This is a genomic window from Streptomyces sp. NPDC025638 (genome assembly GCF_055558775.1).
In genome coordinates, this window is record NZ_JBVHLX010000012.1 from 297829 (window position 1) to 355089 (window position 57261).

Genomic DNA, 57261 nt, shown 5'->3' on the forward strand with positions numbered 1-57261 from the left:
GAGCGGCCGGTGGGTGGGGCGCCGCGGCTGGGTGGTGGCACGCCGGGTCGGCATAGCGGCCTGCGGCCGGTGGGCGGTGGGCGGTGGGGCGCGGGGCTGGGTGGCGGGACGCCGGGCGGGCTTGGCGGCGAGCGGCCGGTGGGCGGTGGGGCGCGGGGCTGGGTGGCGGGACGCCGGGTGGGCTTGGCGGCGAGCGGCCGGTGGGTGGGGCGCCGCATAGCGACCTGCGGCCGGTGGGCGGTGGGGCGCGGGGAGGCAGATGGCGGCACGCCGGGTCAGCTCAGCGGCAAGTCGCCGGTGGGCGGTGGGGCGCGGGGAGGTGGGTGGCGGGACGCCGGGTCGGCACAGCGGCTTGCGGCCGGTGGGGGCGGGGTGCGCCTGGGCCGGGTGGTGGCAGGCCCGCCGGGTTCGGCGGCTTGGGGTCGGTCGCGGGGGGGCGGAGCCTTGAGGCGAAGGCGCGGAGGGGGCTCGGGGCGGTGGTTGGTCGTTTTGGGTCAGTGACTGGGTGAGGACGGGCTGGTGGTGAGGGTCTGGAGTGGCGCAGATCTTCCAATCACCCGCTGGATGACGGGAGGCAGTGCCTCGCTGGTCACATTGGCCCCACCAGTCACGCAGGGTGGGTGATTGGAAAGGATGGGCCAGCGGGAGCCCCGGCATGGGCCACAGGCGTGCCCCACCCTGCGTCGCACGTCTCCCCGCCCCCGACCGCAGTCCGCCAGCCCGCCGGGCCCCATCCGCATCCCGCCCCGGCCCCGCTGCCAACCCACCACCCGCAGACCGCAGGCCGCTGTGCCGACCCGGCGTCCCGCCACCCACCTCTCCGCGCTCCACCGCCCACAGCCCGCAGGCCGCTTTGCCGACCCGGCGTCCCGCCACTCGCCTTCCGCGCCTCGTCACCCACCGGCGGTAGGCCGCTAAGCCCACCCGGCGTGCCGCCACCCAGCCGATGCGCGCCCCACTGCCCATCGGCGGCGGGCCGCCAAGCCTGCCCCGGCGTCCCGCCACCCAGCCCCCGCGCCCCACCCCCCACCACCCGCAAGTCGCTAAGCCCGCCCGGCGTGCTGGCGAGGCGCGACCGCGCCCCCCGTCACCCCGGACGCAAACGCAGCCCACCCAAGGGCCCGACGCACCCAAGCCGGCCACTTCCCCCCCCGGCCGCCCGCTCGCTTCCAACCCGTGCTGGAACGCCCCTAGTCAAGGGTGCCCCGCAGGGGCATCGCCGAAGGCGACGCGACCGAAGGGAGCGCCCTTTACTCGGGGCGTGGAAGCACGACACTGACAAAGAAGCGGGCGGCCCCACGGCAACCTTCGAAGTCGCGTGCACTCCAGCGCCGCCCCGCCCGCCGCAGCCACCCGCACAACGCAAAGAGGCCCGTACGACCGGAGTCGTACGGGCCTCTTCGACAGCTACCAGGCCAGAGACCTGGCCGGGTCAGTTCAAGATCACTTGTTGATCTTGGTGACCTGGCCGGCGCCCACCGTGCGGCCACCCTCACGGATGGCGAACTTCAGGCCCTCTTCCATGGCGACGGGCTGGATGAGCTCCACCGTCATCTCGGTGTTGTCACCCGGCATGACCATCTCGGTGCCCTCGGGGAGGGTCACGACGCCGGTCACGTCCGTCGTACGGAAGTAGAACTGCGGACGGTAGTTGTTGAAGAACGGCGTGTGGCGGCCACCCTCGTCCTTGGAGAGGATGTAGGCCTGCGCCTCGAACTCGGTGTGCGGGGTGACCGAGCCCGGCTTGATGATGACCTGGCCGCGCTCGACGTCCTCGCGCTTGATGCCGCGGAGGAGGAGGCCGACGTTCTCGCCCGCCTGGCCCTCGTCGAGCAGCTTGCGGAACATCTCGATGCCGGTGACCGTGGTGGTGGTCTTCTCGGTCTTGATGCCGATGATGTCGACGGTCTCGTTGACCTTGAGGACACCACGCTCGATACGGCCGGTGACGACCGTACCGCGACCGGTGATCGTGAAGACGTCCTCGATGGGCATCAGGAACGGCTTGTCGACGTCACGCTCGGGCTCCGGGATGGAGGTGTCGACGGCGTTCATGAGGTCGAGGACCGACTGGGTCCACTGCGCGTCGCCCTCAAGGGCCTTCAGCGCGGAGACACGCACGACCGGCAGGTCGTCGCCCGGGAACTCGTACTCGGAGAGGAGCTCACGGACCTCGAGCTCGACGAGCTCCATGATCTCCTCGTCGTCCACCATGTCGGCCTTGTTCAGGGCGACGACGATGTACGGAACGCCGACCTGGCGGGCCAGGAGCACGTGCTCCTTGGTCTGCGGCATCGGGCCGTCGGTGGCGGCGACCACGAGGATCGCGCCGTCCATCTGCGCGGCACCGGTGATCATGTTCTTGATGTAGTCCGCGTGACCCGGGCAGTCGACGTGGGCGTAGTGACGCGCCTCGGTCTGGTACTCGACGTGCGCGATGGAGATGGTGATACCGCGCTGACGCTCTTCGGGCGCCTTGTCGATGTTGTCGAACGGGGTGGCCTCGTTCAGGTCCGGGTACGCGTCGTGCAGCACCTTGGTAATGGCGGCCGTGAGGGTCGTCTTACCGTGGTCGATGTGACCGATGGTGCCGATGTTGACGTGCGGCTTAGTCCGCTCGAACTTCGCCTTCGCCACTGGGGTCCTCCTGTGGAGTGGTTCTGTACGCCTTACTTCATCGGCGCCAGGTGATCTTTGCTGGAAAGCCCGGAACCCGGGGCATTCGTCCAGGAATGTGGCCGAATGCCCCTTGAGGCTCCGGAGTCAAGCCTAAAGCGTGTGAACGCGGTGCGTTACTCGCCCTTGGCCTTCGCGATGATCTCCTCGGCGACGTTCCGCGGAACCTCGGCGTAGGAGTCGAACTGCATCGAGTAGCTTGCGCGACCCGACGTCTTGCTGCGGAGGTCGCCGACGTAGCCGAACATCTCCGACAGGGGCACGAGGCCCTTCACGACGCGGGCACCGGCCCGCTCCTCCATGGCCTGGATCTGACCACGGCGGGAGTTGATGTCGCCGATGACCTCACCCATGTAGTCCTCGGGCGTGGTGACCTCGACGGCCATCATCGGCTCGAGCAGCACGGGGCTGGCCTTGCGCGCGGCCTCCTTGAAGGCCTGCGAACCGGCGATCTTGAAGGCGAGCTCGGAGGAGTCGACCTCGTGGTAGCCACCGTCGATCAGGATGACGCGCACGCCGGTCATCTCGTAGCCCGCGAGGATGCCGAACTGCATGGCCTCCTGAGCACCGGCGTCCACCGAAGGGATGTACTCCTTCGGGATACGGCCACCGGTCACCTTGTTCACGAACTCGTACGAGGCGTCGCCGCCCTCGATGGGCTCGATCGCGATCTGCACCTTGGCGAACTGACCGGTACCACCGGTCTGCTTCTTGTGGGTGTAGTCCACGCGCTCGACGGCCTTGCGGATCGTCTCGCGGTACGCGACCTGCGGCTTGCCGACGTTGGCCTCGACCTTGAACTCACGGCGCATACGGTCGACCAGCACCTCGAGGTGCAGCTCGCCCATACCACCGATGATGGTCTGGCCGGTCTCCTCGTCCGAGTGGACCTGGAAGGACGGGTCCTCCTCGGCCAGGCGCTGGATCGCGACGCCCAGCTTCTCCTGGTCGCCCTTCGACTTGGGCTCGATGGCGACCTGGATGACCGGCGCCGGGAAGTCCATGGACTCCAGGATGACCGGGGCCTTGTCGTCGCACAGCGTCTCACCGGTCGTGGTCTGCTTCAGACCCATGACGGCGATGATGTCGCCGGCGCCCACCGAGTCGATCTCCTCACGCTTGTTCGCGTGCATGCGGTAGATCTTGCCGATGCGCTCCTTCTTGCCCTTGACGGAGTTCAGCACCGAGGTGCCGGACTCCAGGCGGCCCGAGTAGACCCGGACGAAGGTGAGCTTGCCGAGGTGCGGGTCGCTCATGATCTTGAACGCCAGCGCCGACAGCGGCTCGTCCTCGGACGGCTTGCGCTTGACGACCGTCTCCGGGTCCTTGACGTCGTGGCCCTCGATGGCCTCGACGTCCAGGGGGGAGGGGAGGTAGCGCACGACCGCGTCGAGCAGGGGCTGGACGCCCTTGTTCTTGAACGCCGTGCCGCAGAACACCGGGGTGACCGTGGTGTCCTTGGACTTGCCGGACGCGATGGTGATGCGACGGATCGCGGCGTACAGCTGCTCCACGGAGGGCTCGGTGCCCTCCAGGTACAGCTCCATGATCTCTTCGTCGTTCTCGGCCACGGCCTCGAGCAGCTTGCCGCGGTACTCCTCGGCAGCCTCGGTGTGCGTGTCCGGGATGTCGACGACGTCGTACATCTCGCCCTTGGTGGCCTCGGCGGACCAGACCAGGGCCTTCATCGTCACGAGGTCGACGACACCCTTGAAGTCGGCCTCGGCACCGATCGGGAGCTGCATGACGATCGGCTGGGCACCCAGGCGGTCGCTGATCATGTCGACGCAGCGGTGGAACTCGGCACCGGTCCGGTCGAGCTTGTTGACGAAGCAGATGCGCGGAACGCCGTAACGGTCCGCCTGACGCCACACCGTCTCGGACTGGGGCTCAACACCGGCGACGCCGTCGAACACCGTCACGGCACCGTCGAGCACGCGCAGGGAACGCTCCACCTCGACGGTGAAGTCGACGTGGCCCGGCGTGTCGATGATGTTGATGGTGTGGTCGACGTCTTCCAGCGGCCAGTGGCAGGTGGTGGCAGCAGAGGTGATCGTGATACCACGCTCCTGCTCCTGCTCCATCCAGTCCATGGTGGCAGCGCCGTCGTGGACCTCACCGATCTTGTACGAAACGCCGGTGTAGAACAGGATCCGCTCGGTGGTGGTCGTCTTGCCCGCGTCGATGTGGGCCATGATCCCAATGTTGCGGACCTTGGCCAGGTCAAGTGAAGTGGTAGCCATAAGGCTTCAGTCTTCTCTCGGTCTCGATGTGGGTAGCGACTACCAGCGGTAGTGCGCGAAGGCCTTGTTGGACTCGGCCATCTTGTGCGTGTCCTCGCGCTTCTTGACGGCCGCACCGAGGCCGTTCGAAGCGTCGAGAAGCTCGTTGAGCAGACGCTCGGTCATGGTCTTCTCGCGACGGGCGCGGGAGTAGCCGACGAGCCAGCGCAGCGCAAGGGTGTTGGCGCGACCGGGCTTGACCTCGATCGGAACCTGGTACGTCGCACCACCGACGCGGCGGGACTTGACCTCAAGGGTCGGCTTGATGTTCTCCAGCGCGCGCTTCAGCGTGATGATCGGGTCGTTGCCCGTCTTCTCACGCAGACCCTCCATGGCGCCGTAGACGATGCGCTCGGCGGTGGAGCGCTTGCCGTTCAGCAGCACCTTGTTGATCAGGGAGGTCACCAGAGGAGAACCGTAGACCGGGTCGATGATGACCGGGCGCTTCGGGGCGGGGCCCTTACGAGGCATTCTTACTTCTCCTTCTTGGCGCCGTAGCGGCTGCGGGCCTGCTTGCGGTTCTTGACACCCTGGGTGTCGAGCGAACCGCGGATGATCTTGTAGCGAACACCCGGCAGGTCCTTCACACGGCCGCCGCGCACGAGCACGATGGAGTGCTCCTGCAGGTTGTGTCCCTCACCCGGAATGTAAGCGGTGACCTCGATCCCGCTGGTCAGACGCACACGCGCGACCTTACGCAGGGCCGAGTTCGGCTTCTTCGGGGTGGTCGTGAACACACGCGTGCAGACGCCACGACGCTGAGGGGAACCCTCAAGTGCGGGCGTCTTGTTCTTCTCGACCTTGTCCTGCCGGCCCTTGCGGACCAGCTGCTGGATCGTAGGCACTACTTCTCCGGTTTCTGTGTGCCGATAGGTACAGCTAACCTGGAACGTCGCCGACCCACGCGGTCGGGTGTGTCGAATCCCGCGGACCTTTGCCGCCAGGCGAAAAAGGGCGCAGATTACGGTGGCCGGTGTCGGCTCGCCACGCGGTTGAAGGCACGCACGAGAGCCAGGGCACACCCCAGGCACAAGGTCTGAGCGTACCTACCTCACGGACTTCGGTCAAAACAAATGGAGTGCGCCCCGACACGCCGGGTTTGTCACCCTTGCAATCGTGGGCCCGGAGTGAATGTCGCGGGGTTGTCGCCGGTTCCGTGCCCATGCCAACGGCTTGTTCAGTACGTTGAACGGCTGCTGTACCGATCGTGGGGGACGGGGGAACACATGACGGCGGCCGACTTACCCGACGGGACCGGTCTCGACGACCGGGTGCCCTTCCTCGCGCGCCTGGAGAAGGGCGACCGCGAGGCGCTGCTCGACCTGGGCCGCGAGCTCGGCTTCCGCCCCCGGGACGTGCTGCTCCACCAGCACGAGCCCTCCTCGTACGTCCTCTTCGTCATCCACGGCTGGACCAAGGTCACCGCGGCCGCCGTCAACGGCTACGAGGCGCTGCTCGCCCTGCGCGGCCCCGGCGACATCGTCGGCGAGTCGGCCGCGCTCACCGGACGCCCGCGCTCGGCCACCGTGACCGCCCTGGAGCCGGTCCGCGCGGTCGCCGTCGAACGGGACCGCTTCACCGACTTCCTCGGGCACTCCCCCGACGTCTCCTACGCCCTCCTCGGCCTCACCTCCGACCGGATGCGCGCGGCCGACCAGCGCCGCCTGGAGTTCGCGTCCATGAACGTACGGGAACGCCTGGCCGCCCTCCTGCTGGAACTGGCCCGTACGAACGCCCGCTACACCGAGGCCGGCGTCGAACTCCTCGTCCCGCTCAGCAAGCAGGAGCTGGCCGGGTCGGTCGGGGCGTCGCGGGAGATGGTCCAGCGCCTGCTGAAGGAACTGCGGGACCGCGGGGTGGTGGTCACCGGCCGGCGGACGCTGCGGATCGTACGGATGGACGTGCTGCGGCGGATCGCGCGGGACGGGTGACGCGGGGGCCGGGACGGCCGACGCGGAAGCCCAGGGCGGCCGACGCGAAGGCCGGAACGGCTGACGCGAAGGCCCGGGACGGCCGACGCGGAGGCCCAGGGCGGCTGCCCCGGAGGCCCGGGACGGCCGACGCGAAGGCCCAGGGCGGCCGACGCGAAGGCACCGTGAGCGGACTACGGGGCAGCAAGCGCGTTCTGTGCACACGGTCACAGTTCGAGTGCGTCATCCGCCCTCTCCCCGGGGCCGCCCCACGCGCCACTCTTCTCGTCTCGCCGGGCGACAGCGCCAGCCCTCTTCCCGAAAGGCGATCATGACCGATCCCGTGAGCCGGACCATCCTGCTGCTCGACATCGAGCGCTACAGCGACCGGGACGACGTCGAGCAGGCCTACTTACGGCGGATGCTGTACGACGTCACCGACCGCGCCCTGGAGAGCGCCGGGATCGACGAGACGCTGCGCCTGCGGGCCGACCGCGGGGACTCCGTGATGGAGCTGATCGACGCCAACTCCTCCGTGCCGGCCCTGCTGCGGGCCCTGCTCACCTCGGTCCCGGCCCAGCTGCGGGCGGTCAACCGCATGGCGTCCAGCTCGGCGCAGATCCGGCTGCGCGGGGTCGTCGCCTCGGGGTACGTCGCCATCGACGAGCACGGCTGGGTCGGCTCCGATCTCAACCACGCCTGTCGCCTGCTGGACGCCGGTCTGCTGCGTGCCGCGCTGCGCGAGCGACGGGACGACTTCGCGCTGTGCGTGTCGGACGGGGTCTACACCGGCATCGTGCGGCACGACCACACGGGGGTCCCGGCGGCGGACTTCCACGAGGTGACCGTGGACAGCAAGAACGGCCCGCTGAAGGCGTGGCTGCACGGCCCGGTGCCCGAGGGGGCGGCCGGGCCACGGAACCACAGTGAAACGGGGGCGGGGGGAGCCCCGGTGCCGGGTACTTCGGGGGACGGCCCGGCACCGGGGCGGACATCGCCCTCCACTCCCCCCACGGGGGGCGTCGTCTTCAACTTCAACGGAGGCGCGCCCAGCTTCGGCGGCAGCCTGGTCGGCGGTGACCAGCACGGAGTCTCCGGCGGGCAGGTCACCGGAGATGTGCACCTCGGCGGGACCGGGGGTGACGCGGCGTGACGGTTCCGCCCGAGCAGCGGCCGCCGGAGACGGAGGCCGTGCGGGAGCCCGACGGCGACAGACCCGGGGAAGAGGCCGAGAGCGCCCAGGAGGCCCGCGCCGCCCAGCGTGAGCTGTTCGCCCACACCCCGGGCTTCATCCTCGGCTCGGCAGCCTCCTTCGGGGGCAGCCTGGTCGGCGGGGCCCAGCACGGGGTGTCCGGCGGGCAGGTCACCGGGGACGTCTTCATGGGCGGCAAGACCGAGATCCACCACCATGGTCCGACGGCCGCCTCGTACGCCTCCGGAGAGGTCCCGCGGGCCGAGCTCGACGCCCTGGACGCGGTCTTCGCCGAGGGCCCCGCCTTCGAGGCCGCCCTGCGCCGGCTGCAACAGGAGCGGATCGTCGTCCTGTCCGGCCCGCACGCCGCCGGCCGCTATGCCGCCGCTCTGATGCTGCTGCACCGCCTCGGCGTGCCCGCCGTCCACGCCCTGCCCGCCGAGACGACCCCCGCGACCCTGCCCGCGCAGCTCACCCGGCCGGGCGGCCATGTACTGCGCGACCTGCCGCTGACCCGCAACCGGCCGCTGCGCGACACCCATCTCTACGCGGCCGTGGACCAGCTCAAGAAGACCGACGGCCACCTGGTGATCACGGTCGAGAACTCACCGTTCCTCCAGGGCGTCACCCCGACGCCCTGGCAGCCGCCGGCAGCCGAGGACGTCGTACGGGCACATCTGGCCGTACGCCGGCGGGGCGAGACGGCGCGGCTGTTGGCGCTCGCGCCGGTTCGGGAGTTCCTCGCGCGCGGGCGGCGCCCCGCCGAGGCCGCCGAGTTCGCGCGGGAGCTGGCCGCGTACGACGGCAGTGACGAGGCGGGCGCCCGGCTCGCGGACTTCGGGCAGACCGCGGTGGAGAAGCAGTGCCGCGGCTGGCTCGGCGCGCCGGAGACGGAGCTGCGCGAGAAGGCCTTCCTGATCTCGCTCGCGGTCTTCGACCAGGCCCCGTACGTGCTCGCCGCCGAGCTCGCGGACCGCCTCTTCGTGCACTTCCAGAAGCTCCAGCATCCCGAACTGCCGCCCGAGATCCCGGTGTTCGGCCCCTCGGCCGCGGACCGGCTGGAGCGGGCGCACGCCGAAGGGGAGCTGCGGGACGAGCAGACCGACTGGGGTGCCGTACCGCAGTTCATGGCGGGGTTCCGGGAGGAGCGCACCGCGCGTGTGCTGCTCACCGAGGTCTGGACGGGGCACCCCTCCGCCCGGCCCGCGCTGGTGGCGTGGCTGCGTGAACTGGCCCGGGACGGGCGGCCGGTGGTGCGCACCCGGACCGCCGCGGCCGCCGCGCTGCTGGCCGCCGCCGATCTGCCCTCGGCGATCGCGCTGCTCATCGACGGCTGGGCCGACTCGAAGGCCTTCGGCCCGCGGGTGACGGCCGCCAACGCGCTCACCCTGGCCCAGCTCCTCGACGCGCCCGCCGTACCGCGGCTGCTCACCCAGTGGTGCACGGACCCGCACTGGGCCCGCCGCTGGACGGCGATCCGGGCCTTCGGCCTGCTCGCGCCGCTCCGCCCCGAGCTGGCGGGCCCGGCCCTGGCCGCGCTGGCGGGCCGGGCGCGGGCGGACGTCAGCAGCGACGCGGAGGCGGAGAGCCTGATCGAGTCGGCGGCCCTCCTGCTGTCCTCGGGGCGGCGCCCCGGCGAGGTGCTCTCCGAGTTCGTACGGCTGCTGTACCACGACACCCCGGCGGTCCGCGGCCTCGCTCTGAACGCCTTCGTACGCGCCTGCGACAACGCCGAGGAGGGCGCGCTCGTCGAGTGGTACGCCGACACCGGCATGTACGAGCCCGACTCGGCCCGCGACCTGGCGACCCTGTGGCGCACCGCCCTGGGCGACCGGGCCCACACCCGGCAGGCGCTGGGCGCGCTGCGCACCTGGGTGCATGTCGCCCAGCGCCGGGCGGACGCGGCCCAGGCCCTGGAGCTGCTGCTGCCCGCGCTGGTCGTCGAGGCCGCCGACCGTGACCGGCTCGACCACGAACTGCGCACCATGCGCGCGGAGGACGGGGGACCGCGGCCGCCCGTCGCCGACCGGCTGCTGGACGTGCTCCGGCCCGCCGCTTCGACTCTTTCCTGACCGACCCCGCAACACCCGAGGAGTTGTCCCATGGCGGACTTCCGCCGTCAGCCGGAGTGGCAGCAACAGGCCGACCGGCACAGCACGTTGATCGACCCGGTACTCACGGTGCGGCCGATCTCGCGGTTCGACTACACCGCGCGCCGGGTGGTCGGCGCGATCGACCACGCGCTGGTCTTCGCCACGGCGGGCGGCGCGTACGACGTGTACGTCCCGCCGCTCCGGCCCAGCCGTACGGACGCGGCGACGCGTCGCTACACCTCGGTGTACGAGGTGGACATGGGCAGCCACTCGGTCCGGCTGGAGCTGGAGTTGCCGAGTGACGACGACGCGTTCGCCTTCGGCGCGACGGCGGACCTGACCTGGCGGGTGCGGGATCCGGAGGCGTATGTACGCAGCGGTGAGCGCGATGTGCCGACCCGGCTGACCCGCGAACTGCAGCAGCTGGCCCGCCCGGTCAGCCGGCGCTTCCCGATCGAGGAGAGCCCGTCGGCGGAGGTCGAGGTCCAACAGGCCGTCGAGAGCGGAGCCTTCGCGGCGGGCATCGGGCTGGAGGTCACCTGCATGGTGCGGCTGCGGCTCGACGACGAGGCGATCGCCCATCGGCAGCGGAAGCGGACGCTGCGCTACGAGTCCGAGATGCTCGACCCGGAGCACGAGTTCCGGCTGCGGCAGGCGCGGCAGCAGTACGAGCTGGAGGCGCTGCAGCAGCGGCAGCATCAGCAGCTGGTCGCCGAGAAGATCAACTTCTATCAGTACCACCTCCAGTACGGCGGGGTCGGCGCGTGGGCCGTCCACCTGGCCGCCCACCCCGAGGACACACGGCTGGTCATCGACAACATCCACCAGGACCAACTGACCCTCATCAAGGCCCAGTTGGAGCAGCTCGGCAGCGACGACCTGGAGGACTACCAGAAGGCGGAGTCCCTCAAGCAGGTCCGCCAGGAGATAGACGCGATCATCCGTATGCGCGGGGCGGGTACGGGGGCGGCGGGGGCCCTGCCCGCGGCTCCGCAGGCGCCGGCATATCCGGGGCAGATGGGGCAGATGCCGCAGGGGCAGGCTCCGGCACCGGCGGCCTACCCGCCCCAGCACGGCGACCCGGCCGCGCCGTACGCGCCCGCCGACGGTCCCTCCCCCGGGTACGCGGTCCAGGAGGGGCCCGCGCCCGTCACCCCGCCGATGCCCGCGCCGTACACCCCGCCCCGGCCCGGTCCGGAACCGGAGGCGTCGTGACGACGCCCGGGACCACACCCCGCCCGGCGCCCGTCGGCTCCCCCGGTCCCGGCACCGCCGAGCGGCTCCTCGTCGAGATGCGCGGGGAGATCGCGCGGGCCGACAGCAAGGCGGCCGTGCTGGTCGCGGCGTTGGGGCTGACGGCCGGGGCGTTCAGCGGGCTGATGGCCGGGCGGAAGTGGGCGCCGGGGGTGCTGTCGGCCGCGGGGACCCTGCTGTGGTGGGCCGGCGCTCTCGCCCTCGCCCTGTCGCTGCTGGCGTTGCTGCTCGCCGTACTGCCCCGGTACCGCACCGGTGTGTGGACCCCGGGCCAGCCCCTCTGCTACTTCGGCGACGTCCAACAGGCCGTACGCGCGGGCCGGCTGGCCGATGCGCTCGCCGACACCGAACGCGACCCCGTCGCCGGGCTCACCGCGGCCCTCACCGAGACCAGCCGCATCGCCGCCCGCAAGCACCAGTGGATCCGTGCCGGCCTGATCGCCTTCTGCGCCGGCACGGTCCTGCTCCCCACCGCCCTGCTGGTCGGCTGACGCCCGCTCACACGAAACACGGCACCCGAAGGAAACGTCCCCATGTCCGAAACACCCGACCACGGTCCTTACCCGCCTCCGGAACCCCAGTACCCGACCACTCCGCCCGCCCCTACGTACCCGACGGCACCGCCCACGTATCCGGGCGCCGCCCCGCAGTACCCGACGGGCTCCGGCGCTCCGCAGTACCCACCGCAGTACCCGACCGCTCCGGCACCGCAGTACCCGACAGGCCCCGCCCAGCAGTACCCGATGACGCCCCCGCCGTCGCAGTTCCAGCCCACCGCTCCGCCCCACCCGGCCCCCTCTCAGGCGTCGCAGGCCGCCGCCCCGGACGATCTCGACTACCGTCACCTCGGCTCCCGCGTCCATGTCGCCGCCCATCAGCGCGGTGCCGACGCCACCGCCGTGGGGCGGCTCGTCGTGCATCTGCCGGGGGCGCTGGTGAGCGGTGCCGTGGTCGCCGCCGTCGGGACGGCGTTCGGCGGGACGGTGGGCGGGTGGCTCGCGGTTCTCGTCTGGCTGGCCAGCGGCGGGCTCGTGTTCCACCGGCCCGCCGAACTCCTCTTCGCCCGCAGGGTGTTGAAGCTCCGCGCGCCGACGGCCCTGGAGCGGTCCCGGCTGGAGCCCGTGTGGCGCGAGGTCATCGCCCGCGCGGGCATAGAGGCGCACACGTACGCGCTGATGGTCGAGAACAGCGACGAGCTGAACGCGTCCGCGGTCGCCGGGCATGTCGTGAGCGTCACGACGTACGCGCTGAACGAGATCCCGAGCGGCAACCTCGCCGCCGTACTCGCCCATGAGCTGGGCCATCACACCGGCGGTCACTCCTGGGCGGGGCTGCTCGGCTACTGGTACTCGCTGCCCGGCCGGATCGCCTGGGCCGTCACCAAGTTCCTGGCCAGTGTCACCGTGCTGGTGGCCAGCCGGTTCTCCGTGGTGGCGACCGGGCTGCTGGTGCTGTTCATGGGGATGTTCGTCGTCTTCGCGGTGATCAGCGCGTGGTTCGTGACCATTCCGCTGGTCCTCGCGCCGTATCTGCTCGCCTTCGCGGGGCGCCAGGGCGAGCTACGGGCCGACCAGCAGGCGGCCGCCCTCGGCTTCGCCCGGCAGATGACCGAGGTGCTGCACCGTCTGGAGGCCGAGGAGCAGGCGGAGGCCATCCGCGCCGCGGCCGCCGGGCAGCGTCTGGAGCGGCCGGGCCCGCTGGCCCGTCTGCTGTCCACCCACCCCGACCACGCCACCCGGCTGGCCCGTCTGGAGCCGTATCTGCGCACCGGACTGTGAGCGCGGTCCGCTCGGAAACGCCGGAGGGCGGCCACCCCGTGGGGTGACCGCCCTCCTTCGAGCGGACGCTCGCGCCTTACTGGTTGTACGGACCGTAGTCGTAGTCCTCCAGCGGAACGGCCTGGCCGGAGCCGGTGCCGAACGGCGAGTAGTCGATGTCGTCGTAGCCGACGGCCGAGTACATCGCGGCCTTGGCCTCCTCGGTCGGCTCGACCCGGATGTTGCGGTAGCGGGACAGACCCGTACCGGCCGGGATGAGCTTACCGATGATGACGTTCTCCTTGAGGCCGATCAGGGAGTCGGACTTGGCGTTGATCGCCGCGTCCGTGAGGACCCTGGTCGTCTCCTGGAAGGACGCCGCCGACAGCCAGGACTCGGTCGCCAGCGAGGCCTTGGTGATACCCATGAGCTGCGGACGACCGGAGGCCGGGTGACCGCCCTCCTGGACCACACGACGGTTCTCGGTCTCGAACTTCGAGCGCTCGACCAGCTCGCCGGGCAGCAGCTCGGCGTCGCCCGACTCGATGATCGTCACGCGGCGCAGCATCTGCCGGATGATGATCTCGATGTGCTTGTCGTGGATCGACACACCCTGCGAGTTGTACACCTTCTGGACCTCGCCGACCAGGTGGACCTGGACGGCACGCTGGCCCAGAATGCGCAGCACGTCGTGCGGGTTGGTGGCACCCACGGTGAGCTTCTGGCCCACCTCGACGTGCTCGCCCTCGCTGACCAGGAGTCGGGCGCGCTTCGAGATCGGGTAGGCCGTCTCGTCGCTGCCGTCGTCCGGCGTGATGACGATCTTCTTGGTCTTCTCGGTCTCCTCGATCCGCACGCGGCCGGAGGCCTCGGAGATCGGGGCGACACCCTTCGGGGTACGGGCCTCGAAGAGCTCGACGACACGCGGCAGACCCTGGGTGATGTCGTCACCGGCCACACCACCGGTGTGGAAGGTACGCATCGTCAGCTGGGTACCGGGCTCACCGATGGACTGGGCGGCGATGATGCCGACCGCCTCACCGATGTCGACCAGCTTGCCGGTGGCCAGCGAGCGGCCGTAGCACATGGCGCAGGTGCCGACGGCGGACTCACAGGTCAGGACCGAGCGGGTCTTGACCTCGGAGACGCCACGGGCCACCAGTTCCTCGATGAGGACGTCACCGAGGTCGGTGCCGGCCGGGGCCAGGACCTGACCGTCGACCACGATGTCCTCGGCGAGGCAGCGCGCGTACACGGACGTCTCGACGTTCTCCGCCTTGCGCAGCACGCCGGCCGCGTCGACCTCCGCGATGTGGAGCTTGAGGCCACGGTCGGTGCCGCAGTCCTCCTCGCGGATGATGACGTCCTGGGAGACGTCGACCAGACGACGGGTGAGGTAACCCGAGTCGGCGGTACGCAGAGCGGTGTCCGCGAGACCCTTACGGGCACCGTGCGTGGAGATGAAGTACTCCAGCACGGACAGGCCCTCACGGAAGGACGCCTTGATCGGACGCGGGATCGTCTCGTTCTTGGCGTTCGACACCAGACCACGCATACCGGCAATCTGACGCATCTGCATCATGTTGCCTCGGGCACCCGAGTTCACCATCATGAAGATCGGGTTGGTCTTCGGGAAGTTGTCGTTCATCGCCTCGGCGACCTCGTTGGTCGCCTTGGTCCAGATCGCGATGAGCTCCTGCGTGCGCTCGTCCTTGGTGATCAGACCGCGCTCGTACTGCTTCTGGACCTTCTCGTCCTGCGCCTCGTAGCCCTTGACGATCTCCTTCTTCGCCTCGGGAACGACGACGTCGGAGATGGCGACGGTGACGCCGGAACGGGTGGCCCAGAAGAAGCCGGCCGCCTTCAGGTTGTCGAGCGTCGCCGCCACGATGACCTTCGGGTAGCGCTCGGCGAGGTCGTTGACGATCTCGGAGAGCTGCTTCTTGCCGACCTCGTAGTCGACGAACGGGTAGTCCTCGGGCAGCAGCTCGTTGAAGAGCGCACGGCCGAGCGTGGTCTTCAGACGGAAGCTGTCACCCTGCTGCCACTCGGGCTCGCCCTCCTCCTGGGCCGGCGGGGTCCAGCCGCGCGGCGGGATGGTGCCCACCGGGAAGCGGATGTCCACGCGCGACTGCAGCGAGAGCTCGCCGGCGTCGAACGCCATGATCGCCTCGGCCACGGAGGAGAAGGAGCGGTCCTCGCCCTTCACGTTCCGCATCTCGCCGTCGGTGGTGAGGAAGAACAGACCGAGGACCATGTCCTGGGTCGGCATCGTCACCGGACGGCCGTCGGCCGGCTTGAGGATGTTGTTCGAGGACAGCATCAGGATGCGGGCCTCGGCCTGCGCCTCCGCGGACAGCGGCAGGTGCACGGCCATCTGGTCACCGTCGAAGTCCGCGTTGAACGCGGTGCAGACGAGCGGGTGGATCTGGATGGCCTTGCCCTCGACCAGCTGCGGCTCGAAGGCCTGGATGCCGAGGCGGTGCAGGGTGGGCGCACGGTTCAGCAGCACCGGGTGCTCGGCGATGACCTCTTCGAGGACGTCGTACACGACGGTGCGGCCGCGCTCCACCATGCGCTTGGCGCTCTTGATGTTCTGCGCGTGGTTCAGGTCGACCAGGCGCTTCATCACGAACGGCTTGAAGAGCTCCAGCGCCATGGCCTTGGGCAGACCGCACTGGTGCAGCTTCAGCTGCGGGCCGACGACGATGACGGAACGCGCCGAGTAGTCGACTCGCTTACCGAGCAGGTTCTGACGGAAGCGGCCCTGCTTGCCCTTCAGCATGTCGCTGAGGGACTTCAGCGGGCGGTTGCCGGGGCCCGTCACCGGGCGGCCGCGACGACCGTTGTCGAAGAGGGCGTCAACAGCCTCCTGAAGCATGCGCTTCTCGTTGTTGACGATGATCTCCGGGGCACCGAGGTCCAGGAGCCTCTTCAGACGGTTGTTGCGGTTGATCACACGGCGGTACAGGTCGTTCAGGTCGGAGGTCGCGAAGCGGCCACCGTCCAGCTGCACCATCGGACGCAGGTCCGGCGGGATGACCGGCACGCAGTCGAGGACCATGCCCTTGGGGCTGTTGGACGTCTGCAGGAACGCGGAGACGACCTTCAGCCGCTTGAGGGCACGGGTCTTCTTCTGGCCCTTGCCGGTACGGATGATCTCGCGGAGCTTCTCGGCCTCCTCCTCCAGGTCGAAGGACTCCAGGCGCTTCTGCAGGGCCTGGGCGCCCATCGAGCCGTCGAAGTACGTGCCGAAGCGGTCACGCAGCTCGCGGTAGAGCAGCTCGTCGCCCTCGAGGTCCTGGACCTTGAGGTTCTTGAACCGGGTCCACACCTCGTCGAGCCGGTCGATCTCGCGCTGCGCACGGTCGCGCAGCTGCTTCATCTCGCGCTCGGCACCCTCGCGCACCTTGCGGCGCACATCGGCCTTGGCACCCTCGGCCTCCAGCTCGGCCAGGTCGGCCTCGAGCTTCTTGGCGCGGGCCTCCAGGTCGGCGTCGCGGCGGTTCTCGACCTGCTGGCGTTCCACGGAGACATGCGCCTCCAGGGAGGGCAGGTCGCGGGTGCGGCGCTCCTCGTCGACGTACGTGATCATGTACGCCGCGAAGTAGATGACCTTCTCGAGGTCCTTGGGAGCCAGGTCGAGCAGGTAGCCCAGCCGGCTCGGGACGCCCTTGAAGTACCAGATGTGCGTGACGGGCGCGGCCAGCTCGATGTGGCCCATCCGCTCACGGCGCACCTTCGCACGCGTGACCTCGACGCCACAGCGCTCGCAGATGATGCCCTTGAAGCGGACGCGCTTGTACTTGCCGCAGTAGCACTCCCAGTCCCGGGTCGGACCGAAGATCTTCTCGCAGAAGAGTCCGTCCTTTTCGGGCTTGAGGGTGCGGTAGTTGATGGTCTCGGGCTTCTTGACCTCGCCGTGGCTCCACTGACGGATGTCGTCCGCGGTGGCCAGGCCGATCCGGAGCTCGTCGAAGAAGTTGACGTCGAGCACTATGCGTCAATCCCTCTCAGGGTCGTAAGTCTGTGGTCTGAAACGGGGGCCTGGGGGTCGGCGGAGCCCTGTGGGTGAGGGCCCCGCCGGACTCCCGTCAGACCTCTTCGACGCTGCTCGGCTCGCGCCGGGACAGGTCGATGCCGAGCTCCTCCGCAGCGCGGAAGACGTCCTCGTCGGTGTCACGCATCTCGATGGACATACCGTCGCTGGACAGCACCTCCACGTTCAGGCAGAGCGACTGCATCTCCTTGATGAGCACCTTGAAGGACTCGGGGATGCCGGGCTCGGGGATGTTCTCGCCCTTGACGATGGCCTCGTAGACCTTCACGCGGCCGGTGACGTCGTCGGACTTGATGGTCAGCAGCTCCTGGAGCGCGTACGCGGCGCCGTAGGCCTCAAGGGCCCACACCTCCATCTCACCGAAGCGCTGGCCACCGAACTGCGCCTTACCACCCAGCGGCTGCTGGGTGATCATCGAGTACGGACCGGTCGAGCGGGCGTGCAGCTTGTCGTCGACCAGGTGGTGCAGCTTCAGGATGTACATGTAGCCGACCGAGATCGGGTCCGGGAACGGCTCACCCGAACGACCGTCGAACAGCTGCGCCTTGCCGGACGGGAGCACCATGCGCTCGCCGTCGCGGTTCGGGATGGTGTGCTGGAGCAGACCCGCGAGCTCGTCCTCACGCGCACCGTCGAAGACCGGGGTGGCAACGTTGGTGCCGGGAGCGACGGCGTCGGCGCCGATCGCCTGGAGGCGCTGCGCCCACTCCTCCGCGAGGCCGGAGACGTCCCAGCCGCGGCTGGCGAGCCAGCCGAGGTGGATCTCCAGGACCTGTCCCGGGTTCATTCGGGACGGGACACCCAGCGGGTTGAGGATGATGTCGACCGGGGTGCCGTCCTCCAGGAACGGCATGTCCTCGATCGGCAGGATCTTCGAGATGACACCCTTGTTGCCGTGTCGGCCGGCGAGCTTGTCACCATCGGTGATCTTGCGCTTCTGCGCGACGTAGACGCGCACCAGCTGGTTCACACCAGGGGGAAGCTCGTCGCCCTCCTCGCGGTCGAAGACGCGCACGCCGATGATCTTGCCGGTCTCGCCGTGCGGCACCTTCAGCGAGGTGTCACGGACTTCACGGGCCTTCTCACCGAAGATCGCGCGCAGCAGGCGCTCCTCGGGGGTCAGCTCGGTCTCACCCTTCGGGGTCACCTTGCCGACGAGGATGTCGCCGGCGATGACCTCGGCACCGATGCGGATGATGCCGCGCTCGTCGAGGTCGGCGAGGACCTCCTCGGAGACGTTCGGGATGTCCCGGGTGATCTCCTCGGGGCCGAGCTTGGTGTCACGGGCGTCGACCTCGTGCTCCTCGATGTGGATCGAGGAGAGGACGTCGTCCTGCACGAGGCGCTGCGACAGGATGATCGCGTCCTCGTAGTTGTGACCCTCCCACGGCATGAACGCCACGAGCAGGTTCTTGCCGAGGGCCATCTCACCGTTCTCGGTGGCCGGGCCGTCGGCGAGGACCTGGCCCTCGATGATCCGGTCGCCCTCGTTGACGACGACCTTCTGGTTCACCGAGGTGCCCTGGTTGGACCGGGCGAACTTGTGCAGGCGGTACGTGATGTACGTGCCGTCGTCGTTGGCGGTGGTGATGTAGTCCGCGGAGACCTCCTGGACCACACCCGCCTTCTCGGCCTTGACCACGTCACCGGCGTCGACGGCAGAGCGGTACTCCATGCCGGTACCGACGAGCGGGGCCTCCGACTTGATCAGCGGCACGGCCTGGCGCATCATGTTCGCGCCCATGAGGGCACGGTTGGCGTCGTCGTGCTCGAGGAAGGGGATCATGGCGGTCGCGACCGACACCATCTGGCGCGGCGAGACGTCCATGTAGTCCACGTCGTCACCGGCGACGTAGTCGACCTCGCCGCCACGGCGGCGGACCAGGACGCGGTTCTCGGCGAACCGCATGTCGTCCGTGAGCGTGGCGTTGGCCTGCGCGATGACGAAGCGGTCCTCCTCGTCGGCGGTCAGGTAGTCCACCTCGTCGGTGACCTGGCCGTCGACGACCTTGCGGTACGGGGTCTCGACGAAACCGAACGCGTTGACCCGGCCGTAGGAGGCGAGCGAACCGATCAGACCGATGTTCGGGCCTTCAGGGGTCTCGATCGGGCACATGCGTCCGTAGTGGGACGGGTGCACGTCACGGACCTCGAAGCCGGCCCGCTCACGGGAGAGACCACCCGGGCCGAGCGCGGACAGACGACGCTTGTGCGTCAGCCCGGACAGCGGGTTGTTCTGGTCCATGAACTGGGACAGCTGGCTGGTGCCGAAGAACTCCTTGATGGAGGCGACGACCGGCCGGATGTTGATCAGGGTCTGCGGCGTGATCGCCTCGACGTCCTGCGTGGTCATGCGCTCGCGCACGACGCGCTCCATACGAGCCAGACCGGTGCGGACCTGGTTCTGGATGAGCTCGCCGACGCTGCGCAGACGACGGTTGCCGAAGTGGTCGATGTCGTCCGTCTCGACGACGATCGTCTGGCCGTTGTCGGCGGCCGTCTCGGTCTCGCCCGCGTGCAGCTTCACCAGGTACTTGATCGTCGAGATGACGTCCTCGACGGTCAGGACGCCCGCGTCCAGCGGAGCGTCCGCACCCAGCTTCTTGTTGACCTTGTAGCGGCCGACCTTGGCGAGGTCGTAGCGCTTCGGGTTGAAGTACAGGTTCTCCAGCAGCGTCTGCGCGGCCTCACGCGTGGGGGGCTCGCCCGGACGCAGCTTGCGGTAGATGTCGAGCAGCGCGTCGTCCTGGCCCTGGGTGTGGTCCTTCTCCAGGGTGGCGCGCATGGACTCGTACTCGCCGAACTCCTCGAGGATCTGCTCGGTCGTCCAGCCGAGCGCCTTCAGGAGGACGGTCACGGACTGCTTGCGCTTGCGGTCGATACGGACACCGACCATGTCGCGCTTGTCGATCTCCATCTCCAGCCAGGCACCCCGGGACGGGATGATCTTGGCGGAGAAGATGTCCTTGTCGGAGGTCTTGTCGATGGAGGAGTCGAAGTAGACACCGGGCGAACGGACCAGCTGCGACACCACGACACGCTCGGTGCCGTTGATCACGAACGTGCCCTTGTTCGTCATGAGCGGGAAGTCGCCCATGAAGACCGTCTGGGACTTGATCTCACCGGTCTCGTTGTTGGTGAACTCGGCCGTGACGAAGAGCGGGGCGGCGTACGTGAAGTCGCGCTCCTTGCACTCGTCGATCGAGTTCTTCGGCGGCTCGAAGCGGTGGTCCCGGAACGTCAGGGACATCGACCCGGAGAAGTCCTCGATCGGGGAGATCTCCTCGAAGATCTCTTCCAGACCGGACTTGGTGGGGACGTCCTGACCGTTCTCCAGAGCCTCCTCGACCCGACTCTGCCAGGCGGTGTTGCCGAGCAGCCAGTCAAAGCTCTCGGTCTGCAGCGCGAGCAGGTTCGGAACCTCGAGAGGCTCCTTGATCTTTGCAAAGGAAATGCGCAGCGGGGCGGTGCTGGCGCCGTTGTTCATATTCGCGGTCGAGGCATTGCGCGAGGCGGCCAAGAGGGGGTCCTTCCGAGGGCTCGGACTCACTGCGCGCGTACCGGCCCCTCTCCCGCGCACGGAGACAGAAATCCCAGGTCAGGGAAGGTTCAGTCGTCTGTGCTCAAGAGAGGGCATGCCCCTGGTGACGGGCAGGGGACAGCTAACAGGCAGCGCAAAGGGTCAGTGTAGCCACTTGGCACACTGATGTCCAGTGCGGGTTTTTCGAGACCCTCGTTGTTGTCAACGCCCTCGGCATCCTGCCCTCAACGCACGTTGATACTGCCCTCTTCGTCGTCGATCCATGCCTCGGATTCGGATCCTTGTGACGACGCGTCCTGAGAATTGCGCGCTGCGTGCGGTTCGTCAAGGCCCTCCCCGCCCAAACCGGATGCTGCGCTCGTCACTTGCAGCCGGACACCAGGGGCGCTTGAGGGCACGACGAAGATCACCATACTCCCCGCACCATCCGGTGCAAGGCAGCCGCCGCCCGACCCTCGGAACGCCGAAGAGCGACCACCCGGATGGATGATCGCTCTTCGGTGCGTTCGCGTTACAGCCCTACGGGGCTGTCGTCAGCGCGCAAAGGAGTCCACGCGGACCCGTGGGGTCACTTGACCTCGACGGAGGCGCCGGCGCCCTTGAGGGACTCGGCAGCCTTCTCGGCGGCCTCCTTGGCGACCTTCTCGAGGACCGGCTTCGGAGCGCCGTCCACGAGGTCCTTGGCCTCCTTCAGGCCCAGGGAGGTCAGCTCACGCACGACCTTGATGACCTGGATCTTCTTCTCGCCGGCGCCGGTGAGGATGACGTCGAACTCGTCCTTCTCCTCGACGGCCTCGACCGGGGCACCCGGGGCGCCCGGAGCGGCAACGGCGACCGCGGCGGCGGCGGTGACGTCGAACTTCTCCTCGAAGGCCTTCACGAACTCGGAGAGCTCGATGAGGGTCATCTCCTCGAACTGCGCGAGCAGGTCTTCCTGGCTGAGCTTCGCCATGGTGGGCGATCCTTCCACTAATTCGGCTGGTGCCGGATGTACATGTATGGCGGGCGTACGTTCGGCCCGCTACGACCTCCGCCTCGGACGGCGGCGGTCATTTCGCGAGCCGAGTTACTCGGCACCGCCCTGCTCGGCCTGCTTGGCACGAAGAGCGTCCACGGTGCGGACGAGCTTCGACGGGAGCGCCTGGAAGACCTGAGCAGCCTGAGTCTGCTTGCCCTTGAAGGCGCCCGCCAGCTTGGCGAGCAGAACCTCGCGGGACTCGAGGTCCGCAAGCTTCTTGATCTCGTCGGCGGACAGCGCCTTGCCGTCAAGGACACCGCCCTTGATGACGAGGTTCGGGTTGTCCTTGGCGAAGTCACGAAGACCCTTCGCCGACTCCACCGGGTCACCGGTGACGAAGGCAACCGCCGTCGGACCGTTGAACAGGTCGTCGAGCGTCGTGATCCCGGCCTCATTGGCCGCAATCTTGGTCAGCGTGTTCTTCACCACGGCGTACTGGGCGTTCTCACCGAGCGAACGACGCAGGTTCTTGAGCTGCGCCACGGTGAGACCCCGGTACTCGGTCAGCACGGCGGCGTTCGAGCTGCGGAACTGCTCCGCGAGCTCGGCTACCGCGGCAGCCTTGTCGGGCCTTGCCATAGAGCGTCGGCCTCCTTCCGGGTGATGGACCGCTCGGAAGGGGCTGAGATAAACGAAACGCCCCGGCGCAGGCGCTCGGGGCGGACTCGACCGGCCGCACGCGCAGAACGCGTATGCTCCGGGAGTTCTTCCACACTCACCTGCGCGGGTCGCCCACTTTTCAGCGGATCCTTCGGCCACCGCACCTTCTCGCGAACGTACGGCAACGACCAGCGGTCTTTGGCTTCTGTAGGAGAGTACGGGACCTGGTCGCACTCAAGCAAATCGGGCCGTACGGGGCTCAGCGACGCCCGTTCTTCACCGGCTCCACCGGCTTGCTCAGGTCGACGCCCATGTCCTGGTAGGTGGTGGCGGCCCCAGCGACCTTCTCGCCGCTGACCCATCGGACGTCGGCAGCGGCAGCCAGGAAGGCGGCCTCCCGGGCCGGGTTGCGCCCGGCCTGGTCGCGTAGGGCGCTGGTGTCCGTCTTCAGTCCGGAGCCGGAGCGGAAGTTGGCGGTCGGGCCGAAGCCGCCGGCGGCTTGGCGCGGACCACCCCGTCGGCCCGGGCCCGCCTGCCCTCCTCCCGGTCATCCGGTGGCGCAGGGACGACACGGTCTGGGTCTTCTCCACGGCCCGCAGGACTGCCCGCGCCCGAGACGACTCCGAGCAGCACTCCTCGCCTCCCGTCCCGCAGCCGACCGTCCAGGGTTCCGTGCGGCGCGGGAGTTCAGGAGCTGGTGCCGGAGCCGCCCGCTGCCGTGCCCGAGCTCTTTACCAGGTCGGTGAAGTCCTTGGTGTCGTTCGCCGGGGGCTTCTCGGCCGAGACCTTCACGCCGTAGTCGCTGTAGTACGCGGTCTGGGTCATCCGGCCGGCCGTCATGTCGGCCTTCTCGACCTTCTTGACCAGCAGGTTCTGGTCGTTGATCCAGATGTCCACGGTCTCCGTGCTGACCCCGGCCTGGGTGAGCTGCTTCTTCAGGTCCGCCAGCTGGCTCGCGCTGAGGTTGCTGCTCTTGCCGGCCAGGTCGGCAACGTTCACGGTGCCCGAGTAGTGCGTGGCGTTCACACCAGAGACCTTCTCCTCACCGACCTTCTTGACGTCCCCGGAGGCCAGCAGCAGCTTCACGGACTGGTTCGGCGTGGTGTTCTGCATCTGGTCCTTCAAATACGCGCCGGAGCCGCCGCCGAGCTGGGCGAGGTCGTCGTACGCGTACCGGATCCAGTGCTTGCCGCCCGCCTGCTGGGCGAACTTGTCGCTCATGTGGGCGTAGTAGGCGTCGGGCAGATAGCGGGCCTCCATCGATGTCGAGCCGAGCTGGCGCATCGTCTGGGCCGTGGAGCCGCCGGTGTAGTCGATGGTGAGGGTGCCCTGCAGGCCGTCGGCCCAGCTGAGGGCGCCGTCCGCGGTCATGGACATCACGGAGCCGACGGTCGTCGACGAGCGGACCTTGGCCGACTCGGCCTTGTCCGTGGACTTCTCGGCGGAGCGCAGGGCCGCGACGGGGCTGACATGCGTCGTGCTCTTGCCGCCCGCCTTGTCGTCCTTGCCGGAGCCGCTGGAGGAGTCCGAGGAACCGCAGGCGGCCACCCCCGTCAGCGCGGTCACGACCGCGATCGAAAGGGCCACGCGGCGCACGGTCGTGCTCTTCATGTCGTCCCACCCCTATGCAAGTCCTGTGCCAGCGGGCCGGCCCGGCGCACTGGCGGTCGTACGAAAAGTCGCACAAAGAAAGGACGGGCCCGGAACCTCATAGGTTCCAGGCCCGCCCTTCAATGACGCGTACCTGCCGCGGCTACCGGGGTGAGCTCAGGCTCAGACGGCGGCCGGGTCCTCCTCGACGAGGAGGTTGCGGGTGCGGTTCGAGTCGACCGGAATGCCGGGGCCCATCGTGGTGCTGATGGCGGCCTTCTTGATGTAGCGACCCTTGGCGGCGGACGGCTTCAGACGGAGGATCTCCTCCAGGGCCGCGCCGTAGTTCTCCACCAGCTGGGCGTCCTCGAACGACGTCTTGCCGATGATGAAGTGCAGGTTCGAGTGCTTGTCGACGCGGAACTCGATCTTGCCGCCCTTGATCTCGGTGACGGCCTTGGCGGTGTCGGGGGTGACGGTGCCGGTCTTCGGGTTCGGCATCAGACCACGCGGGCCGAGGACGCGGCCGAGGCGGCCGACCTTGCCCATGAGGTCCGGGGTGGCGACGACGGCGTCGAAGTCCAGACGGCCCTTCGCCACCTCGTCGATCAGCTCGTCGGCGCCGATGATGTCGGCGCCCGCGGCACGCGCGGCCTCGGCACGGTCACCGGTCGCGAAGACCAGGACCCGGGCGGTCTTACCGGTGCCGTGCGGAAGGTTCACGGTGCCACGAACCATCTGGTCGGCCTTGCGCGGGTCGACACCCAGACGGAAGGCGACCTCGACGGTGCCGTCGAACTTGGTCGTGGAGGTCTCCTTGGCGAGACGGACGGCCTCGAGCGGGGCGTACAGCTTCTCCCGGTCGACCTTGGCGTCCGCAGCGCGGAGAGCCTTGCTGCGCTTGCTCACAACTGCTCCTGTGTGTTCTGAAAGGAGTCGTGGTGTACGGGCCGAGCAGGCCCTACCACGTGCGGCTGCGTATTCGGCAGCTGCATGGTTCTACGAAGGTGGGGTTCAGCCCTCGACCGTGACGCCCATGGAACGCGCGGTACCGGCGATGATCTTCGCGGCGGCGTCCAGGTCGTTGGCGTTGAGGTCGGGCATCTTCGTCGTGGCGATCTCGCGGACCTGCGCCTCGGTGATCTTGGCGACCTTGGTCTTGTGCGGCTCGCCGGAGCCCTTCTCAATGCCCGCGGCCTTGAGGATCATCTTCGCGGCCGGCGGCGTCTTGGTCACGAAGGTGAAGGAACGGTCCTCGTAGACCGTGATCTCCACCGGGATGACCCAACCGCGCTGCGACTCGGTCGCGGCGTTGTAGGCCTTGCAGAACTCCATGATGTTGACGCCGTGCTGGCCCAGCGCCGGGCCGACCGGCGGAGCCGGGTTGGCGGCGCCGGCCTGGATCTGGAGCTTGATGAGCCCCGTGACCTTCTTCTTCTTGGGAGGCATGCTCTCTCCGGGTCCTTACTGAGAGGTTGATTACCAGCTGCGTCACTCGGCTGCACCGGGAAGTGCATGATCCCGCAGATGGCATACCGCACAACGATAGCCGCTGTGCCCCCGGGACAAGAAATCGTCCAGGTCAGGCGGCCTGCGCGAGGTCCTCGGCCCATCACTCGGAAGTGGTCCGGCGGCCGGCTCGCACGGATCGGCCCGCCCCCAGGGACGCCACGGCGGACATGCGGCATCCACAGTTCCCCGTCGGGCACGGATCGGCTCCGGATGTCACCCGTTCAGCCCGCCCCTGCCCCGCTAATGGCCCTCGGCCGCGCGCGCCTGACCGCTCGCCGGGCTCTGATGGCGTCAGAGGCATGAACGGCGTGTCTCACCACTCGAAGGAGTCGACCCCCATGCGCCGCACCGCCCATACCGTTTCCGCTGCCGCCCTGGTCGGCCTCATAGCCGGCACCACCGCCCCGGTCGCCTTCGCGGCACCGGCCGAGCAGGTGGATGCACTCAGGGCGGCGCCCCAGAGCCGGTCCTACGAACCCCAGCAGGACGCCGCCCAGGACAACGCCCTGGTCCCGTCCGAGCAGTCCCAGCAGGACGTCGGGCAGGGCACCGCCCAGGAGGCCGTGCCCGGCGACATCGCCCAGGACGCCGGGCCGGTCGACATCCCGCAGGACCCGTCCCTTCAGCAGCCCGCCCTGGACCCGGCCTACGAGACGGCGTCCCAGGCCGAACCGGCCGGAGTGCTGCCCCAGGCAGACCCGGCCTCGGTGGTGCCCCGGGGCGGTACCACCGAAGGGACACCCACGGGCGTCTCCCCCACCGGGGGAGGCACCATCTCCAGCAACGGGACCTCCAGTCCCGTGCAGCAGGTGGTCATCCAGAACCCCGTGAACAACGCCAATGAGCAGGGTTCGCACAACGTCTCCCACGACAACGAGAACAACAACCACCGCGACGAGGGACGGGGACATGGCGGGTTCTTCCCCGGGCCCTTCCTGGGCGGCTTCGGCAACCTCGGGACCAACATCGTCGCGATCCCGCGCGGCACCGCCGGCGTGAGCAATTTCGCGGCCGCTCCCGCCGTGATCCCGGGTCCCGTGGCCGCGGGCGAGGGTGGTTCCATCAAGTCGCCGGTGCCCACGATCGTCGCGGGCGGTGCGCTCGTGGCACTGGGCTGCGCCGCGGCTGCCCACCGCCTGTGGCTCCGGAGGCGGCGAATGAACTGACCCGGGTCCGCGGACAGTCCGCGCCCACGTCAGCACGACGAAGCCCGATACACACGACGCCCCTACCGCGGGAACCCGCTCGTAGGGGCGTCTTCGACTGCTGAGCCGGGTTCGACTGCCGAGTCCGGCCGGAGCCTGTCGCGCCCGGCCCGTATCGGGCTCAGCAACTCAACCCGGAGTCGCCGCCCGGAACAGGCAACGGCCCAGGACGGCCCACACAACACAAGGAACACCCCTACCGGCGGCGGAACCGCTGGTAGGGGTGTTCTGAGCCCGGATCGGACTTAGTTCTTCTGGATCTGGTCGAAGGAGAGCTCGACCGGCGTCTCGCGGCCGAAGATCTCCACCAGGCCCTTGACCTTCTTCGAGTCGGGGTTGATCTCGTTGATGGTCGCCTGCAGCGTGGCGAACGGGCCGTCGGTGACGGTGACCGAGTCGCCGACCTCGAAGTCCAGCACCTGGACCTCGACCTTGCGCTGCGGGGCGGGCTTGCCCTCGGCCTCGGCGGCCTCGCGGGCGGCCTTCTCCTCGGCCTCCGGGGCGAGCATCTTGACGATCTCGTCCAGGGTCAGCGGGTAGGGGTCGTAGGCGTTGCCCACGAAGCCGGTGACGCCGGGGGTGTTGCGGACGACGCCCCAGGACTCGTTCGTCAGGTCCATACGGACCAGGACGTAGCCCGGGAGCTTGTTCTGCTTGATCGTCTTGCGGTCGCCGTTCTTGATCTGGACGACCTCTTCCTGCGGCACCTCGGCCTGGAAGATGTAGTCCTCCACGTTCAGCGAGACGGCGCGCTGCTCCAGGTTGGTCTTCACGCGGTTCTCGTAGCCGGCGTACGTGTGGATGACGTACCACTCGCCGGGCAGCGAGCGCAGCTCCTCGCGCAGGGCCTGGACCGGGTCGACGGGCTCGGCGGGCTCCTCCTCGGAGACCTCCTCGGCCAGGTCGGCCGACTCGTCGGCCGCGATGTCCTCGCCGTCCTCGTCCTCGACGTGCAGAGCGGCCTCCTCGGCCGGCTCCCCCGACTCGGCCTCGGCAGCCTCGAACTCGTCCTGCTCGTCCGCGCCCTCGACGATGTCGAGCTCGTCGTCCACCGCCTCGGCAGCAGCCCCGCGAGGCTCAGCGGCGTCGTCGTTCAGGTTCGGGTCAGACACGATGGCTGCTTCTTCCTGGATACATAGAGGTGGAACATGCGAAAACGGGCGCCGGTACCACGGCGCCCTTCGCTCTTGGCTCAGCCGAAGACGTACTTGGCCGCGTGGTTGAGCCCATAGTCAATCACGGTCACCAGCGCGATCATGATGGCGACGAAGAAGATCACCACAGTGGTGTACGACGTCAGCTGGTTGCGTGTCGGCCAGACGACCTTGCGGAGCTCCGCGACGACCTGGCGATAGAAGATCGCGAGGCGCTTCAGCGGGCCCTTCTTGGCGCGCTTGCCGCCCTTGCGGGTCTTCTTCTGCGACTCAGGCACCTCGTCCTGAGCATCAGGCGTGTCGATGGAGCCCACGGCGTCCGTCATTCGTCCTCACCTGATCCCGGGTCGTGGCCGTGCCGCGCCCGGTTTCTGAGCCGCACGGCGGTGCAATGCTGTACGTACATGCGCACACATCCTGGCGGTGTGTGTAGCAGGGCCGGAGGGACTTGAACCCCCAACCGCTGGTTTTGGAGACCAGTGCTCTACCAATTGAGCTACGACCCTTTGGTGTTTCCCCCAACTTACCGCATCCGACCGGGTGCTCGGTGTGCACCGGTTGAACGCGGCCGCCGAAGGCCAACGAGGTAGGAGTGTACGTGGTCCGGGGCCCGGCGTCGAACAGAATGTGTCCGCACGACCTCACCGGACGGAAGATCGTCCTGGCGGCGGCCCGGATCCGGACTCTTGTTCAGTGGTCGGCCCGATGCCGTTCAGTCTGTGAAACCGGCGTGCCGGGGTCGTTTCCCGTCTGAAACGATGGACCCCATGAGCGCTGCAACCCCTCCCACCGAGCGCCGGGTCTCCGCCCGAATCGGCGCGATCTCCGAGTCCGCCACCCTCGCCGTGGACGCCAAGGCCAAGGCCCTCAAGGCCGCCGGGCGTCCGGTGATCGGCTTCGGCGCGGGTGAACCCGACTTCCCGACCCCGGACTACATCGTCGAGGCCGCCATCGAGGCCTGCAAGAACCCGAAGTACCACCGGTACACACCGGCCGGCGGTCTGCCCGAGCTGAAGGCCGCGATCGCCGCGAAGACGCTGCGGGACTCGGGCTACGAGGTCGACCCGGCCCAGATCCTGGTCACCAACGGCGGCAAGCAGGCCATCTACGAGGCCTTCGCCGCGATCCTCGACCCGGGCGACGAGGTCATCGTCCCGGCGCCGTACTGGACGACGTACCCGGAGTCGATCCGCCTGGCCGGCGGCGTCCCGGTCGATGTCGTCGCCGACGAGACGACCGGCTACCGGGTGAGCGTCGAGCAGCTGGAGGCGGCCCGCACGGAGAACACGAAGGTCGTCCTCTTCGTCTCCCCGTCCAACCCGACCGGTGCCGTCTACAGCCAGGAGGAGGCCGAGGCGATCGGCCGCTGGGCCGCCGAGCACGGCCTGTGGGTCCTGACGGACGAGATCTACGAGCACCTCGTCTACGGCGACGCGAAGTTCACCTCGCTGCCCGCCCTCCTGCCCGAGCTGCGCGACAAGTGCATCGTGGTCAACGGTGTGGCGAAGACGTACGCGATGACGGGCTGGCGCGTGGGCTGGATCATCGGTCCGAAGGACGTGGTCAAGGCCGCGACGAACCTCCAGTCGCACGCCACCTCCAACGTGTCGAACGTCGCCCAGGTCGCCGCCCTGGCCGCCGTCTCCGGCGACCTGGAGGCCGTCGCGAAGATGCGCGAGGCCTTCGACCGCCGCCGCAAGACGATCGTGCGGATGCTGGGCGAGATCGACGGCGTGGTCTGCCCGGAGCCCGAGGGCGCCTTCTACGCGTACCCGTCGGTCAAGGGCCTGCTCGGCAAGGAGATCCGCGGCAAGCGCCCACAGACCACGGTCGAGCTGGCCGCGCTGATCCTGGAGGAGGCCGAGGTCGCGGTCGTCCCGGGCGAGGCCTTCGGCACTCCCGGCTATCTGCGGCTGTCGTACGCGCTCGGTGACGAGGATCTCGTCGAGGGCGTGAGCCGGATCCAGAAGCTGCTGGCGGAGGCGCGGGACTGACGTCCCTCGGTCGTCGACTCACTAGCTTTACGCGCGCGTGGCGGGTCGTTTCCCTGTGGGGAGGCGGCCCGCTTCTTCGTCTCCGTGTGCGAGCAAGACCACGTTCGAGGAAAGAGCTACCGACACGACACGGGCATACGGCAGGATCCTGGGATGGAGCGTGTACGTGATGTCTCTGAGCTGCCGAAAGCCCATCTGCATCTGCACTTCACCGGCTCGATGCGGCCGGGGACCGTCCTGGAACTGGCCGACAAGTACGGCGTGCGTCTGCCCGAGGCGCTGACGGAAGCACTGACCAGCGGGGAACCGCCGAAGCTGCGGGCCACGGACGAGCGGGGCTGGTTCCGCTTCCAGCGGCTGTACGACGCGGCGCGCTCCTGCCTCAGAGAGCCGGAGGACATCCGGCGCCTGGTCCGGGAGGCCGCCGAGGAGGACCTCAGGGACGGCTCGGGCTGGCTGGAGATCCAGGTGGACCCGACCTCGTACGCACCCCGCCTGGGCGGTCTGATCCCGGCGCTGGAGATCATCCTGGACGCGGTGGAGACGACGTCCCGCGACACCGGCCTGGACATGCGCGTGCTGGTCGCCGCCAACCGAATGAAGCACCCGCTGGACGCGCGCACGCTGGCCCGACTCGCGGTGCGGTACGCCGACCAGGGCGTGGTGGGCTTCGGGCTGTCGAACGACGAGCGGCGGGGCATGGCGCGGGACTTCGACCGGGCGTTCCACATCGCGCGCGAGGGCGGGCTGCTCGCGGCGCCGCACGGCGGCGAGCTGACCGGCCCGGCGTCGGTGCGCGACTGTCTGGACGACCTGAACGCATCGCGGGTCGGGCACGGTGTGCGCGCGGCGGAGGACCCGCGACTGCTGAAGCGGCTGGCGGACCGGGGCGTGACGTGCGAGGTGTGCCCGGCGTCGAATGTGGCGCTGGGGGTCTACGAGAAGCCGGAGGACGTCCCGCTGCGGACGTTCTTCGACGCGGGCGTTCCCATGGCCCTGGGCGCCGACGACCCGCTGCTCTTCGGCTCCCGCCTGGCCGCGCAGTACGAGCTGGCCCGCCGGCACCACGGTTTCACGGACGCGGAGCTGGCGGAACTGGCCCGGCAGTCGGTGCGGGGTTCGGCGGCGCCGGAGGACGTGAAGACGAAGCTGCTGGCGGGCGTGGACGACTGGCTCAGCGGCCCGGCCTCTTGAAGTGGGCGTAGGGCGGATACGCCTTGAAGCAGACCAGGACCTCGTCGGGGTGCCCGCCGCCACCGCCGGGCGGCTCGACCAGCGGCAGCCCCGCCATCATGCGTGAGTGCCCTTCGGCGACCCGCTTCTGGCGCGGCCCCCAGCCCGCCGCGTACGCGAGGGACGTGGCCGTCTCGGCGAAGACGTCCCGGCTGCCGAACAGGAAGAACGTGCGGGCGTGGGTCCTGTGCCGCAGCTCGTCGCGAAAGCCGGCGCGCTGCTGACGGCCGCGCCAGGACGCGGCGTCCCGCGCCGTGCGTGCCTCGTCGGTGCGGACGGTGAGCGGGGTGCCGGCTCCGAGCGCGCGGCGCAGCGCGGGCCACTTGCTGGGGCGCAGTCCGTACGCGTGGTGGACCAGGACGAGGTCGACCGGTTCCCCGATGCCTTCGTCCGGCGGGACCGCGTCCCGCAGCGGCACATGGACGATGGTGTGCCGTGAATAGGCGGCGAAGGAGAACAGGCCCGCGAGCCGGTTCAGTCCGTCGTGGTCGCCGTACAGCCAGCCGATGGGGTCCGGGGCGCGCAGTGTGGTGTGGCGCAGTGGCTGCCGGGGCTGGACGACCCGGTGTTCGTGGGGTCCCGTACGGGGGCGGAACTGGCGCAGTCTCAGCTGCATAGCGGTCTCAGCTGCATATAGGGGGCCTCATGCCCCCAGGGTCGCGGTCGGGCGCGGCCGTCGGCAACGGAAATTCCGCGCCCGCGACCGCGCACGGCCTCCGGAACGGCACGGCTCCTAGAGGCTGACGCCCACCGTCACCGGCTCGTTGACCAGCGTGATCCCGAAGGCCGCACGGACGCCCGCGACGACCTCGCGGGCCAGGGCGAGGAGGTCCTCGGTGGTGGCCTCGCCCCGGTTGGTGAGGGCGAGGGTGTGCTTGGTGGAGATGCGGGCGGGCCCGCTGCCGTACCCCTTGGTGAAGCCCGCCTTGTCGATCAGCCAGGCCGCCGAGGTCTTGGTGTGGCCGTCGCCCGCGGGGTAGGCGGGCGGCTCGACGCCGTCGCCCAGCCGCTCGCGCACGCGCGCGTGGAACGCGGCGAACTGCTCGTGGGTGAGGATCGGGTTGGTGAAGAAGGACCCGGCCGACCAGGTGTCGTGGTCCTCGGCGTCCAGGACCATGCCCTTCCCGGCACGCAGGCCGAGGACGGTCTTGCGGGCGGCGGCGAGCGGCACCCGGTGCCCCGGCTCGACCCCGAGGGCGCGGGCCGTCTCGGCATACTTGATGGGGGCCGAGAGCCCGGCCGCGTCCTCCAGCTCGAATCGGACGCGCAGCACGACATAGCGCGCGGGGTCCGCCTTGAAGCGGCTGTGGCGGTACGAGAAGGCGCACTCCTCGTTCGTGAGGGTGACCGTCCTTCCGTCCCGCCGGTCGTACGCGATCACCTCGGTGATGGTCGAGGAGACCTCCTGGCCGTACGCGCCGACGTTCTGGATCGGCGTCGCGCCCGCGGATCCCGGGATGCCGGCGAGGCACTCGACGCCGGCGAGCCCGGCCTCGACGGTGCGTGCGACGGCGTCGGTCCACACCTCGCCCGCGGCCAGCTCCAGGGTGGTCCCGCGCAGCTCGAACCCGCTGGTGGCGATGCGCAGGGCGGTGCCGTCGAAGCCCTTGTCGCCGATGACGAGGTTCGATCCGCCGCCGATGACCAGCAGCGGCGTCCCGCTGTCGTCGGCCTCGCGGACGGCGTCGACGACCTCGGCGTCGGTGGTCGCGGTGACGAGCCGGGTCGCGGGACCGCCCAGCCGGAAGGTGGTCAGCGGGGCGAGGGGGGCGTCGTGGAGTTCCTGCACGCGCTCAAGACTACGAGACACCGGTGACAGCCCCGCCCGGGTGGCTCGCCGTATGCCTCCACTGCCTCCACGCGCGCGTGGGGCCCCGTTCCGGAGAACGGGGCCCCACGCGCGCGTGCCCGTCATCGGGCCGCCGGAGGTGTCAGCCTGCGACGGCCTCCAGGACCGGCGCCTGCTCGTTCGTCACCACGAGCCGGGCGGCGCGGCGCCGGGCCGGGATCACCAGGGCGGCGAGGGCGGCGAGGGCGACCACTCCGGAGCCCGTGACCAGGGCGGGCCGCAGACCGTCGACGAAGGACTGCGCGGACTCGTAGCCGCCCTGCGCCGAGAAGATCGAGGACATGATCGCGATGCCGAGCGCGCCGCCGACCTCGCGCAGCGCGTTGTTGGCGCCGGAGGCGATGCCCTGCTCCTGCGGGCGGACGCTGGACATCACCAGGTTGGCGGCCGGGGCGAAGTAGAGGGCCATGCCGATGCCGCTGATGATCAGGGCGGGCAGTTGGGCGGCGTAGGAGGCGCCGGCCGTGTCCACGTAGGCCAGGTAGCCGAGCCCGACGGCCTGCAGGAACAGTCCGGTGGCGACGACCGGGCGGCCGCCGATGCGGTCGGAGAGGATGCCCGCGATGGGCGCGACGAGCATCGGCATACCGGTCCAGGGCAGCATCCGCAGGCCGGCCTGGGTGGGCGAGTAGCCGAGCACGCCCTGCATGTACTGGCTGAGCAGGAAGATCGAGCCGAACATGCCGAGGAACATCAGCAGGCTCGCGGCGTTGATGCCGGCGAAGGCGCGGGAGCGGAAGAGCCGCATGGGGAGCATGGGGTTCTTGGCGCGGGAGCCGTGCACCACGAAGGCCGCCAGCAGGGCGACGCCGGCGATCAGCCCGGTCAGCACGAGGGAGCTGGTCCAGCCGTCGGCGGGTCCGCGCACCAGGCCGTAGACGAGACCGAAGAGACCGCCGCTGGCGAGCAGGGTGCCGGGGATGTCGAGCCGGGCGCCCGCGCCGTACGACTCGGCGAGACGGAGGCGGGCGAGCGGCAGCAGGGCCAGACCGAGCGGGACGTTCAGCCAGAAGATCCAGTGCCAGGAGACGTGTTCGGTGAGGCTGCCGCCGATGAGGGGTCCGGAGGCGACCGCGAGGCCGTTGACGGCGCCCCAGATGCCGTACGCCATTCCGCGCTTGGCCGCGGGCACGGCCGCGGTCAGCAGGGTCATGGTCAGCGGCATCATCACGGCGGCGCCGACTCCCTGGACCGCGCGGGCCATGATGAGGGAGTCGATGCCGGGTGCCATGGCCGCGGCGGCGGAGGCGCCGGTGAAGACGGTGAGCCCGGCGAGGAAGAGGCGGCGGCGGCCGAAGCGGTCGCCGAGCGCGGCGCCGAACATCAGCAGCACGGCGAAGGTGAGCGTGTAGGCGCTCACGGTCCATTCCAGGTCGTCCAGCGCTCCGCCGAGGTCCTTGCGGATGGAGGGCAGGGCGGTGGTGACGACGAGGTTGTCGAGGGACGCCATGAATCCGGCGACGCTGGTGATGACGAGGGCCCAGACGACCTGCCCGCGGCGTGCGGTGCTCGGTTCGGCCTGCTGTTCCGTCTGCTTGTCCGTCTGCTTGTCCGTCTGCATGTCCGTCTGCTGTTCGGTCTGCTTCGACATCGCTCCCCCAGAGCGTGGTCCACGATCAATGATTAGTTATTGATTACTAACTTTCGCGGTCATGAAAAGACGCCGGAACGCCTCTCCCTGGACCTCTACTCCTTCTCCAGCCGCCCCGTGACCCGGGCGGAGGGATACATCCCCTCCCAGACCTCGTGCTGGGGCGGAAACCCCATGGCCGTGAGGGTGTTGATGAGCATCCCGTAGGCCAGGAAGTTCGTGGTCTCCCCCACGTCCGCCCCCAGGGGCAGATGCACGGTCTCCCAGAGCTTCATCCAGCCGGCCCGTACGGCCTCACCGAACTCGTGGTCACCCTCGGCCTCGGCGGCCGCCACCGCGATGTACGTCTGCATCTGCATCTGGAGCCGCTCGGGATGCTCCTGGATCAGCCGTACGTACGCGTTGGCCATGGCGTGCAGGGCCTCCTCGCCGTCCAGCCCCTTCGTCGCCTCCTCGAAGACACCGCACACGTCCTCCATGCAGCGCAGCGAGGCCGCGGCGAAGATCGCCTTCTTGCCCGGGAAGAGCCGGAAGAGATACGGCTGCGAGACGCCTACGCGCTTGGCGATCGCCTCGGTGGAGGTGCCGTAGTAGCCCCTCTGCGCGAACTCCGCGATCGCCGCGCGTACGACGCTCTCGCGCCTCTCTTCCGCACTCATCCTTGCCATGCGAGAAAGTTAGTACTCAATCACTAACTAAGTCAAGGGGGTGTTGGGCGTTGGGTTTTCGGGGTGCGGGGGCGGGGTGTGCGGCGGGCTGCGCCGGCGGTGGAGTCGGCTGGGTGGGAGGCGTCATGAGCAGGGGAAACGGCGGGCGGGGGAACGGTGGGGTCGGCAGTGGGTTTGGCTGGCGCGGAGGGTGATGGGGAGCGGGCGGGGGCGCGGGCGAGCGCGCAGGATGCCGAGGGCGGTCGCCCGCGCGGGGCCGGGGACGATCCCGGAGGCCCGCTCCGGGGGGCGGGCTTCGCCCGAGGATCGCGGGCGGATGGCAGCGACCACAGCCACCAGTCCCCATGCGTCCATGCGAAGACCGGCAGGGCAGCGCTCATGCACAGCGGACCGCCGACCCTGCCCGTCCGCGGCTCGCAGCGGTCCCGCAGCACCCCGACCATTCCCCGGCCGCTCCGCTGTCCCGCTCCGCGAAAGCCAGGACCTCTCGCAGCGCTCTCCTCTCAATGAACGTGCTGAGCAGTCGGGCTGATGTGGCGCGCAGCGCGATGGGGAAGCGCACGTCGGAGTCACGGGCGTGCCCACGGAACGTCGAGGAAACTGGTCCGCACGCGGCCGGGGACAACCGCCCCAGGATCGCGGGCAGATGGCAGCCACCACAGCCACCACTCCCCAGTCCCCATGCGTCCATGCGTCCATGCGTCCATGCGTCCATGCGTCCATGCGTCCATGCGTCCATGCGTCCACGCAAGGCCCGGCATGACAAAGCCCGCCCCGTCCACAAACCCGCGGAGCAATCGCGCGGAACGCGTAAGGGGCGCCCCGTCACAGAGGGCGCCCCTTGTTTCGTACGCGCGGTGTTCAGGCCAGGCGGACCACGGCCCGGGACATGCCCAGTACCTTCTTGGCGTCGCTCATTGCCGTCAGGTCCACCCGGACCGTGTTGTCGTCGAGCTTGGCCGCGACCTTGGCGGTGACCTCGATCACGGCGCCCTTGTCGTCGTTGGGGACGACGACCGGCTTGGTGAAGCGGACGCCGTACTCGACGACCGAGCCCGGGTCGCCGGCCCAGTCGGTCACCACACGGATCGCCTCGGCCATGGTGAACATGCCGTGTGCGATGACGTCCGGCAGACCCACCTCCTTGGCGAACTTCTCGTTCCAGTGGATGGGGTTGAAGTCCCCGGAGGCCCCCGCGTACCGCACCAGCGTGGCGCGGGTCACCGGAAAGCTCTGCGCCGGCAGCTCGGTGCCGACCTCGACCTCGTCGTATGCGATCTTCGCCGTCATCGGTCTCAGCCCTCCCCGCCCTCGGCGTCCGCCGCGCGCGCGACCAGCTTGGTCCAGGCGGTCACCACGTGCTCGCCCGCCTCGTCGTGGACCTCGCCACGGACGTCCAGGATGTCGTTCCCGGCAAGGGACTTGATCGCCTCGATGGTCGAGGTGACCGAGAGCCGGTCACCGGCCCGCACCGGGCGGCTGTAGACGAACTTCTGGTCCCCGTGCACCACTCGGTCGTAGTCGAGACCGAGCTGCGGGTCCTCGACGACCTGTCCCGCCGCCTTGAAGGTGATGGAGAACACGAAGGTCGGCGGAGCGATCACATCGGGGTGGCCGAGCGCCTTGGCGGCCTCCGCATCCGTGTACGCGGGGTTGGTGTCCCCGACCGCCTCGGCGAACTCACGGATCTTCTCCCGGCCCACCTCGTAGGGCTCGGTGGGCGGGTAGGTCCGCCCCACGAAGGACTGGTCGAGCGCCATGGCCCGGTACCTCCTGATGTCTGCTGTGGTTGACCTGCTCGGCTGCCGTGACCGGCCGAACCGACCGGTAACCGGGGCCGGAACGACACGAGGCCGCCCCCCGAACTGCGGGGGCGGCCTCGTGTACGAGCCTGATTTATCGCGTCTCGCGGTGCGCGGTGTGCGCATTGCAACGCGGGCAGTGCTTCTTCATCTCAAGACGGTCCGGGTTGTTACGCCGGTTCTTCTTGGTGATGTAGTTCCGCTCCTTGCACTCCACGCAGGCCAGCGTGATCTTCGGGCGGACGTCGGTGGCAGCCACGTGAGTGCTCCTTGACGAACGGATGGGTTATTCAACGCAAGAAAGAGTAGCCGATCGAAGGACCGACCCCGCAATCGGCTACTGTCAGTAGCGGTGACCGGACTTGAACCGGTGACACAGCGATTATGAGCCGCTTGCTCTACCGACTGAGCTACACCGCTTTGATGTGATCAGATCCCGCCTTGCAGCGGGAACCTCTCACACCAGAGCCCCAATACGGAATCGAACCGTAGACCTTCTCCTTACCATGGAGACGCTCTGCCGACTGAGCTATTGGGGCGAGCGATGAAGACATTACACGCTCGGCAGCCGTTCACCCAAATCCGTTTCGAGCACCCCTCCCTGCCCTCTTGCACCGGCTCCCCGGCAGCCCCGTGGGCACCTCCGGACCACGCCGGTACGACTATTTCGCTCCTCCCGGACCTGTGCGGCTCGTCACCCTAGGCTCGACTCACTCTGCGTGATCTTGCGTCCCCCGAGCACGGTCCCCGAGCCTTTGGCCCCCGTGGCCCCCTGGACCCCCGAGCCCTTGGAGCGCGATGCCCGACAGCCAGCCGCAGCCGCCCCATTCGTCGTCGAACTCGTCGAGTTCCCCGGGACGGTCCGACGGGGGCGCCCTGCTGCTGTGCGGGGCGCGACTCACCGACGGCCGGACCGTGGACGTGCGGCTGGGCGGCGGGCGTATCGAGGCGGTCGGGACGGCCGGCAGCCTGGCGCCGGGCCCGGTCCGCGCCGCGGGCACCCGCGTGGACCTCACCGGCTATCTGCTGCTGCCCGCCCCGGTGGAACCGCACGCCCACGCCGACACCGCGCTGTCGGCCGACACCTGCGGACCGGTCTCGTACGACCCGGAGGACGTCCAGCGCCGGTGCACGGAAGCCGCACTGCTGCAACTGGGCCACGGGGCAACGGCGCTGCGGGCCCATGTGCGCGTGGGCAATGTGCAGGGGCTGGGCGCCCTGGCCGCCGTACTGCAGGCACGGCGTTCGCTGCGCGGGCTCGCCGAGCTGACGGCGGTGGCGATGCCGCGGCTGCTGACCGGGGTGGCCGGGGCCGAGGGGCTCGCGATGCTGCGGGACGCGCTGAAGATGGGCGCCGCCGTGGTGGGCGGCTGCCCTGATCTGGACCCGGACCCCACGGGCTACGTCGAGACGGTCCTGGAGCTGGCCTCCGAGCACGGCTGCCCCGTCGACCTGCACACGGACGCCGCCGACCCCGCGCGTCTGGCCCGGCTCGCGGCGATGGCGGGCGGTCTGCGCCCCGGCGTGACCCTCGGCCCCTGCGCCGGTCTGGCCCGGCTGCCCGCCGAGGCGTCCTCCCGCGTCGCGGACCAGCTCGCGGCCGCCGGGGTCACGGTGGTGTGCCTGCCCCAGGGCGGCTGCGGGGGCGTCGACCGGCGGGGTACGGCTCCGGTACGGCTCCTGCGGGCGGCCGGGGTCCGGATCGCCGCCGGAAGCGGGGCACTGCGGGACGTCTCCAACCCCGTCGGCCGTGGCGACCCCCTGGAGGCGGCCTACCTCCTGTCGTCCCGCTACAGCCTGCGTCCCGAGGACGCCTACGACGTGGTGAGCACCTCGGCCCGCACGGTCCTCGGCCTCCCCGAGGTCCGCGTGGAAGCCGGCTTCCCCGCCGAACTCCTCGCCGTGCGGGGCCACCATCTGGCGGGCGCCCTGTCCCTGGCGTACAGCAGGATCGTGGTGCACCGCGGCCGCGTGGTGGCCCGCACCAGCGCGGTACGGGAGTACTGCAACTCGCGGGTGGCGGCGGAACTGGGGCTGCCGCGGCAGGGGCGGGGGCAGGTCTCGTAAGCCCGGGGTCGCGGGGCCGGCCCTGTGCGGCCGCACGGCCCCGGCGCACGGCCCTGCCGCATGGCCCCTGCCGCCGCACCACGGTCGGTCGGATCCGGCGGAGGAGGCGCCGCGGGCGTACGGTCGGAACCATGCGCATTGTCATCGCTGGTGGTCATGGTCAGATCGCACTGAGGCTGGAGCGGCTGCTCTCCGCGCGCGGGGACGAGGTCGCGGGGATCATCCGCAAGGCAGAGCAGGGCAACGACCTCCGGGAGGCAGGCGCCGAGCCGGTCCTGCTGGACCTGGAGTCGGTCTCGGTGGAGGAGGTCGCGGCGCATCTGCAGGGCGCGGACGCGGCGGTGTTCGCGGCGGGCGCCGGCCCGGGCAGCGGTGTGGCACGGAAGGAAACCGTGGACAAGGGCGCGGCGACGCTGTTCGCGGACGCGGCCGTCCGCGCGCGCGTACGTCGTTTCGTGGTCGTCTCCTCGCTGGGCGCGGATCCCGCGCACCAGGGCGACGACGTCTTCGACGCGTATCTGCGGGCCAAGGGCGAGGCCGACGCGTACGTGAGCCGACTGGACGCCCTCGACTGGACGATCCTGCGCCCCGGTTCCCTGACGAACGACGCCGGCACGGGCCTCGTACGCCTGGAGGCGCACACCGGCCGCGGCATGATCCCGCGTGACGACGTGGCCGCCGTACTGGCGGAACTGGTCGACACCTCGGCGACGGCCGGTCTGGTCCTGGAGCTGATCGGCGGGTCGACCCCGGTGTCGGTGGCGGTGAAGTCGGTGGCCGGGAACTGAGGCCCTACGCCCGGCCTGTGACGCACCTCACCCGCGCAAAAGTCGAGGCTGCGGCGCTACAGGTAACCTCCAGCCACCTCGCAGGTAAATTCCAGCCAGCCAGCAGGTAAAGTCCCACCACCCTCTTGAGAGAACATCCATACGCATCGGCTTCCGGCCCGCGGTCATCTCATCGCGCCGGTCAGCGAGTCCGTGCTCGGGGATGTTGAGTTGCCTGGAGCCCGCGAAGTGTCAGCATCGCCCTTGCCCGCTCGGTTGCGCACCGCGGCGGCACGCCTCCTCCTGCCCACGGTGCTCGCCCTGTCGTACGCCGTACAGGCAGCGGGCGCCTTCCTCCCCAGCGTCCCCCTGCTCGCGGGCGCCACCGCCGTCGGGCTGGCGGCGGACTTCGCGCTGCACCGCTGGCAGCGGAACCTGGCCGCCGCCCTCGGCAAGCTGCACGCGACCGTGTTCGTGCGCCAGGTCGTCCGGGACCTGCTGATGGTGGCCGGCCTGATCGTCATCGAGGATCAGGACTACGAGCAGAAGTACCTGGCTCTCGTCAGCGGTCTGCTGATCTTCTACGCCCTGCATTTCGCGTGCCAGGCGGTGGCGATCCTCGTACGCCGCACCCGCACACTGCCCGTGGTGACCCGGAACATCGACGCCTCGCCGCTGCGGCTGAGCCCCGCTCCTCCGGCGCTGCTGATGCAGCGCTCCGGGCAGCGGTTCCTCATGTTCAGCCTGCCCTCGACGGCCGGCCTGCTGACCGACGCGGCGGGTGGCTCGACCCGGTGGGCCGCTGCGGGAATCGCCGTGTCCGCCGCCCTCGCGGCGGTGGCCGTCGGGATGCTGCTGCTGCGACTGCGCCCGGGACGCGGGCCGGTGACGAGCGAACAGGCGCTGGAGTGGTTCGAGTCCTGGCTCACGGAGTACCGGCCGACGGTGGGCATGTACTTCTCCGGCGGCACGAGCTCGGCCTACCAGGCGAACATGTGGCTGGAGCCGCTGGCCCGGCTGGAGGGCCGTCCGCTGATCGTGCTGCGCGAGCGCTTCATGGTGCGGAAGATCGCCTCCACCGACATCCCGATCGTGTGTCTGCCGAAGGTCGCCGACCTGATGCGGCTGGAGCACTCGACGCTGAAGATGCTGATCCACCCGTCGAACTCGGGGAAGACCTCGCAGGTGCTGCGGATCCCCACCATCAAGCACGCGTTCGTCAACCACGGCGAGAGCGACAAGCTGTCCAGCTGCAATCCGTACGCGAAGGCGTACGACGAGGTGTGGGTGGCCGGTCCCGCGGCGCGCGAGCGGTACGCCCTGGCGAACGTGGGTGTCGACGACCGGGACGTCGTGGAGATCGGACGCCCGCAGCTGGACGCGATCGCGCCGTACGCCGGTGCGCCCACGGGCTCGTACACCACCGTTCTCTACGCCCCCACGTGGGAGGGCTGGGACGGCAACCCGGGCAACACCTCGGTGATCGAGGCAGGCGAGAACATCGTCCGCGCCCTCCTGGCCGATCCGGGGGTCCGGCTCCTGTACAAGCCGCACCCGCTGACCGGCTCGGTCGAACCCCGGGCGGCGGCCGCGAACACCCGGATCCAGGAGATGATCCGCGCCGCGAACGTCGTACGTACCGCGGAACACCCCGCGGAGCGGCCCGCGCCCGCCGCGGCGGAGGAACTGGCCCGCCGGACGGCCGAACTCGACCGTCTGACCACGTCCGCGTTCCGGGAGAGCGCGGACGACGCGGAGCGGATGCTGCTCCAGTCCGTCCCGGAGCCCGGCCGGGCCGCGGCCGTGGCCGCAGCGACCGCCGCCTGGGAGACCGCGTACTGGGCCTCGTTCCCGGCGTGGGAGCACCGGATCATCACCGAGGCACGGCCGACCGTCTATGCCTGCTTCAACGTCGCCGACGTGCTGGTCAGCGATGTCTCCAGCGTCATATCCGACTATCTGGAGAGCGAGAAGCCCTACGCGGTCGCCAACACCAGCGGCCTTGCCGAGCAGGACTTCCGCGACACGTTCCCCACGGTCCGGGCAGGCGCCGTCCTCACTCCGGACGCCTCCGGCATACCGGCCCTGCTGGAGTCCGTGCGCCACCCCGAGCAGGACACCTACGCCGAGGCCCGCACCGAGCTCAAGCTGCACCTGCTCGGCCCCTCCGACCCGCCGTCCGTCGTCCGCTTCAACGAGGCGGCCCGCGCGCTGAGCGCGAAGGCCGAGGAACACCGGGCGGGCATGGCCGTACGAGCGCTCGCGGCGATCCCGAGCCAGCGAGGGTCCGGGGCACCACTGGACAGCGAGCCCCTCAAGGGCTGAGCCGCAGGGTGAGTACGCCGTAGCAGCAGTACCGCCTGGAGGAGTACCGCCCGGGCCACAACTCGGGCGGTACGTCCGCCATGCGGGCCGCTCGTCTCTCGGTCGGACCAGCGGACGATGAGGTCGTCGGACCGGCCGTTGGAGTCGCAACTCAGCTGAGTTGAGTACGGGGGCTCATGCGCGTCACCACCGGCCGCGGCACCCTGCACCCATGACCGACACCGTTTCAGCCCCGGAACGCCGGCGCCCCTGGTCGCGCAGAACACGCCTGGGCGTGGACCTCGCCCTCGCGATCCCACTTTTCTTGTTGGAGACCGCGTGGCTGGTGCTGGACTGGATATACGGCGTCGGCCTGGAGGTATGGGCAGCGCAAGGCGACCAAGCACGGATCGACGCGGCCGACCTCGCGCACATCGAGCGGGTACGGATGCTGCTGATCGCCGTACTCGTCCTGGCAGTTCTCGCGGGAATCTTCCGTGCCCGCTGGACCGTGATCGCACACCTGCTGGTGGCCCTCCTGGCAGGCGGAGTGCTGGCGGCCGCGCGGCATGAGTGGGACAACAGCCACTCCCCGTCGCCCGGTTGCATCCGCTACAGCGCGAGCTGCTGAGACAACCGGGCACGGATCGGGCCACGTTGTCGCCTGTTGCCGGCCCCGGGATCCGCCCGGAACAGTGTGAGACAAGTCACCCTGTTTCGATTCCACTCGAAAGACCGTCCCCGAAAGACCGTCCTCGAACACGAAGAGACCCCCTCCACTCCGCGTTTCCGCAGAGTGGAGGGGGTCATCCCCAGTGTGGCGGCGCCAGGATTCGAACCTGGGAAGGCTGAGCCGGCAGATTTACAGTCTGCTCCCTTTGGCCGCTCGGGCACACCGCCGGGGTTCGCTGCCCGTCGCACCGCTTTTCGGCGGTGCTCCCTGGCAACGACGTAAACAATACCCGATGCACAGGGGTGCTTCGCCACTCGATTGATCGGCACTCTCGGGGCGCGGGATGGCTAGGCTGGTGCGGATGCGGACCGGCCCTGTGCCGGGGTCGGCGGCCACCCCCACGCACGCCGACACGCACCCGATACGCACCCGATACGCACCCGATACGCACCCGGATACAAGGAGCCACAGGACATGGCCGACTCCAGTTTCGACATCGTCTCGAAGGTCGAGCGGCAGGAGGTCGACAACGCCCTCAACCAGGCCGCCAAGGAGGTCTCTCAGCGCTACGACTTCAAGGGTGTGGGCGCCTCGATCGCCTGGTCCGGCGAGAAGATCCTGATGCAGGCGAACTCCGAGGAGCGGGTCAAGGCGATCCTCGACGTCTTTCAGTCCAAGCTGATCAAGCGGGGCATCTCACTGAAGGCGCTGGACGCGGGCGAGCCCCAGCTCTCCGGCAAGGAGTACAAGATCTTCGCGTCGATCCAGGAGGGCATCTCCCAGGAGAACGCGAAGAAGGTGGCGAAGATCATCCGCGACGAGGGCCCCAAGGGTGTGAAGGCCCAGGTCCAGGGCGAGGAACTGCGGGTCAGCTCCAAGAGCCGCGACGACCTGCAGGCCGTGATCGCGCTCCTGAAGGGCCAGGACTTCGACTTCGCACTGCAGTTCGTGAACTACCGGTAGTCCCCGGCGGCGAGCACGAGGAAGGGTGGGCACCAGGCGGTGCCCACCCTTCTCGCTGCCGGCTGCGGTCCCAGAGGTGCGCTCAGTCGCGCGAGTTGCCGAACAGGATGCGGTAGAGGATCAGCAGGACCAGTGAGCCGCCGATGGCGGCGGCCCAGGTGGCACCGTCGTAGAAGTTCTTGGTGATCGGGTGGTCCAGCCAGCGGGCCGAAATCCAGCCCCCGATGAACGCGCCCGCGACGCCGATGAGTGTCGTGCCGATGAAGCCGCCGGGATCACGGCCCGGCAGCAGGAATTTCGCGATGGCTCCGGCCAACAGTCCCAGGATGATCCAACCGATGATGCTCATACCGTGAACCTGCCCTCTCGCGCTGTGTCCGCACTGTCCCGGCCCTGTGATCTGCGTCCGGGCCGGCTGTGCCGCGCAGTCCGCGCCGTGCGGTGGTCCGGGGTGTCCGTCGCGCGCGTGTTCGTGCCTTGTCGATGGCGAGGACGCCACCGGTACACCGGGCGGTTGCAGCGATCAGTAGGGTGCGGCGCATGACAAGCCCCGAATCCTCTCTGCGACGCACCCTGGGGGTGCGGGACGCTGTGGTCGTCGGGCTCGGCTCGATGATCGGGGCGGGCGTCTTCTCCGCCCTCGGGCCCGCGGCCCGCGCGGCCGGATCGGGGCTGCTCGTGGGGCTGGCCCTCGCGGCCGTCGTGGCCTATTGCAACGCCATGTCCTCGGCGCGGCTGGCCGCCCGGTATCCGGCGTCGGGCGGGACGTACGTGTACGGGCGGGAGCGGCTCGGGGACTTCTGGGGGTACCTCGCGGGCTGGGCCTTCGTCGTCGGGAAGACGGCCTCCTGCGCCGCCATGGCGCTCACCGTGGGCACATACGTCTGGCCGGGGCAGGCGCATGCGGTGGCCGTCGCGGCGGTGGTGGCGCTGACCGCGGTGAACTACGGCGGTATCCAGAAGTCCGCCTGGCTCACCCGGGTGATCGTGGCGGTGGTGCTGGCGGTCCTCGCCGCCGTCGTGGTGGTGTGCCTCGCCTCCGGGCGGTCCGACGCCGGGCGGCTGGACGTCGGGGTCTCGACGGGCGTGGGCGGGGTGCTTCAGGCGGCGGGGCTGCTGTTCTTCGCGTTCGCCGGGTACGCACGGATCGCCACCCTCGGCGAGGAGGTACGGGATCCGGCACGCACCATTCCCCGCGCGATCCCGCTGGCGCTGGGCATCACGTTCGCGGTGTACGCGGGCGTGGCCGTCGCCGTCCTCTCCGTGCTGGGCGCCGACGGTCTCGGGCACGCGAGCGCGCCGCTGGCCGACGCGGTGCGGGCGGCCGGGGTCTCGGGGCTGGTGCCCGTGGTGCGGGTGGGGGCCGCGGTGGCGGCGCTGGGATCGCTGCTCGCGCTGATCCTGGGCGTGTCCCGGACGACGCTGGCGATGGCCCGCGACCGTCATCTGCCCGCCGCCCTGGCCGCGGTGCATCCGCGCTTCCAGGTGCCGTACCGGGCCGAGTTGGCCGTGGGCGCGGTCGTCGCGGTGCTGGCCGGGACCGTGGACGTCCGGGGCGCCATCGGCTTCTCGTCGTTCGGCGTGCTGGCCTACTACGCGGTGGCCAACGCCGCTGCCTGGACGCTGAGCCCGGCTCCCCTGTCGCGCGCGCTGCCGGCTCTGGGCCTGCTGGGGTGCGTGACCCTGGCGTTCGCGCTGCCGGTCGCCTCGGTGGTGGCCGGGGCGGCCGTACTGGCGGTGGGGGCGGGGGCCTTCGGCGTACGGCGGTGGGTGGCGGCCCGAGCCCGATAGGAAGGGCAGGAGGGGCGCGAAGGCGGCCTCCCGGAGGAAGGGCGCGAAGACGGCTTCCCGACCCGCCCCTCAGGACCCCGGTCCCCGCGCGGTCAGCGCGTCGCGAACGGCTGGTCCGTCGGCACGATCTCGCGGCCCAGCGGGAGCAGCGATACGGGGATCAGCTTGAAGTTGGCGATGCCGAACGGGATCCCGATGATCGTGATGCACAGCAGCACGCCGGTGACGATGTGGGCGATGGCCAGCCACCAGCCGGCGAGGACCAGCCACAGGACGTTGCCGATGCAGGAGCCGGCTCCGGCGTCACGGCGCTCGACCGTCGTGTATCCGAAGGGCCACAGGGCGTAGACGCCGATGCGGAAGGCCGCGATGCCGAACGGGATGCCGATGATCGTGATGCACAGAAGTACGCCCGCGAGCAGATACCCCAGGAACAGCCAGAACCCGCTCAGGACGAGCCAAATGACGTTCAGGATGGTCTTCACTGGTTGCGACCTGCCATCTTCTCTAGCCGAGCGATCCGGTCCGCCATCGGCGGGTGCGTCGAGAACATCTTGGTCAGTCCCTGGCCCGGACGGAAGGGGTTCGCGATCATCATGTGGCTCGCGGTCTCGATCCGGGGCTCGGGGGGCAGCGGGAGCTGCTTGGTGCCGGCGTCCAGCTTGCGCAGGGCGCCGGCGAGGGCGAGCGGGTCACCGGTGAGCTGGGCGCCCGAGGCGTCCGCCTCGTACTCCCTGGAGCGGCTGATGGCCAGCTGGATGAGGGAGGCCGCGAGCGGGCCCAGGATCATGATCAGCAGCAGGCCGAGCAGGCCGGGGCCGTCGTCGTCGTCCGAGCGGCCGATCGGGATGAGCCAGGCGAAGTTGACCAGGAACATGATCACCGAGGCGAGGGCGCCCGCGACGGACGAGATGAGGATGTCGCGGTTGTAGACATGGCTGAGCTCGTGGCCGATGACGCCGCGCAGCTCGCGTTCGTCCAGGATGCGCAGGATGCCCTCGGTGCAGCACACGGCGGCGTTGCGCGGGTTGCGGCCCGTCGCGAAGGCGTTCGGCGCCTCCGTCGGGGAGATGTACAGGCGGGGCATGGGCTGCCGGGCCTGGTTGGAGAGGTCGCGGACGATGCGGTACAGGGCCGGGGCCTCGAACTCGCTCACCGGGCGGGCGCGCATCGCACGCAGTGCCAGCTTGTCGCTGTTCCAGTACGCGTACGCGTTGGTGCCGAGCGCGACCAGGACGGCGACGATCAGGCCAGTGCGGCCGAAGAAGCTGCCGATGACGATGATGAGTGCGGACAGCCCCCCGAGGAGTACTGCCGTCCTGAGCCCGTTGTGCCGGCGGTGCACGGTACGCCCTCCAAGTGGTGCAGCAGGGGAACCCTTTGTCTGCTGAGCTGCTTGCTGGTGTCCGAAGCCACTGGTGCCGTGGTGTCACGTCCAGTGGACCCTCCCGCACTGGTCAACGCCAGGCGGCGGCCACTAGTTCCCTTGTGCGTGCGTTGCCGTGCATGGGCCGCCCGGGTGACGGCAGCCGTCGCCGGCACGCGCGCGTGGGGCGCGGGGCCTGCCCACGCGCGCGTGAGGAGGGCTCAGAACAGGCCGGTGGCCGCGAAGCGCAGCACCAGTTGGGGGGCTCCGGACAGGACGACGCCGAGGACTGCGGTGACGGTGATCGCGGCCGTGAGCGGGGCGGGGACGCGGTGCCTCGCGGGCTCGCCCTCGGGGGCGCGGAACAGCAGGGCCGTCCACTGGAGGTAGTAGAAGAGCGCGATCACCACGTTGACGGCCATGACGACGGCCAGCCAGCCCAGGCCCGCGTCGACGGCCGCCGAGAAGACGGTGACCTTGGCGAACAGGCCGATGATGCCGGGCGGCAGTCCGGCGAGGCACAGCAGGAAGAAGGCCAGGGTCAGCGCGGCGAGGGGGTTCGACGCGTAGAGGCCCCGGTAGTCCGAGATGCGGTTGAGGTGCTTCGTACGGCCCACCAGGGCGGCCACCGCGAAGGCGCCGAGGTTCACCGCGCCGTACATGAGGGCGTAGGCGACGGTGGAGCCGATCGCCTTCTGGCCGTCCTTGACGTACGCGGCGGCGGCGATCGGCACCAGGAGGTAGCCGGCCTGGCCGACTGAGGACCAGGCGAGCAGCCGTACGGCGCTGTACGCGCGCGTGGCCTGCTGGCGCAGGGCGCCGACGTTGCCGACGGTCATGGTGAGGGCGGCGAGCAGGGCGAGTGCCGGTCCCCACACGTCGCCGTACGACGGGAGGGCGACGACGGTGACGAGGATCAGGCCGGAGAAGCCGACCGCCTTGCCGACGACCGACAGGTATGCGGCGACGGGGAGCGGGGCCCCCACATAGGTGTCGGGCACCCAGAAGTGGAAGGGGACGGCGGCCGTCTTGAAGGCGAAGCCGACGAGGGTGAGGACGACCCCGGTCTGGGCGAGCGTGTGGAGCTGCCCGTCGACGTGCTGGATGCGGTCGGCGATCCGGGTCAGGTAGAGGGTGCCCGTGGAGGCGTACACGAAGCTGATGCCCATCAGGCTGACCGCGGTGGCGGTGACCGAGGACAGGAAGAACTTCAGGGCCGCTTCGGAGGACTTGCGGTCGCCGTGCCGGATGCCGACGAGGGCGAACGCGGGCAGGGAGGCGACTTCCAGGGCCACGATGAGCGTGGCGAGGTCGCGGGAGGCGGGCAGCAGGGCGGCGCCGGCCGCCGAGGACAGCAGTAGGAACCAGAACTCCCCTTCGGGGATGTTCCTGCGGGCGTCCTTCAGCGCGGTGACCGACAGCAGGGCGGCGAGGAGGGCGCCGCCGAGGACGAGGAACTGGATGACGAGGGTGAACCGGTCGGCCGTGTAGCTGCACGCGCTCGTGTCGCCGGTGAGGCAGAACGTGCTGCGGTCGCCGTCCAGGAGGGGCAGCAGCAGGAGCGCCGAGACGGCGAGTCCCGCGACGGAGACCCAGCCGAGGACGGCCTTCCTGGCGTCGGGTACGAACAAGTCGGCGACGAGGACGGCGAGTCCGACGACCGCCGCGGCGGTGGGCGGGGCGATCGCGAGCCAGTCGACGGACTGGACCGCCGACGCTGCCAGCGGCTGGGCCAGGGCGCTCATCGGGTGCCTCCTGCGAGGAGCTGCTGCACGGCCGGATCGGTCAGGCCGAGGAGGACCTTCGGCCACAGTCCGGCGACGACGGTGAGGGCGACGAGCGGGGTCCAGGCCGCGAACTCGTACGTGTGTACGTCGGCGAGCTTCGGCATGTCCTGCGGTACGGCGCCCATGCAGACGCGGCGGACCACGATCAGCATGTACGCGGCGGTCAGCAGCGTGCCGAACACGGCGATGGACATGAACGTGAGGAACGCGGGCCGGCTGAGGTCGGCCGCGGGGTTGAACGCGCCGAACATGGCCAGCATCTCGCCCCAGAATCCGGCCAGGCCCGGCAGGCCGAGCGAGGCGACCGCGGCGAAGGCCAGCAGACCGCCCAGGCGCGGGGCCTTGCCGTACAGCGCGGCGCCCGTCTCCTCGGCCAGGGCGTCGAGGTCGGTCGTGCCCGTGCGGTCCTTCAGCGCGCCGACCACGAAGAAGAGGAGGCCGGTGATGAGGCCGTGCGCGATGTTGGCGAACAGCGCCCCGTTCACGCCGGTCGGGGTCATGGTCGCGATGCCGAGCAGGACGAAGCCCATGTGGCCGACGGAGGAGTAGGCGATGAGCCGCTTGAGATCGCCCTTCGCGCCCTGTTTGGCGAGGGCCAGGCAGGCCAGGGACCCGTAGATGATCCCGACGACGGCGAAGGCGGCGAGGTAGGGCGCGAAGGTGCGGAAACCGTCCGGCGCGACCGGCAGCAGGATGCGGACGAACCCGTACGTGCCCATCTTCAGCAGCACGCCGGCCAGCAGGACCGAGCCGACGGTCGGCGCGGCGGTGTGCGCGTCCGGCAGCCAGCTGTGCAGCGGCCACATCGGGGTCTTGACCGCGAGCCCGATCCCGATCGTCAAAACGGCGATGACCTGCACGGATGTGGTCAGCGACCGGCCGTTGTCAGTGGCGAGTGCCACCATGTCGAATGTGCCCGCCTTGATTCCGATCAGGAGCAGGCCGAGCAGCATGACGACGGAGCCGAGCAGTGTGAAGAGGATGAACTTCCAGGCGGCCCGGGTGCGGCCCTCGCCGCCCCAGCGGGCGATGAGGAAGTACATCGGGATGAGCACCATCTCGAACGCGAGGAAGAACAGCAGCAGATCGAGGACGGCGAAGGTCGCGAGCGTGCCGGACTCGAGGACGAGCAGCAGGGCGACGAAGGCCTTCGGGGTCGGCCCCGCGGGCATCTTGAAGTAGGAGTACAGCGCGCACAGGAAGGTCAGCAGCGCGGTCAGGACCAGAAGGGGGAGGGAAATGCCGTCGATGCCGAGGTGGATCCGCACGTCGAGTGCGGGGATCCAGCTGATGTCGGTCGTGGCCTGCATCTTCGACGGCTGGTCGTGGTCGAAGCCGAGCGCGAGGGCGATCGCGGCGACGAGGATCGCGCCGGTGACGGTCACTCCGTGCCGGAGCACCGCCTGCTCGGGCGACTTCCCCTTCAGTCCGGGCGGGGCGGGCAGGAGAGCGGCGACGGCGCCGAGAAGCGGGCCGACGACGACGAATGCCAGAAGGAACTGCATCACGGACTCGTTGATATCGATCACGGCTGCTCACGCTCCCGTGGCGACGAGGAGGACGGCGACCGTCAGGACGACGGTGCCGGCGAGCAGCGCGCTCACATAGGTCTGCACATTGCCGGTCTGGGCGCGCCGTACGGCGGCACCGAGCAGGCGGGGTAGTTCGGCCGCTCCGCGTACGTAGGTCTCGACGACCTCGCGGTCGAGGAACTGGACGAGGCTCGCTCCGGCCTGGACCGGGCGGACGAACAGCGCCGCGTACACGGCGTCCAGGTGGAAGCCGACGGCCGCGTGCCGGTACAGCGGGCCGAGCAGCAGCCGTCCGGGATCCGCCGGGTCGGGCGCGTAGGCCACGTCGCCGTAGGCGGGCTTGTGGGTGGCGATGGCCTCCGCCTCGACGAGCCCGGCGTCGCCCTCGGGATGGGCGGCGACGGCGCCCAAGGGGACTCGGGCAGCGAGTGCGGTGGTGTGCTGCCAGGCGCCGTAGGTGACGAGGACGCCGACCAGGGCGAGGCCCGTGCCGAGGATCGTGGTGACCGGGGTCGGGTTCAGTTCGCGGCCGTCGAACCAGTCGGGCAGCACGCGGTAGGCGAGCCCGCCCATGGCGATCGACGGGACGGCGAGGACCCACAGCACGAGGGTCATCGTCAGGGGCTGCTTTCCGTGGTCCGGGGCCTCGGCCCCGCGTCCGCGGAAGGCGAGCAGCCACAGGCGGGTCGCGTAGGCGGCGGTGAGCAGGGCCGTGATCAGACCGGCGACGAGGACGATCCAGCCGGCGCTCCCGGGAGCGTGCTCGGTGTGGCCGGTGGCGACGTGCTCGGCGGCGCCGAGGACGGACTCCTTGGAGAAGAAGCCGCTGAACGGCGGGATGGCGGCGAGCGCGAGGAGCGCCACGGTCATCGTCCAGAAGGCGTCGGGGACGCGGTCGCGCAGATGGCCCATGCGGTGCATGGCGGCCAGCGAGTTGGTGCCGGCGGCGTGGATGATCACGCCGGCCGCGAGGAACAGCAGCGCCTTGAAGGCGCCGTGGGACAGGAGGTGGAAGACGGCGGCACCGCGGTCGCCGACGGCCAGGGCGCCGGTCATGTAGCCGAGTTGGCCGATGGTCGAGTAGGCCAGGACCCGTTTGATGTCGTCCTGGGCGAGTGCGGCCAGGCCCGAGCCGGCCATGGTGACGGCGGCCATGACGGCGAGTACGACCATCGCGGCCGCGGAGGCCTGGAAGACCGGGAGGAGACGGGCGACGAAGTAGACACCGGCGGCGACCATCGTCGCGGCGTGGATCAGCGCGGAGACGGGGGTCGGACCGGCCATCGCGTCGGGGAGCCAGGTGTGCAGCGGGAACTGCGCCGACTTGCCCGCGACGCCCGACAGGAGCAGCAGGGCGATCAGGGTCGGGTGGTCGAGTCCGCCGCTCGCGACGGTCCCGAGCACCTTGGTGATCTGGAACGAACCGGCGTCGGTGGCCAGCGCGAACAGGCCGATCAGGAAGGGGACGTCACCGAGCTTGGTGACCAGGAAGGCCTTGATGGAGGCGGCGCGGGCCTCCGGGGTCTCCCAGTAGTGGCCGACCAGGAAGTAGGAGCAGATGCCCATGACTTCCCAGCCGACCAGCAGCACGATCAGGTCGCCGGAGTAGACGACCAGGAACATCGCGGAGGTGAACAGGGAGACGAGGGCGGCGTAGGAGGGGTAGCGCGGGTCGTCCCGCAGGTAGCCGGTCGAGTAGATCTGCACACAGGTGGCGACGACGCCGACGAGGATGGCCACGAGGGCGGCGAAGCCGTCGATGTACAGGGCCAGTTCGATCGGGATGGAGCCGGTCGGCGTGAGTTCGGTGTGGGCGGTGACGGCCGTACCGCCGCCCTGGCGCACGGCGACCAGCACTGTCAGCACCAGTGCGGCGAAGGTCGGCAGGACGGCGAGTGGGCGGACGAATCCGGGGGCCGTGCGGCCCAGCAGCAGGCCGGCGACGGCACCCAGGAACGGCAGGAGGGGGACGAGGACGGCGAGGGTGGTCGTGGTCACGCGGTGGCCTCTGCCTTCTCGGCCGCGAGGGCGTCGCTGTCGGGGCCGTCGGCCTCGGGGCCCTCGGCGGTGTCGCGGAGGCGGTCGATGTCGGAGGTGCCGCGGTTGCGGTAGACGGCGAGGACGATCGCCAGGCCGATGCCGATCTCGGCGGCGGCGATGGCGATGGTGAACAGGGTCAGGGCCTGGCCGGAGTGCAGGGTCTCCTGGGCGGCCTTGCTGAGCCACACGTCGAAGGCGACCAGGTTGAGGTTGACGGCGTTGAGCATCAGCTCGACGGACATCAGGACCAGGATCGCGTTGCGGCGGGCGAGGACGCCGTACAGGCCGGTGCAGAAGAGGAGGGCGGAGAGCACGGCGGGATAGGCGAGGTGCATCAGCGGACACCTTCCTTGTCTGCCTGGCCGCTGCGGCTGCCGGGGACCTGTCCGCCGGCCGGGGTGGCCGCGTCCGCCTTCGCCTTGCGGGACAAGACGATCGCGCCGACCAGCGCGGCGAGGAGGAGGACGGAGAGCGCTTCGAAGGGCAGGACCCAGTTCTGGAAGAGGCTCTGGCCGGTGACCTTGGTCGAGCCGGCGGCGGCGCCGGCCAGGTCTATCCAGGTCGTGCGGAAGGCGTCGACGACCACCCAGACCAGGGCGGCCGCGGCGGCGCCGGCCACGGTGAGGGCGGCCCAGCGGTTGCCGGAGTCGGCGTCCGGGGAGCGGCCGATGGGGGCCTTGGTGAGCATCAGGCCGAACAGGAGGAGGACGACGATGGAACCGACGTAGATGAGGACCTGCACCCAGGCGATGAACTCGGCGGTGAGCAGGAGGTACTCGACGGCCAGGCCGCCGAGGGCGACGACGAGCCACAGGGCGGCGTGCACCAGTTGCCGGGTGGTGACGGTGACCAGGGCGGCGCCGAGGGTGACCAGGCCGACGAGGAGGAAGGCGATCTCGACACCGTTCGGGGAGAGGAAGCCGTGGGGTGCGGCGGCGAGGCTCACGCGTCCCCCTCCTGAGGCTCGGCCTGCGCGGCCGCGAGCTTCTCCGCGCTCTTGCGGGCGGCGGAGAGTTCCTTCGGTTCCTCCGCGGCGGAGTCGAGGGCGGGCGGGGCCGGGACGGTCCACATCCACTCGCGGAGTTTGTCGCGCTCATGGGTGAGTTCGCGGATGTCGGTCTCGGCGTACTCGAACTCGGGGGACCAGAACAGGGCGTCGAAAGGACAGACCTCGATGCAGATACCGCAGTACATGCACAGGGAGAAGTCGATGGCGAAGCGGTCGAGGACGTTGCGGCTGCGCTCGCGGCCGCCGGGGGCCGCCGCCGGGACCGTCTCCTTGTGGGAGTCGATGTAGATGCACCAGTCGGGGCACTCGCGGGCGCACAGCATGCAGACCGTGCAGTTCTCCTCGAACAGGCCGATGACGCCGCGGGTGCGGGGCGGCAGTTCGGGCTGGACGTCCGGGTACTGCTCGGTGACCGTCTTCTTGGTCATCGTGCGCAGGGTGACGGCCAGGCCCTTGGCGAGGCCGGAGCCTGGGAAGGGGGACATCAGGAGATCACCACCTTGACGATGCCGGTGAGGGCGATCTGGGCGAGGGAGAGGGGGACGAGGAGGGTCCAGGAGAGCTTCTGAAGCTGGTCCTCGCGCAGGCGGGGGTAGGTGACGCGGAGCCAGATGACGACGAAGGCGAGGATCGCGGTTTTCAGCAGGGTCCAGAGCCAGCCGAGGCCTTCGGCGCCCCAGGGGCCGTGCCAGCCGCCCAGGAAGAGGACGGTGGTCAGGCCGCACAGGACGATGATGCCCGCGTACTCGGCAAGGAGGAACAGGGCGAAGCGGAGACCGGTGTACTCGGTGTAAGCGCCGAAGATGATCTCCGAGTCGGCGACGGGCATGTCGAACGGCGGCCGCTGCAGCTCCGCGAGGCCGGCCACGAAGAACACGATCGCGCCGGTGATCTGCCAGGGCAGCCACCACCAGTGGAAGGCGCTGACGATGCCGGGGAGGGAGACCGTGCCGGCCGCCATCGCCACCGAGGCGGCGGCGAGGAGCATCGGGAGTTCGTAGGCGAGGAGCTGGGCGGCGGTGCGCAGGCCGCCGAGGAGGGAGAACTTGTTGGCGCTGGCCCAGCCGGCCATCAGCGAGCCGAGGACGCCGACGCCCATCACCGCGAGCACGAAGAAGATGCCCGCGTCGAGGACCTGGCCGACCGCGCCCTCGCCGGGGCCGATCGGGATGGCGAGCAGGACGAGCAGGTACGGCAGGAGCGCCACGGCCGGGGCGAGTTGGAAGATACGGCGGTCCGCGCCGGCCGGGACGACGTCCTCCTTCTGCGCGAACTTCACGCCGTCGGCGATGAGCTGGGCCCAGCCGTGGAAGCCACCGGCGTACATCGGGCCGAGGCGGCCCTGCATGTGGGCCATCACCTTGTGCTCGGTCTGGCCGACGATCAGCGGAAAGGTGAGGAAGACGACGAAGACGGCCAGAAGTCGCAGGGTGACGTCGAGCGCGTCGTTCACTGCGGGCCTCCGGTGCGGTCGTCACGGTTCTGTTCTTCAAGGGCGGGGCCGGCCGCGGGGGCCTGCTCCCCGGGGGGCGGCTCTTCCGGTTCGGGGACCGGAGAGGCCGACTCTTCTTGCGCGGGAGCCTCGGCGGGCCGGCCTTCGGGTGCGGGCGGCTCAGCCGCTGACGCCTCGGAGGCCGACTGCCCGGACGCTGACGCCTCGGAGGCCGACTGCCCGGACGCGGGCGCCTCGGGTGCCAGCTCCTCAGGTGTGGCCGACTCGCGCCTCGGTTCCTCGCGCGGGCCGCTGGGTTCGGGCTTCGTCGACGGGGCCTCAGTGGGCTCCGGTGACGTGCTCGTGCTCGTGGGCGTGGACGTTGCCTCCGGCTCACGCTCCGGCTCCGCCTTGGGCTCCGTCTCCGCCTTGGGCTCCGGCTCCGGCATCGCCTCGTCGAAAGCCGGGCGGGCGTGGTGCCAGGGCGCGTCCGAGCCGCGGGCGGCGGTGGGGCGTGCGGACGACCGGGTGGGGGCACCCGGTGCCGATGGTTCTGCCGACGCCGCGCGTGGTTCTGCCGACGCCGCACGCTGCGAGGCCGAGCCACCCGACGCGCTCCGCGCCCGGCGCGGCCCCGCGGCAGCCGCGGACTCCGCCGCTCCCGTCGGCTCCGGCTGCTCGGTCGGCTCGGTCGGCGCAGTCGGCTCGGTCGGCTCGGTCGGCGCAGTCGGCTCGGTCGGCGCGGTCGGCGAAGGCTGCTGCTGTGACGAAGTCGGCTCCTGGACCCTCTGGGACGCGGAACCCTCGCTCGCGCTGCGGGCCCTGCGTGCGGGACCGGTCGGGGTGGCGGTCTCGGCGGCCGGCGTCTCCGGTGTCGGGGTCTGGCTGGCCGAGCCCTGTGCCGCCGTGCGGGCACGTCGTACCGGCCGATCCCCCGCCGCGCGGGCGGGGCGCTCGCCCGCGGTGGCGCGGGCCGGGCGGGCCGGGGCAGGGGGAAGCTGGCCCTTCAGGGGGCCCCACTCGTTGGGGTCGGGGACGCCCGGCGGCAGCATCTGGCGGCGCTTGGGGCCGCCGTGGTCGGACTCGCCCGGTTCCTTCGCGCCGGGCCAGGCCTTGGCGACGCGTGACGCGAGGACGAAGTCCTTGCGGAGAGGGTGGCCCTCGAAGGTCTCCGGGAGGAGGAGGTGGCCCAGGCCGGGGTGGCCCTCGAAGTCGACGCCGAACATCTCGTGCGTCTCGCGTTCGTGCCAGCGCGCGCCCGCGTAGACGCCGACGGCGGATGCCAGGACCGGGGTCTCGTGCGGGACCGTCGTGCGCAGCAGCAGACGGCGGACCGGGAACAGGGCGACGACGTGCGCCGAGACGCGGAAGCCCGTGCCCGGTTCGTCGACCGCGCTCAGCCAGTCGAAGTAGGTGCAGGACAGGGTCGTACGGGCCGTCTCCAGGGCGGTGAGCCAGGACGACGGCGGGACGTCCACCGTCAGGACCTCGTACGACTCCTCGGCCGTGGCCTCCGCGCCGAAGAGGTCTTCGACGGGGGCGGGCAGCCAGCCGACGGTGGTCATCTCGCGTCCCCCTCGGCAACGGGCGCCTTCACCAGGGGGCTCTGCAGCGCGGCCGCCGAAGGGCGCGGGGCACCAGTGGCGCCGTACCGCTCCTCCAGGGACTCCCTGGCGATCTTCTCCTGCAGCTTGAGGATCCCCTGGAGCAGCGCCTCGGGGCGCGGGGGGCAGCCGGGGACGTAGACGTCCACCGGGATGATCTGGTCGACGCCCTTGGTGACGGAGTAGGAGTCCCAGTAGGGGCCGCCGCAGTTGGAGCAGGCGCCGAAGGAGATCACGTACTTCGGTTCGGGCATCTGCTCGTAGAGGCGCTTCACCGCGGGGGCCATCTTGTCCGTGACCGTGCCGGAGACAACCATCAGGTCGGCCTGGCGCGGGCCCGGCGCGAAGGGGATCACGCCGAGGCGGATGAAGTCGTGGCGGGCCATCGACGCCGCGATGAATTCGATCGCGCAGCAGGCGAGGCCGAAGTTGAAGACCCAGAGCGAGTAGCGGCGGCCCCAGTTCAGGACCACTTTCATGGGCTCGGGAGCCAGGCGGGCGAGCGCGCCCAGCCGCTTCGGTTCAGGAAGCAGCACCGGCTCGGAGAGCGGAGGAGTCGCATCCGGCGTCGTGTTCGTCACGTCCATGCCAGGACTCCCTTCTTGTATGCGTACAGCAGACCCACGGCGAGGAAGCCGAGGAAGATGAACATCTCCACGAGCGTGGTCGCGCCGTAGCCGGGGGCGGCGAAGACCGTCGCCCAGGGGAACAGGAAGATCGAGTCGACCGCGAAGATCACGTACAGGTAGGCGTAGACGTAGTAGCGGACCTGGGTGTGTGCCCAGCCCTCACCTACAGGATCCACGCCGCACTCGTATGTCAGAAGTTTCTCTGGTGTGGGGACCACCGGCCGCAGCAGGCGTCCCGCGCCGAAGGCGACTCCGACGAAGAGCACGCCCACAAGAGCAAGCAGTCCCACGACCGAATAGGACTGGAAGTACCCCG

The 57261-nt window shown here is 69.9% G+C and carries 49 protein-coding genes and 4 tRNA genes (1 of these 53 only partly in view); 15 read left to right on the top strand and 38 right to left on the bottom strand.

The features are described from left to right. Positions 1-1443: 1443 nt before the first annotated feature. From tuf to rpsL, 4 genes are all read right to left on the bottom strand, one after another. Positions 1444-2637: an elongation factor Tu gene (gene tuf / locus ACZ4EG_RS29875; protein WP_263211576.1), complete on the bottom strand. Its 1194-nt coding sequence runs from the start codon at positions 2635-2637 to the stop codon at positions 1444-1446. A 155-nt stretch (positions 2638-2792) separates the two neighbouring features. Next, a complete protein-coding gene (fusA, locus tag ACZ4EG_RS29880) occupies positions 2793-4919 on the bottom strand; it encodes an elongation factor G (RefSeq protein WP_390710239.1) in 2127 nt (708 codons plus the stop codon). 39 nt (positions 4920-4958) lie between these two features. Beyond that, the gene (rpsG, locus tag ACZ4EG_RS29885; RefSeq protein ID WP_003992340.1) at positions 4959-5429 is read right to left on the bottom strand and encodes a 30S ribosomal protein S7; all 471 of its coding nucleotides are present in this window, start codon (positions 5427-5429) and stop codon (positions 4959-4961) included. Between the two features lie 2 nt (positions 5430-5431). Further along, a complete protein-coding gene (rpsL, locus tag ACZ4EG_RS29890) occupies positions 5432-5803 on the bottom strand; it encodes a 30S ribosomal protein S12 (protein ID WP_003948652.1) in 372 nt (123 codons plus the stop codon). Positions 5804-6184: 381 nt separating this feature from the next. Between rpsL and ACZ4EG_RS29895 the strand changes: the two genes are divergently transcribed. The 6 genes from ACZ4EG_RS29895 (at position 6185) to ACZ4EG_RS29920 (ending at position 13185) form a co-directional block, all read left to right on the top strand. Next, positions 6185-6889: a Crp/Fnr family transcriptional regulator gene (locus ACZ4EG_RS29895; RefSeq protein WP_467792770.1), complete on the top strand. Its 705-nt coding sequence runs from the start codon at positions 6185-6187 to the stop codon at positions 6887-6889. 310 nt (positions 6890-7199) lie between these two features. Next, entirely contained in the window at positions 7200-8021 is an 822-nt protein-coding gene (locus ACZ4EG_RS29900) for a hypothetical protein (RefSeq protein ID WP_467792771.1), read from the top strand. After that, the gene (locus ACZ4EG_RS29905) at positions 8018-10132 is read left to right on the top strand and encodes a hypothetical protein (protein WP_467792772.1); all 2115 of its coding nucleotides are present in this window, start codon (positions 8018-8020) and stop codon (positions 10130-10132) included. The genes ACZ4EG_RS29900 and ACZ4EG_RS29905 overlap by 4 nt, the downstream gene beginning before the upstream one ends. Positions 10133-10162: 30 nt before the next feature. Continuing rightward, a complete protein-coding gene (locus ACZ4EG_RS29910) occupies positions 10163-11368 on the top strand; it encodes a PE-PGRS family protein (RefSeq protein ID WP_467792773.1) in 1206 nt (401 codons plus the stop codon). Further along, positions 11365-11898 (top strand): Pycsar system effector family protein, encoded by a 534-nt coding sequence (locus ACZ4EG_RS29915; protein ID WP_467792774.1) that lies wholly within the window; start codon positions 11365-11367, stop codon positions 11896-11898. Before ACZ4EG_RS29910 ends, ACZ4EG_RS29915 begins: the two co-directional genes overlap by 4 nt. Positions 11899-11940: 42 nt before the next feature. Beyond that, positions 11941-13185: a M48 family metalloprotease gene (locus ACZ4EG_RS29920; RefSeq protein ID WP_467792775.1), complete on the top strand. Its 1245-nt coding sequence runs from the start codon at positions 11941-11943 to the stop codon at positions 13183-13185. A 76-nt stretch (positions 13186-13261) separates the two neighbouring features. On the opposite strand, the gene ACZ4EG_RS29925 is transcribed toward ACZ4EG_RS29920, so the two are convergent. The 8 genes from ACZ4EG_RS29925 to rplK form a co-directional block, all read right to left on the bottom strand. Then, positions 13262-17161 (bottom strand): DNA-directed RNA polymerase subunit beta', encoded by a 3900-nt coding sequence (locus ACZ4EG_RS29925; RefSeq protein ID WP_363293639.1) that lies wholly within the window; start codon positions 17159-17161, stop codon positions 13262-13264. A gap of 97 nt (positions 17162-17258) precedes the next feature. Next, entirely contained in the window at positions 17259-20744 is a 3486-nt protein-coding gene (gene rpoB, locus ACZ4EG_RS29930) for a DNA-directed RNA polymerase subunit beta (protein ID WP_390710246.1), read from the bottom strand. 245 nt (positions 20745-20989) lie between these two features. Continuing rightward, positions 20990-21178 carry a hypothetical protein gene (locus ACZ4EG_RS29935; protein ID WP_363293637.1) on the bottom strand — a complete coding sequence of 63 codons (189 nt, stop codon included), beginning with the start codon at positions 21176-21178 and terminating at the stop codon, positions 20990-20992. 155 nt (positions 21179-21333) lie between these two features. Continuing rightward, positions 21334-21717, bottom strand: coding sequence for a 50S ribosomal protein L7/L12 (gene rplL, locus ACZ4EG_RS29940; RefSeq protein WP_390710247.1), 384 nt, complete (start codon positions 21715-21717; stop codon positions 21334-21336). A 114-nt stretch (positions 21718-21831) separates the two neighbouring features. Then, entirely contained in the window at positions 21832-22362 is a 531-nt protein-coding gene (gene rplJ / locus ACZ4EG_RS29945; protein WP_363293636.1) for a 50S ribosomal protein L10, read from the bottom strand. Positions 22363-23070: 708 nt separating this feature from the next. Continuing rightward, the gene (locus tag ACZ4EG_RS29950; RefSeq protein WP_453560677.1) at positions 23071-23994 is read right to left on the bottom strand and encodes an SCO4651 family lipoprotein; all 924 of its coding nucleotides are present in this window, start codon (positions 23992-23994) and stop codon (positions 23071-23073) included. A gap of 162 nt (positions 23995-24156) precedes the next feature. Beyond that, complete coding sequence (rplA, locus tag ACZ4EG_RS29955) at positions 24157-24882, bottom strand: 50S ribosomal protein L1 (RefSeq protein ID WP_453560675.1); 726 nt, start codon at positions 24880-24882, stop codon at positions 24157-24159. A gap of 105 nt (positions 24883-24987) precedes the next feature. After that, the gene (gene rplK, locus ACZ4EG_RS29960) at positions 24988-25422 is read right to left on the bottom strand and encodes a 50S ribosomal protein L11 (RefSeq protein WP_033528316.1); all 435 of its coding nucleotides are present in this window, start codon (positions 25420-25422) and stop codon (positions 24988-24990) included. A 401-nt stretch (positions 25423-25823) separates the two neighbouring features. On the opposite strand from rplK, the gene ACZ4EG_RS29965 reads away from it, so the two are divergent. Next, a complete protein-coding gene (locus ACZ4EG_RS29965) occupies positions 25824-26651 on the top strand; it encodes a hypothetical protein (protein ID WP_467792776.1) in 828 nt (275 codons plus the stop codon). Positions 26652-26935: 284 nt separating this feature from the next. On the opposite strand, the gene nusG is transcribed toward ACZ4EG_RS29965, so the two are convergent. The 3 genes from nusG to ACZ4EG_RS29980 form a co-directional block, all read right to left on the bottom strand. After that, on the bottom strand, positions 26936-27802 hold the full coding sequence (gene nusG / locus ACZ4EG_RS29970; protein WP_390710251.1) for a transcription termination/antitermination protein NusG: 867 nt from the start codon (positions 27800-27802) through the stop codon (positions 26936-26938). An 80-nt stretch (positions 27803-27882) separates the two neighbouring features. Further along, complete coding sequence (secE, locus tag ACZ4EG_RS29975) at positions 27883-28170, bottom strand: preprotein translocase subunit SecE (protein ID WP_453560669.1); 288 nt, start codon at positions 28168-28170, stop codon at positions 27883-27885. A 107-nt stretch (positions 28171-28277) separates the two neighbouring features. After that, a tRNA-Trp gene (locus tag ACZ4EG_RS29980) sits at positions 28278-28350 on the bottom strand. Positions 28351-28611: 261 nt separating this feature from the next. Between ACZ4EG_RS29980 and ACZ4EG_RS29985 the strand changes: the two genes are divergently transcribed. Together ACZ4EG_RS29985 and ACZ4EG_RS29990 are read left to right on the top strand one after the other, a co-directional pair. Further along, positions 28612-29838, top strand: coding sequence for a pyridoxal phosphate-dependent aminotransferase (locus ACZ4EG_RS29985; protein ID WP_390710252.1), 1227 nt, complete (start codon positions 28612-28614; stop codon positions 29836-29838). 153 nt (positions 29839-29991) lie between these two features. After that, on the top strand, positions 29992-31032 hold the full coding sequence (locus tag ACZ4EG_RS29990; protein WP_453560665.1) for an adenosine deaminase: 1041 nt from the start codon (positions 29992-29994) through the stop codon (positions 31030-31032). Here ACZ4EG_RS29990 and ACZ4EG_RS29995 read toward each other — a convergent pair. The 9 genes from ACZ4EG_RS29995 to ACZ4EG_RS30035 all read right to left on the bottom strand — a co-directional run bounded on the left by ACZ4EG_RS29995 (position 31013) and on the right by ACZ4EG_RS30035 (position 37520). Next, positions 31013-31687 carry a hypothetical protein gene (locus ACZ4EG_RS29995; protein ID WP_467792777.1) on the bottom strand — a complete coding sequence of 225 codons (675 nt, stop codon included), beginning with the start codon at positions 31685-31687 and terminating at the stop codon, positions 31013-31015. The genes ACZ4EG_RS29990 and ACZ4EG_RS29995 overlap by 20 nt on opposite strands. A gap of 117 nt (positions 31688-31804) precedes the next feature. Beyond that, the gene (locus tag ACZ4EG_RS30000; RefSeq protein ID WP_453560660.1) at positions 31805-32860 is read right to left on the bottom strand and encodes a UDP-N-acetylmuramate dehydrogenase; all 1056 of its coding nucleotides are present in this window, start codon (positions 32858-32860) and stop codon (positions 31805-31807) included. Positions 32861-33002: 142 nt separating this feature from the next. Further along, positions 33003-34481, bottom strand: a complete 1479-nt coding sequence (locus ACZ4EG_RS30005) for a DHA2 family efflux MFS transporter permease subunit (RefSeq protein ID WP_467792797.1) — start codon at positions 34479-34481, stop codon at positions 33003-33005. A 125-nt stretch (positions 34482-34606) separates the two neighbouring features. Further along, positions 34607-35179, bottom strand: a complete 573-nt coding sequence (locus ACZ4EG_RS30010) for a TetR/AcrR family transcriptional regulator (RefSeq protein ID WP_390710257.1) — start codon at positions 35177-35179, stop codon at positions 34607-34609. A gap of 861 nt (positions 35180-36040) precedes the next feature. Continuing rightward, positions 36041-36469, bottom strand: coding sequence for a MaoC family dehydratase (locus ACZ4EG_RS30015; RefSeq protein WP_467792778.1), 429 nt, complete (start codon positions 36467-36469; stop codon positions 36041-36043). Between the two features lie 5 nt (positions 36470-36474). Continuing rightward, the gene (locus ACZ4EG_RS30020) at positions 36475-36939 is read right to left on the bottom strand and encodes an FAS1-like dehydratase domain-containing protein (RefSeq protein WP_453560653.1); all 465 of its coding nucleotides are present in this window, start codon (positions 36937-36939) and stop codon (positions 36475-36477) included. Positions 36940-37075: 136 nt separating this feature from the next. Next, positions 37076-37240, bottom strand: coding sequence for a 50S ribosomal protein L33 (gene rpmG, locus ACZ4EG_RS30025; protein ID WP_003948671.1), 165 nt, complete (start codon positions 37238-37240; stop codon positions 37076-37078). 88 nt (positions 37241-37328) lie between these two features. Next, positions 37329-37401: transfer RNA gene (locus tag ACZ4EG_RS30030), tRNA-Met, on the bottom strand. Between the two features lie 46 nt (positions 37402-37447). Next, a tRNA-Thr gene (locus ACZ4EG_RS30035) sits at positions 37448-37520 on the bottom strand. Positions 37521-37779: 259 nt separating this feature from the next. Here ACZ4EG_RS30035 and ACZ4EG_RS30040 point away from each other — a divergent pair. From ACZ4EG_RS30040 to ACZ4EG_RS30055, 4 genes are all read left to right on the top strand, one after another. After that, entirely contained in the window at positions 37780-39048 is a 1269-nt protein-coding gene (locus ACZ4EG_RS30040; protein ID WP_467792779.1) for an amidohydrolase family protein, read from the top strand. 131 nt (positions 39049-39179) lie between these two features. Then, positions 39180-39836, top strand: coding sequence for an NAD(P)H-binding protein (locus ACZ4EG_RS30045; RefSeq protein ID WP_363293624.1), 657 nt, complete (start codon positions 39180-39182; stop codon positions 39834-39836). Positions 39837-40064: 228 nt separating this feature from the next. Then, positions 40065-42140 carry a hypothetical protein gene (locus tag ACZ4EG_RS30050; RefSeq protein WP_467792780.1) on the top strand — a complete coding sequence of 692 codons (2076 nt, stop codon included), beginning with the start codon at positions 40065-40067 and terminating at the stop codon, positions 42138-42140. A gap of 211 nt (positions 42141-42351) precedes the next feature. Continuing rightward, the gene (locus ACZ4EG_RS30055) at positions 42352-42750 is read left to right on the top strand and encodes a DUF6234 family protein (RefSeq protein WP_453560646.1); all 399 of its coding nucleotides are present in this window, start codon (positions 42352-42354) and stop codon (positions 42748-42750) included. Between the two features lie 187 nt (positions 42751-42937). Here ACZ4EG_RS30055 and ACZ4EG_RS30060 read toward each other — a convergent pair. Then, a tRNA-Tyr gene (locus ACZ4EG_RS30060) sits at positions 42938-43019 on the bottom strand. 247 nt (positions 43020-43266) lie between these two features. On the opposite strand from ACZ4EG_RS30060, the gene ACZ4EG_RS30065 reads away from it, so the two are divergent. Next, a complete protein-coding gene (locus ACZ4EG_RS30065; RefSeq protein ID WP_263211521.1) occupies positions 43267-43755 on the top strand; it encodes a YajQ family cyclic di-GMP-binding protein in 489 nt (162 codons plus the stop codon). 82 nt (positions 43756-43837) lie between these two features. Here ACZ4EG_RS30065 and ACZ4EG_RS30070 read toward each other — a convergent pair whose 3' ends face one another. After that, a complete protein-coding gene (locus ACZ4EG_RS30070; protein ID WP_363293592.1) occupies positions 43838-44104 on the bottom strand; it encodes a GlsB/YeaQ/YmgE family stress response membrane protein in 267 nt (88 codons plus the stop codon). A gap of 191 nt (positions 44105-44295) precedes the next feature. Here ACZ4EG_RS30070 and ACZ4EG_RS30075 point away from each other — a divergent pair, with 191 nt between their 5' ends. Further along, positions 44296-45546, top strand: a complete 1251-nt coding sequence (locus ACZ4EG_RS30075) for an APC family permease (protein WP_467792781.1) — start codon at positions 44296-44298, stop codon at positions 45544-45546. A gap of 92 nt (positions 45547-45638) precedes the next feature. Here ACZ4EG_RS30075 and ACZ4EG_RS30080 read toward each other — a convergent pair whose 3' ends face one another. The 12 genes from ACZ4EG_RS30080 to ACZ4EG_RS30135 form a co-directional block, all read right to left on the bottom strand. Next, positions 45639-46031: a YccF domain-containing protein gene (locus tag ACZ4EG_RS30080; protein ID WP_467792782.1), complete on the bottom strand. Its 393-nt coding sequence runs from the start codon at positions 46029-46031 to the stop codon at positions 45639-45641. After that, a complete protein-coding gene (htpX, locus tag ACZ4EG_RS30085; protein ID WP_453560622.1) occupies positions 46028-46891 on the bottom strand; it encodes a zinc metalloprotease HtpX in 864 nt (287 codons plus the stop codon). Before htpX ends, ACZ4EG_RS30080 begins: the two co-directional genes overlap by 4 nt. Before the next feature lie 242 nt (positions 46892-47133). Beyond that, positions 47134-48657 (bottom strand): NADH-quinone oxidoreductase subunit N, encoded by a 1524-nt coding sequence (locus ACZ4EG_RS30090; RefSeq protein WP_467792783.1) that lies wholly within the window; start codon positions 48655-48657, stop codon positions 47134-47136. Beyond that, positions 48654-50228, bottom strand: a complete 1575-nt coding sequence (locus ACZ4EG_RS30095) for an NADH-quinone oxidoreductase subunit M (RefSeq protein ID WP_363293588.1) — start codon at positions 50226-50228, stop codon at positions 48654-48656. Before ACZ4EG_RS30095 ends, ACZ4EG_RS30090 begins: the two co-directional genes overlap by 4 nt. A 6-nt stretch (positions 50229-50234) precedes the next feature. Next, entirely contained in the window at positions 50235-52229 is a 1995-nt protein-coding gene (locus tag ACZ4EG_RS30100) for an NADH-quinone oxidoreductase subunit 5 family protein (protein ID WP_467792784.1), read from the bottom strand. After that, on the bottom strand, positions 52226-52606 hold the full coding sequence (gene nuoK / locus ACZ4EG_RS30105) for an NADH-quinone oxidoreductase subunit NuoK (RefSeq protein ID WP_390710269.1): 381 nt from the start codon (positions 52604-52606) through the stop codon (positions 52226-52228). Before nuoK ends, ACZ4EG_RS30100 begins: the two co-directional genes overlap by 4 nt. Continuing rightward, the gene (locus tag ACZ4EG_RS30110) at positions 52606-53217 is read right to left on the bottom strand and encodes an NADH-quinone oxidoreductase subunit J family protein (RefSeq protein ID WP_453560612.1); all 612 of its coding nucleotides are present in this window, start codon (positions 53215-53217) and stop codon (positions 52606-52608) included. Before ACZ4EG_RS30110 ends, nuoK begins: the two co-directional genes overlap by 1 nt. Then, a complete protein-coding gene (locus ACZ4EG_RS30115) occupies positions 53214-53765 on the bottom strand; it encodes a NuoI/complex I 23 kDa subunit family protein (RefSeq protein ID WP_453560610.1) in 552 nt (183 codons plus the stop codon). Before ACZ4EG_RS30115 ends, ACZ4EG_RS30110 begins: the two co-directional genes overlap by 4 nt. Further along, entirely contained in the window at positions 53765-54733 is a 969-nt protein-coding gene (locus tag ACZ4EG_RS30120) for a complex I subunit 1/NuoH family protein (protein WP_467792785.1), read from the bottom strand. The genes ACZ4EG_RS30115 and ACZ4EG_RS30120 overlap by 1 nt, the downstream gene beginning before the upstream one ends. After that, positions 54730-56277, bottom strand: a complete 1548-nt coding sequence (locus ACZ4EG_RS30125; RefSeq protein WP_467792786.1) for an NADH-quinone oxidoreductase subunit C — start codon at positions 56275-56277, stop codon at positions 54730-54732. Before ACZ4EG_RS30125 ends, ACZ4EG_RS30120 begins: the two co-directional genes overlap by 4 nt. Beyond that, on the bottom strand, positions 56274-56903 hold the full coding sequence (locus ACZ4EG_RS30130) for an NADH-quinone oxidoreductase subunit B (RefSeq protein WP_453560601.1): 630 nt from the start codon (positions 56901-56903) through the stop codon (positions 56274-56276). Before ACZ4EG_RS30130 ends, ACZ4EG_RS30125 begins: the two co-directional genes overlap by 4 nt. Then, positions 56894-57261, bottom strand: partial view of an NADH-quinone oxidoreductase subunit A gene (locus ACZ4EG_RS30135; protein WP_467792787.1) — the 3' portion only. Its footprint extends 37 nt past the window's final position; 368 of the gene's 405 nt are visible here — the last part of the coding sequence; the start codon falls outside the window, past its right edge; it ends in the stop codon at positions 56894-56896. The genes ACZ4EG_RS30130 and ACZ4EG_RS30135 overlap by 10 nt, the downstream gene beginning before the upstream one ends.

Excerpts from the sequence above, each read along its gene's own strand:
- fusA (WP_390710239.1), bottom strand. The coding sequence starts at position 4,919 with ATGGCTACCACTTCACTTGACCTGGCCAAGGTCCGCAACATTGGGATC.
- rpsG (WP_003992340.1), bottom strand. The coding sequence starts at position 5,429 with ATGCCTCGTAAGGGCCCCGCCCCGAAGCGCCCGGTCATCATCGACCCG.
- ACZ4EG_RS29895 (WP_467792770.1), top strand. The coding sequence starts at position 6,185 with ATGACGGCGGCCGACTTACCCGACGGGACCGGTCTCGACGACCGGGTG.
- ACZ4EG_RS29900 (WP_467792771.1), top strand. The coding sequence starts at position 7,200 with ATGACCGATCCCGTGAGCCGGACCATCCTGCTGCTCGACATCGAGCGC.
- ACZ4EG_RS29910 (WP_467792773.1), top strand. The coding sequence starts at position 10,163 with ATGGCGGACTTCCGCCGTCAGCCGGAGTGGCAGCAACAGGCCGACCGG.
- ACZ4EG_RS29920 (WP_467792775.1), top strand. The coding sequence starts at position 11,941 with ATGTCCGAAACACCCGACCACGGTCCTTACCCGCCTCCGGAACCCCAG.
- ACZ4EG_RS29935 (WP_363293637.1), bottom strand. The coding sequence starts at position 21,178 with ATGGTGATCTTCGTCGTGCCCTCAAGCGCCCCTGGTGTCCGGCTGCAA.
- rplL (WP_390710247.1), bottom strand. The coding sequence starts at position 21,717 with ATGGCGAAGCTCAGCCAGGAAGACCTGCTCGCGCAGTTCGAGGAGATG.
- rplJ (WP_363293636.1), bottom strand. The coding sequence starts at position 22,362 with ATGGCAAGGCCCGACAAGGCTGCCGCGGTAGCCGAGCTCGCGGAGCAG.
- ACZ4EG_RS29950 (WP_453560677.1), bottom strand. The coding sequence starts at position 23,994 with ATGAAGAGCACGACCGTGCGCCGCGTGGCCCTTTCGATCGCGGTCGTG.
- rplK (WP_033528316.1), bottom strand. The coding sequence starts at position 25,422 with ATGCCTCCCAAGAAGAAGAAGGTCACGGGGCTCATCAAGCTCCAGATC.
- ACZ4EG_RS29965 (WP_467792776.1), top strand. The coding sequence starts at position 25,824 with ATGCGCCGCACCGCCCATACCGTTTCCGCTGCCGCCCTGGTCGGCCTC.
- secE (WP_453560669.1), bottom strand. The coding sequence starts at position 28,170 with ATGACGGACGCCGTGGGCTCCATCGACACGCCTGATGCTCAGGACGAG.
- ACZ4EG_RS29985 (WP_390710252.1), top strand. The coding sequence starts at position 28,612 with ATGAGCGCTGCAACCCCTCCCACCGAGCGCCGGGTCTCCGCCCGAATC.
- ACZ4EG_RS29990 (WP_453560665.1), top strand. The coding sequence starts at position 29,992 with ATGGAGCGTGTACGTGATGTCTCTGAGCTGCCGAAAGCCCATCTGCAT.
- ACZ4EG_RS29995 (WP_467792777.1), bottom strand. The coding sequence starts at position 31,687 with ATGCAGCTGAGACTGCGCCAGTTCCGCCCCCGTACGGGACCCCACGAA.
- ACZ4EG_RS30005 (WP_467792797.1), bottom strand. The coding sequence starts at position 34,481 with ATGCAGACGGACAAGCAGACGGACAAGCAGACGGAACAGCAGGCCGAA.
- ACZ4EG_RS30010 (WP_390710257.1), bottom strand. The coding sequence starts at position 35,179 with ATGGCAAGGATGAGTGCGGAAGAGAGGCGCGAGAGCGTCGTACGCGCG.
- ACZ4EG_RS30015 (WP_467792778.1), bottom strand. The coding sequence starts at position 36,469 with ATGACGGCGAAGATCGCATACGACGAGGTCGAGGTCGGCACCGAGCTG.
- ACZ4EG_RS30020 (WP_453560653.1), bottom strand. The coding sequence starts at position 36,939 with ATGGCGCTCGACCAGTCCTTCGTGGGGCGGACCTACCCGCCCACCGAG.
- ACZ4EG_RS30040 (WP_467792779.1), top strand. The coding sequence starts at position 37,780 with ATGCCCGACAGCCAGCCGCAGCCGCCCCATTCGTCGTCGAACTCGTCG.
- ACZ4EG_RS30045 (WP_363293624.1), top strand. The coding sequence starts at position 39,180 with ATGCGCATTGTCATCGCTGGTGGTCATGGTCAGATCGCACTGAGGCTG.
- ACZ4EG_RS30055 (WP_453560646.1), top strand. The coding sequence starts at position 42,352 with ATGACCGACACCGTTTCAGCCCCGGAACGCCGGCGCCCCTGGTCGCGC.
- ACZ4EG_RS30065 (WP_263211521.1), top strand. The coding sequence starts at position 43,267 with ATGGCCGACTCCAGTTTCGACATCGTCTCGAAGGTCGAGCGGCAGGAG.
- ACZ4EG_RS30070 (WP_363293592.1), bottom strand. The coding sequence starts at position 44,104 with ATGAGCATCATCGGTTGGATCATCCTGGGACTGTTGGCCGGAGCCATC.
- ACZ4EG_RS30075 (WP_467792781.1), top strand. The coding sequence starts at position 44,296 with ATGACAAGCCCCGAATCCTCTCTGCGACGCACCCTGGGGGTGCGGGAC.
- ACZ4EG_RS30090 (WP_467792783.1), bottom strand. The coding sequence starts at position 48,657 with ATGAGCGCCCTGGCCCAGCCGCTGGCAGCGTCGGCGGTCCAGTCCGTC.
- nuoK (WP_390710269.1), bottom strand. The coding sequence starts at position 52,606 with ATGCACCTCGCCTATCCCGCCGTGCTCTCCGCCCTCCTCTTCTGCACC.
- ACZ4EG_RS30115 (WP_453560610.1), bottom strand. The coding sequence starts at position 53,765 with ATGTCCCCCTTCCCAGGCTCCGGCCTCGCCAAGGGCCTGGCCGTCACC.
- ACZ4EG_RS30125 (WP_467792786.1), bottom strand. The coding sequence starts at position 56,277 with ATGACCACCGTCGGCTGGCTGCCCGCCCCCGTCGAAGACCTCTTCGGC.
- ACZ4EG_RS30130 (WP_453560601.1), bottom strand. The coding sequence starts at position 56,903 with ATGGACGTGACGAACACGACGCCGGATGCGACTCCTCCGCTCTCCGAG.